This window comes from Stenotrophomonas sp. 220_Sma, assembly GCF_056487375.1.
The window spans coordinates 4902501-4959494 of the sequence record NZ_CM151348.1; the positions used below are offsets into that span (position 1 = coordinate 4902501).

The 56994-nt window shown below is 66.7% G+C and carries 49 protein-coding genes (2 of these 49 running past the window's edge); 23 read left to right on the forward strand and 26 right to left on the reverse strand.

Going from position 1 to position 56994, the window contains the following annotated elements; all coding sequences use genetic code 11:
* On the forward strand, positions 1-93 hold the 3' end of the coding sequence (locus ACZLIB_RS22755; protein WP_049421023.1) for a benzoate/H(+) symporter BenE family transporter. Its footprint begins 1095 nt before the window's first position; 93 of the gene's 1188 nt are visible here — the last part of the coding sequence; the start codon falls outside the window, past its left edge; its stop codon occupies positions 91-93.
* 6 nt (positions 94-99) lie between these two features.
* Here the strand turns inward: ACZLIB_RS22755 and ACZLIB_RS22760 are convergent, their stop codons facing one another.
* The 5 genes from ACZLIB_RS22760 to egtB form a co-directional block, all read right to left on the reverse strand.
* Complete coding sequence (locus tag ACZLIB_RS22760; RefSeq protein WP_478468820.1) at positions 100-876, reverse strand: DUF2628 domain-containing protein; 777 nt, start codon at positions 874-876, stop codon at positions 100-102.
* Between the two features lie 49 nt (positions 877-925).
* A complete protein-coding gene (locus ACZLIB_RS22765) occupies positions 926-1792 on the reverse strand; it encodes a D-hexose-6-phosphate mutarotase (RefSeq protein ID WP_071229489.1) in 867 nt (288 codons plus the stop codon).
* A 40-nt stretch (positions 1793-1832) separates the two neighbouring features.
* A complete protein-coding gene (locus ACZLIB_RS22770; RefSeq protein ID WP_285303529.1) occupies positions 1833-3101 on the reverse strand; it encodes a lytic murein transglycosylase in 1269 nt (422 codons plus the stop codon).
* Positions 3102-3185: 84 nt separating this feature from the next.
* On the reverse strand, positions 3186-4160 hold the full coding sequence (egtD, locus tag ACZLIB_RS22775; RefSeq protein ID WP_478468822.1) for an L-histidine N(alpha)-methyltransferase: 975 nt from the start codon (positions 4158-4160) through the stop codon (positions 3186-3188).
* Entirely contained in the window at positions 4157-5428 is a 1272-nt protein-coding gene (gene egtB, locus ACZLIB_RS22780) for an ergothioneine biosynthesis protein EgtB (RefSeq protein ID WP_478469963.1), read from the reverse strand. The genes egtD and egtB overlap by 4 nt, the downstream gene beginning before the upstream one ends.
* A gap of 150 nt (positions 5429-5578) precedes the next feature.
* Here egtB and ACZLIB_RS22785 point away from each other — a divergent pair, with 150 nt between their 5' ends.
* On the forward strand, positions 5579-6859 hold the full coding sequence (locus tag ACZLIB_RS22785; RefSeq protein WP_478468824.1) for a GGDEF domain-containing protein: 1281 nt from the start codon (positions 5579-5581) through the stop codon (positions 6857-6859).
* A gap of 3 nt (positions 6860-6862) precedes the next feature.
* Here the strand turns inward: ACZLIB_RS22785 and ACZLIB_RS22790 are convergent, their stop codons facing one another.
* A complete protein-coding gene (locus ACZLIB_RS22790) occupies positions 6863-7255 on the reverse strand; it encodes a YchJ family protein (RefSeq protein WP_478468825.1) in 393 nt (130 codons plus the stop codon).
* Positions 7256-7357: 102 nt separating this feature from the next.
* On the opposite strand from ACZLIB_RS22790, the gene ACZLIB_RS22795 reads away from it, so the two are divergent.
* Positions 7358-8137 (forward strand): sulfite exporter TauE/SafE family protein, encoded by a 780-nt coding sequence (locus ACZLIB_RS22795; protein WP_032130226.1) that lies wholly within the window; start codon positions 7358-7360, stop codon positions 8135-8137.
* Positions 8138-8428: 291 nt separating this feature from the next.
* Here the strand turns inward: ACZLIB_RS22795 and ACZLIB_RS22800 are convergent, their stop codons facing one another.
* From ACZLIB_RS22800 to folE, 4 genes are all read right to left on the reverse strand, one after another.
* Positions 8429-11809 (reverse strand): ATP-binding protein, encoded by a 3381-nt coding sequence (locus ACZLIB_RS22800; protein ID WP_049446864.1) that lies wholly within the window; start codon positions 11807-11809, stop codon positions 8429-8431.
* A gap of 16 nt (positions 11810-11825) precedes the next feature.
* Positions 11826-12527, reverse strand: a complete 702-nt coding sequence (locus tag ACZLIB_RS22805; protein ID WP_005411692.1) for a DUF4194 domain-containing protein — start codon at positions 12525-12527, stop codon at positions 11826-11828.
* Positions 12514-13983 (reverse strand): DUF3375 domain-containing protein, encoded by a 1470-nt coding sequence (locus ACZLIB_RS22810; protein WP_121504949.1) that lies wholly within the window; start codon positions 13981-13983, stop codon positions 12514-12516. The genes ACZLIB_RS22805 and ACZLIB_RS22810 overlap by 14 nt, the downstream gene beginning before the upstream one ends.
* A 112-nt stretch (positions 13984-14095) precedes the next feature.
* Positions 14096-14707: a GTP cyclohydrolase I FolE gene (gene folE, locus ACZLIB_RS22815; protein ID WP_004141296.1), complete on the reverse strand. Its 612-nt coding sequence runs from the start codon at positions 14705-14707 to the stop codon at positions 14096-14098.
* A 612-nt stretch (positions 14708-15319) separates the two neighbouring features.
* Here folE and ACZLIB_RS22820 point away from each other — a divergent pair.
* The 6 genes from ACZLIB_RS22820 to ACZLIB_RS22845 all read left to right on the forward strand — a co-directional run bounded on the left by ACZLIB_RS22820 (position 15320) and on the right by ACZLIB_RS22845 (position 20967).
* Positions 15320-15775, forward strand: coding sequence for a MarR family winged helix-turn-helix transcriptional regulator (locus ACZLIB_RS22820; RefSeq protein ID WP_012481667.1), 456 nt, complete (start codon positions 15320-15322; stop codon positions 15773-15775).
* A 108-nt stretch (positions 15776-15883) separates the two neighbouring features.
* Positions 15884-16093, forward strand: a complete 210-nt coding sequence (locus tag ACZLIB_RS22825) for a DUF1656 domain-containing protein (protein WP_010487502.1) — start codon at positions 15884-15886, stop codon at positions 16091-16093.
* Positions 16090-17007 carry an efflux RND transporter periplasmic adaptor subunit gene (locus ACZLIB_RS22830; protein WP_032973896.1) on the forward strand — a complete coding sequence of 306 codons (918 nt, stop codon included), beginning with the start codon at positions 16090-16092 and terminating at the stop codon, positions 17005-17007. Before ACZLIB_RS22825 ends, ACZLIB_RS22830 begins: the two co-directional genes overlap by 4 nt.
* Positions 17004-18464 (forward strand): efflux transporter outer membrane subunit, encoded by a 1461-nt coding sequence (locus ACZLIB_RS22835; RefSeq protein ID WP_049400357.1) that lies wholly within the window; start codon positions 17004-17006, stop codon positions 18462-18464. The genes ACZLIB_RS22830 and ACZLIB_RS22835 overlap by 4 nt, the downstream gene beginning before the upstream one ends.
* 3 nt (positions 18465-18467) lie before the next feature.
* On the forward strand, positions 18468-20507 hold the full coding sequence (locus ACZLIB_RS22840; protein WP_197655743.1) for an FUSC family protein: 2040 nt from the start codon (positions 18468-18470) through the stop codon (positions 20505-20507).
* Between the two features lie 61 nt (positions 20508-20568).
* Positions 20569-20967 (forward strand): hypothetical protein, encoded by a 399-nt coding sequence (locus tag ACZLIB_RS22845; protein WP_049400355.1) that lies wholly within the window; start codon positions 20569-20571, stop codon positions 20965-20967.
* 320 nt (positions 20968-21287) lie between these two features.
* Here the strand turns inward: ACZLIB_RS22845 and ACZLIB_RS22850 are convergent, their stop codons facing one another.
* The 4 genes from ACZLIB_RS22850 to recC form a co-directional block, all read right to left on the reverse strand.
* Entirely contained in the window at positions 21288-21830 is a 543-nt protein-coding gene (locus ACZLIB_RS22850) for a hypothetical protein (RefSeq protein WP_478468826.1), read from the reverse strand.
* A 130-nt stretch (positions 21831-21960) separates the two neighbouring features.
* Positions 21961-23841 carry an exodeoxyribonuclease V subunit alpha gene (recD, locus tag ACZLIB_RS22855; protein WP_478468827.1) on the reverse strand — a complete coding sequence of 627 codons (1881 nt, stop codon included), beginning with the start codon at positions 23839-23841 and terminating at the stop codon, positions 21961-21963.
* Complete coding sequence (recB, locus tag ACZLIB_RS22860; protein WP_478468829.1) at positions 23838-27518, reverse strand: exodeoxyribonuclease V subunit beta; 3681 nt, start codon at positions 27516-27518, stop codon at positions 23838-23840. Before recB ends, recD begins: the two co-directional genes overlap by 4 nt.
* Entirely contained in the window at positions 27515-30862 is a 3348-nt protein-coding gene (gene recC / locus ACZLIB_RS22865; RefSeq protein WP_478468830.1) for an exodeoxyribonuclease V subunit gamma, read from the reverse strand. The genes recB and recC overlap by 4 nt, the downstream gene beginning before the upstream one ends.
* Positions 30863-31051: 189 nt before the next feature.
* On the opposite strand from recC, the gene ACZLIB_RS22870 reads away from it, so the two are divergent.
* From ACZLIB_RS22870 to ACZLIB_RS22895, 6 genes are read left to right on the forward strand one after another with little or no spacing between them, the layout of a single operon-like run.
* The gene (locus ACZLIB_RS22870; protein ID WP_153856625.1) at positions 31052-31840 is read left to right on the forward strand and encodes an ABC transporter ATP-binding protein; all 789 of its coding nucleotides are present in this window, start codon (positions 31052-31054) and stop codon (positions 31838-31840) included.
* Complete coding sequence (locus ACZLIB_RS22875) at positions 31840-32589, forward strand: MlaE family lipid ABC transporter permease subunit (protein WP_005414955.1); 750 nt, start codon at positions 31840-31842, stop codon at positions 32587-32589. Before ACZLIB_RS22870 ends, ACZLIB_RS22875 begins: the two co-directional genes overlap by 1 nt.
* A gap of 59 nt (positions 32590-32648) precedes the next feature.
* Entirely contained in the window at positions 32649-33173 is a 525-nt protein-coding gene (mlaD, locus tag ACZLIB_RS22880) for an outer membrane lipid asymmetry maintenance protein MlaD (protein ID WP_478468831.1), read from the forward strand.
* The gene (locus ACZLIB_RS22885; protein WP_010487479.1) at positions 33170-33832 is read left to right on the forward strand and encodes an MlaC/ttg2D family ABC transporter substrate-binding protein; all 663 of its coding nucleotides are present in this window, start codon (positions 33170-33172) and stop codon (positions 33830-33832) included. The genes mlaD and ACZLIB_RS22885 overlap by 4 nt, the downstream gene beginning before the upstream one ends.
* Positions 33822-34133 (forward strand): STAS domain-containing protein, encoded by a 312-nt coding sequence (locus tag ACZLIB_RS22890; RefSeq protein WP_032128488.1) that lies wholly within the window; start codon positions 33822-33824, stop codon positions 34131-34133. Before ACZLIB_RS22885 ends, ACZLIB_RS22890 begins: the two co-directional genes overlap by 11 nt.
* Before the next feature lies 1 nt (position 34134).
* A complete protein-coding gene (locus ACZLIB_RS22895; RefSeq protein ID WP_049420935.1) occupies positions 34135-35148 on the forward strand; it encodes an MlaA family lipoprotein in 1014 nt (337 codons plus the stop codon).
* Positions 35149-35232: 84 nt separating this feature from the next.
* Here ACZLIB_RS22895 and ACZLIB_RS22900 read toward each other — a convergent pair whose 3' ends face one another.
* The 3 genes from ACZLIB_RS22900 to ACZLIB_RS22910 all read right to left on the reverse strand — a co-directional run bounded on the left by ACZLIB_RS22900 (position 35233) and on the right by ACZLIB_RS22910 (position 37946).
* Positions 35233-35778, reverse strand: a complete 546-nt coding sequence (locus tag ACZLIB_RS22900; RefSeq protein ID WP_478468832.1) for a glutathione peroxidase — start codon at positions 35776-35778, stop codon at positions 35233-35235.
* Positions 35779-35915: 137 nt separating this feature from the next.
* Positions 35916-36314: a hypothetical protein gene (locus ACZLIB_RS22905; protein WP_032128490.1), complete on the reverse strand. Its 399-nt coding sequence runs from the start codon at positions 36312-36314 to the stop codon at positions 35916-35918.
* A 72-nt stretch (positions 36315-36386) separates the two neighbouring features.
* Positions 36387-37946 (reverse strand): DNA recombination protein RmuC, encoded by a 1560-nt coding sequence (locus tag ACZLIB_RS22910; protein ID WP_032128491.1) that lies wholly within the window; start codon positions 37944-37946, stop codon positions 36387-36389.
* Between the two features lie 44 nt (positions 37947-37990).
* On the opposite strand from ACZLIB_RS22910, the gene ACZLIB_RS22915 reads away from it, so the two are divergent.
* The gene (locus ACZLIB_RS22915) at positions 37991-38596 is read left to right on the forward strand and encodes a glutathione S-transferase family protein (RefSeq protein ID WP_478468833.1); all 606 of its coding nucleotides are present in this window, start codon (positions 37991-37993) and stop codon (positions 38594-38596) included.
* Positions 38597-38716: 120 nt separating this feature from the next.
* Here ACZLIB_RS22915 and ACZLIB_RS22920 read toward each other — a convergent pair whose 3' ends face one another.
* On the reverse strand, positions 38717-39724 hold the full coding sequence (locus tag ACZLIB_RS22920) for a zinc-binding alcohol dehydrogenase family protein (RefSeq protein ID WP_478468834.1): 1008 nt from the start codon (positions 39722-39724) through the stop codon (positions 38717-38719).
* A gap of 91 nt (positions 39725-39815) precedes the next feature.
* Between ACZLIB_RS22920 and ACZLIB_RS22925 the strand changes: the two genes are divergently transcribed.
* The 5 genes from ACZLIB_RS22925 to ACZLIB_RS22945 all read left to right on the forward strand — a co-directional run bounded on the left by ACZLIB_RS22925 (position 39816) and on the right by ACZLIB_RS22945 (position 44151).
* Positions 39816-40787: a LysR family transcriptional regulator gene (locus ACZLIB_RS22925; RefSeq protein ID WP_121504956.1), complete on the forward strand. Its 972-nt coding sequence runs from the start codon at positions 39816-39818 to the stop codon at positions 40785-40787.
* A 15-nt stretch (positions 40788-40802) separates the two neighbouring features.
* A complete protein-coding gene (gene leuE / locus ACZLIB_RS22930) occupies positions 40803-41432 on the forward strand; it encodes a leucine efflux protein LeuE (RefSeq protein WP_005411716.1) in 630 nt (209 codons plus the stop codon).
* Positions 41429-41851 (forward strand): hypothetical protein, encoded by a 423-nt coding sequence (locus ACZLIB_RS22935; protein ID WP_478468836.1) that lies wholly within the window; start codon positions 41429-41431, stop codon positions 41849-41851. Before leuE ends, ACZLIB_RS22935 begins: the two co-directional genes overlap by 4 nt.
* Positions 41848-42546, forward strand: coding sequence for a suppressor of fused domain protein (locus ACZLIB_RS22940; RefSeq protein ID WP_478468837.1), 699 nt, complete (start codon positions 41848-41850; stop codon positions 42544-42546). Before ACZLIB_RS22935 ends, ACZLIB_RS22940 begins: the two co-directional genes overlap by 4 nt.
* A 177-nt stretch (positions 42547-42723) precedes the next feature.
* Positions 42724-44151 (forward strand): amino acid permease, encoded by a 1428-nt coding sequence (locus tag ACZLIB_RS22945; RefSeq protein ID WP_423167750.1) that lies wholly within the window; start codon positions 42724-42726, stop codon positions 44149-44151.
* Positions 44152-44200: 49 nt separating this feature from the next.
* Here the strand turns inward: ACZLIB_RS22945 and ACZLIB_RS22950 are convergent, their stop codons facing one another.
* Both ACZLIB_RS22950 and ACZLIB_RS22955 read right to left on the reverse strand, forming a co-directional pair.
* Positions 44201-45442 (reverse strand): dipeptidase, encoded by a 1242-nt coding sequence (locus tag ACZLIB_RS22950; RefSeq protein ID WP_099490221.1) that lies wholly within the window; start codon positions 45440-45442, stop codon positions 44201-44203.
* Between the two features lie 210 nt (positions 45443-45652).
* Positions 45653-46822, reverse strand: a complete 1170-nt coding sequence (locus ACZLIB_RS22955) for a class I SAM-dependent rRNA methyltransferase (RefSeq protein ID WP_478468838.1) — start codon at positions 46820-46822, stop codon at positions 45653-45655.
* Positions 46823-47187: 365 nt separating this feature from the next.
* Here ACZLIB_RS22955 and ACZLIB_RS22960 point away from each other — a divergent pair, with 365 nt between their 5' ends.
* Together ACZLIB_RS22960 and ACZLIB_RS22965 are read left to right on the forward strand one after the other, a co-directional pair.
* Positions 47188-48150, forward strand: a complete 963-nt coding sequence (locus ACZLIB_RS22960; protein WP_005411722.1) for a TerC family protein — start codon at positions 47188-47190, stop codon at positions 48148-48150.
* 93 nt (positions 48151-48243) lie between these two features.
* Positions 48244-49014, forward strand: coding sequence for a rhomboid family intramembrane serine protease (locus ACZLIB_RS22965; protein WP_049400340.1), 771 nt, complete (start codon positions 48244-48246; stop codon positions 49012-49014).
* A gap of 112 nt (positions 49015-49126) precedes the next feature.
* Here ACZLIB_RS22965 and ACZLIB_RS22970 read toward each other — a convergent pair whose 3' ends face one another.
* From ACZLIB_RS22970 to ACZLIB_RS22995, 6 genes are all read right to left on the reverse strand, one after another.
* Entirely contained in the window at positions 49127-50242 is a 1116-nt protein-coding gene (locus tag ACZLIB_RS22970) for a glycerophosphodiester phosphodiesterase (RefSeq protein ID WP_478468839.1), read from the reverse strand.
* A gap of 179 nt (positions 50243-50421) precedes the next feature.
* Entirely contained in the window at positions 50422-51132 is a 711-nt protein-coding gene (locus ACZLIB_RS22975; protein ID WP_049462898.1) for a M48 family metallopeptidase, read from the reverse strand.
* Entirely contained in the window at positions 51132-54257 is a 3126-nt protein-coding gene (locus ACZLIB_RS22980; RefSeq protein ID WP_478468840.1) for a type I restriction endonuclease subunit R, read from the reverse strand. Before ACZLIB_RS22980 ends, ACZLIB_RS22975 begins: the two co-directional genes overlap by 1 nt.
* Before the next feature lie 4 nt (positions 54258-54261).
* A complete protein-coding gene (locus ACZLIB_RS22985) occupies positions 54262-55317 on the reverse strand; it encodes a PDDEXK nuclease domain-containing protein (protein WP_049462896.1) in 1056 nt (351 codons plus the stop codon).
* Between the two features lie 53 nt (positions 55318-55370).
* Positions 55371-56564: a restriction endonuclease subunit S gene (locus ACZLIB_RS22990; RefSeq protein ID WP_478468841.1), complete on the reverse strand. Its 1194-nt coding sequence runs from the start codon at positions 56562-56564 to the stop codon at positions 55371-55373.
* On the reverse strand, positions 56555-56994 hold the 3' portion of the coding sequence (locus tag ACZLIB_RS22995) for a type I restriction-modification system subunit M (RefSeq protein WP_478468843.1). Its footprint extends 2338 nt past the window's final position; only the last 440 of its 2778 coding nucleotides appear in the window; the start codon falls outside the window, past its right edge; the stop codon is at positions 56555-56557. The genes ACZLIB_RS22990 and ACZLIB_RS22995 overlap by 10 nt, the downstream gene beginning before the upstream one ends.

Below are 56994 nucleotides of genomic sequence, written 5' to 3' on the forward strand. Positions count from 1 at the left end.
GGCGTCTCACTGGCCGGCATCGGCTCGGCGTTCTGGGGCCTGGTGGCCGGTGCGCTGTGCCTGGTAGTACTGCGGCCCCGCCAGGGACGCTGACCTGCCCTATCCCGCCAATGCGGCGCCGACGGTGCTCAGCACCACCGCGATGACGATGGCGATCAGTGTGGCGACCACGCTGGTGCCGCCGCGCGCGGTCAGCTCGCTGCGCAGCCGTGCGTCATCGCCGCCGGTGACGGCACGGGCCTGGGCGATCAGGCGCTGGCAGTGTGCCAGGTACCAGCTGTTGGCAAAGATGCCGGTGGTGATGCTGAGCGCGAAGGTGATGACCAGTGACAGGCCATCCGGCACATCCAGCAAGGTCTCCACCACACTGATCAGCAGCAGCAGGCCAGCCCACATCGCCGCCAGGCGGTACATCTTGCGGTACATCATCCAGATCAGGCCGAGCAGGAATGCCGGCCAGTGCCAGGTGCCACTGCCCGTGGCGATGCCGCCCTGATCCAGCCGCCAGCGCTGGCGATAGATCGGGAAGTTGCCACCGACCACGCTGGCGTACAAGGCCATCTCGCCCTCCAGCCCGGCAGCCGCAGCCACATCCGGTGCAGCGACCGGCGCACGATAGGGGTCGGACGGATCGCCGACGCTCGGCGCAATGCCCTCAGCCGCAGGCGCTGCGTCGATATCCAGGACCGGAGCCACCTCGACCTGCGTTGAGGCCTGATCCAGCTCCGCCAACGGCCGCCACGAGGGCATGCCCTCGCACCAGAGCAGCGTTCGCGCCGTGACCGTCCCTTCCCGCTGCAGCTGGCGAAGACCGGCCAGATCCACCGGCCCACTGCTCTGCCTGCCATTGGCGTACCACCATTGTGCTTCCTGCATGTTTTCCGTCCTTGCTACTGCATCGACAAACTGAAACCGCTGCCAGCGCCTACAGCGCGGTACTGGCCAGGGTCTGCACCAGTTGATGGCGCTCACCCGGCGCAAGCGTAATCTGCTCCGGGCCTGCGTTGGCCACTTCCAGGCAAACGTAATCGTGCCAGCCATCGCCGACATCGGCCATTTTCGCTGCCGCCTCCGCACCGGGATTCCAGGCCACCAGCGTCTGGCTGCCTTCGCTGCGGATCTCGATCCGCCGCTGCAGTACGGGATCACGCAGCACGTAATGGCCGCCGGCACCGGTATAGATGCGATCGCTGCGACCGGGGTCACGCGGATCGCGCAATGACCACGGTCCCTGTTGCAGGCGCAGCTGCGCATAGTCCTCGTACTTGTCCAGGTACTGCAGGCCATCAAGGCCCTCGACCTCGACCTGGTTGGCATCGCCCACCCGGAAATAGCTGTGCAGGGCCTGGGTGAAGGTCACCGGCGAGGTTCCGGTGTTCTCGGTGACGAGCTGCTGACGCAGCTGGCGGCCAATGCGCAACTGCATCTGCAGGCGCAGGCCGGGATCGGCGCAGGGTGCAGGTGCCAACTGCAGCTCGACCTCACCGTCATCGCTCTGGCTGGCCTGCAGAAGCTCCCAACGCGCGGTGCGCACCAGGCCATGCGCGGGCACATCATTGTTCTGGCCCTGGCGGCCGAACCACGGCCAGCACACCGGGACGCCACCGCGGATGGGCGTGGGCAGCTCGGCGCGCGTGGGCGAAAGCCACAGTACATCGGGCTGCCCATCGGGAATGAACGACAGCAGCTGTCCGCCGAACACGCTGATGACCGCCGTCGCGCTGGGGGTGCGCACGTGCCAGGCCTCCAGCCCGTGATACAGGCCGCTGCTGATGTCCGGATCCGACTGCATGCGATGACGCTCCTTGAAGACCGCGGCGATGATGTCGCGGTCAGCGTGCCTGGGGCAAGGCCTTCTGCGCAGCGGGTGCGATGGCGGCCGCCTCTTCCTGCAGCGCGCGCAGGATGCGTTGGCCGGCACGCCCATCGGCATTGGCCCAGCCCAGGCGCTGCTGCTCGGACTGGATCGCGCGACGGGTGGCAGTACCGATCATGCCGTCGGCGCTGCCGATGTCGTAGCCACGCGCCAGCAGCAGGGCCTGCAGCTGGCGGCGCTCATCGCGGCCCAGGCCCGGGTCGTCGGTCGGCCAGGCGGTGGCCAACCCGCTGCCGCCACGCAGCTGGTCAGCCAGCGTGGCGATCGCCAGCGCATAGCTTTCAGCCGCGTTGTAGCTGTAGATCGCGTCGTAGTTGCGGAACACCAGCAACGCGGGGCCCTTGTTGCCGGCCGGCAGCAGCAGGGCGGCGCGCGCGTCGGCGGGCAGGTTGGCCGGAGCCAGCGCGCTGCCGTCCAGCGCGGTCACGCCCTGCGCACGCCAGTCGGCCAGGGCACGACGCTGGGTACGTCCGGCCTGGCTGGCGTTGAAGCCAGCGGGAACGCGAACTTCCATGCCCCACGGCTCGCCACTGCGCCAGCCGGCGCGCTTGAGGTAGTTGGCAGTGGAGGCCAGCGCATCGGGAATGCTGCCGACCAGATCGCGGCGGCCATCGCCATCCCCGTCCACGGCAATGCGTGCATAGGTGCTGGGCATGAACTGGGTGTGCCCGAAGGCACCGGCCCAGGAACCGGTGAGCCCCTGTGCCTGCAGGTCTCCGCGGTCGATCAGCTTGAGCAGCGCCAGCAGTTCACCGCGGAAGAACGGCTGGCGACGGCCGGCGCAGGACAGCGTGGCCAGTGACTGCAGCAGGGGACGCTTGCCGAACACGCGGCCGTAGTCGCTCTCCACGCCCCAGACCGCGACGATGGTGGCGGCATCGACACCGTACTGCGCCGACACCCGATCGAGCAGGTCGCGATGCTGCTCCAGCATGGCGCGACCATCAGCCACGCGCTGGCGATCGACCAGCGCGGCCAGGTAGTCCCAGATCGGCGTGGTGAATTCCGGCTGCGCATCGAGCAGGCCAAGCACACTGGGGTCCGGGGTGAGCCCGGCGGTGATTTCATTGAAGCGATCGGCACTGATGCCCTGGCTGGCGGCCGTGGCCTGCAGGCCCGTCAGGCAGCGGCTGAAGGCCGGATCGACGCTGGCATCCGGTGCTGCAGGCAACGCGGGGGGCGAGGCGAGAGCGGCCGCCAGGCCGAGCGTGGTCAGAATGGGCATGGCGTCCTCCGTGTTGCCGTTGCACGGCCATCTTAGGGGCACCGGCGTCGCTGAACCTGAAGCGGCACCCGCCGGCCGTCCGCCCTAGGCGGTGCGCAGCAGGCGCAGGCCATAGGCGGGACTGTCGGCGTCCCAGCGCTGCGTGACCTGCAGGCCCGCCTGCTGCAGCAGCGCTTCGAAGCTGTGGTCGGTGTACTTGTGGCTGTACTCCACGCGGATCGGTTCGTCAGCGGCAACGTGGAAGCTGCGGCCATCCAGATGCACATCCTGCGCCCAGCGGCTGACCAGATCGGTTTCGATGCGCAGCCGCGCGATGCTGTAACGGGCACGGTGGCGGAAGCCGTCGAGGTCGAAGTCGCTGCCGATCTCGCGGTTGAGCCGGGTCAGCAGGTTGAGGGTGAATGCGGCAGTGACGCCCTGCGCATCGTTGTAGGCCGCTTCGATCAGCGCCGGGTCCTTGTGCAGGTCGATGCCGACCAGGGCCAGGCCGTCGCGGCCCATCGTCTGGCGCATCGCCCGCAGCAGTGCGACCGCGTCTTCGCCTTCAAAGTTGCCCAGCGTGGAACCGGGGAAGAACAGCAGCCGTCGCGCGGGTTCGCGCTCGGGCATGGGAACGGCGACGGGGCGGGTGAAGTCGGCACAGACCGGCAGCATCTCCACCTCCGGCAGCGCCGGTGCCAGATGGTCGATGCTGGACAGCAGCGCGGCCCGCGAGATCTCGATCGGCGTATAGGCCACCGGGTCGTGAAGTGCGGCCAGCAGCAGCGCGGTCTTGCGTCCGCTGCCGCTGCCCAGCTCCACCACATGCAGACGCGGGCCAACGCTGCGGGCGATGTCCGGCAGCACACGCTTCAGCAGGGCCAGCTCGGTGCGCGTGGGGTAGTACTCGGGGGTCTGCGTAATCTGCTCGAACAGTCGCGAGCCACGCGCATCGTAGAAGTACTTAGACGGCAGCTGGCGCGGCGTACGTGAGAGTCCGGCCACCACGTCGGAGAGGATCTGCTGCCGCGCGGGGGTGAGATCGGTCAATGCCTGCAGCGCGTCATGCACGGTGCTCATGTGAGGTCCCTGGCCAGGCGCAGCCCGGAGAACTGCCAGCGCGCCGGCGGCATGAAGAAGTTGCGGTAGCTGGCGCGCACATGGCCGCGGGGTGTCGCGCAGCTGCCGCCACGCAGCACCCACTGCCCGCACATGAACTTGCCGTTGTACTCACCGAGGTTGCCGGCGAAGGGACGGAAGCCCGGATAGGCGCCATACGCGCTGTGGGTCCACTCCCAGACATCGCCGAACAGCTGCCGCATTCCACTGCCCTGCGCTGCCTGCGGGTGCAGCCGGTCGTCATCGGCGAAATGGCCGCGCAGCGGCTGCGACGCAGCGGCGGCTTCCCATTCGTACTCGCTGGGCAGGCGCGCGCCGGACCAGCGGGCGCAGGCATCGGCCTCGTAGTAGCTGAGGTGGCAGACCGGCGCGTGCGGATCCAGTTCGCGCCAACCGCCCAGGGTGTACTCGCGCTGCAGGGCGTCATCCCAGTACAGCGGGTGCTGCCAGCCCTCGGCTTCACGCAATGCCCAGCCTTCACTGAGCCACCAGCGCGGTTCGTGGTAGCCGCCGGCGTCGATGAAGGCGCTGTACTCGGCATTGCTGACGGGACGCTCGGCCAATGCATGCGCGGGGAGCAGCACGCGGTGCGCTGGCGCTTCGTTGTCGTAGGCGAACGCGGTGTGCTGCGGCCAGGCTGCGGCGCCGACGGTGACGATGCGCTCGGGTGATTCGACCCAGCCCTGCGCAGTGGCGACGCTGGCGACGGGCCGCAGATCCTCGCGATACGGTGGCTGCAGCGGGTTGCACCAGAACGCATGCTTGATGTCGGTGAGCAGCAGCTCCTGGTGCTGCTGTTCGTGCTGCAGGCCCAACTGCAGGTGCTGCAGCGCCTGCTCATCGAGATCGCCCGCCGCCAACCGCGATTGCACCTGTGCGTCGACCTGCTGGCGGTAGTCGCGCACCTGCTGCAGCGAGGGCCGCGACAGCAACCCGCGCTGTGGCCGCGCATGCGCCGGGCCGATGCTCTTGTAGTAGCTGTTGAACAGGTAGTCCCAGCCCGGGTCATGCGCTGGCACGGTGGCGAAACCCGCCAGCACGAAGCGTTCGAAGAACCAGGTGGTGTGGGCCAGGTGCCATTTGCTCGGGCTGGCGTCAGCCATGCTCTGCAGCATGGCGTCCTCGGCGCTGAGCGGCGCGGCCAGCTGCAGGCTGCGCGTCCGTACATGGGCGAACTGGCGGGCGAGATCGTGCTGCGGGGCAGCGACGGCGGCGGGTACGCTGTCCATGTGGGCAGCATCGGCGCTGGACGGTGAGTGCGACGTCATGGTTCGGCGTCACTTCGTTCACATGGATGAGCCTGCCGCATTCAAGAAGCCACCACGAACGCCGCTAACGGCAATGCTGCGGCCGCGTCGTCACCGCGCTGGAATTCCTGCTTGCCCCTGCATCCGCTCCGCCAGCCTGCGCATTACCTGTTCGTGCTGCCTGCCGTGCTGGTTGCCGTGGTGGTGTGGACCGCATTGGATACCGCAGACGTGGCCAGCCCGGCGCAGCGCATCCTGCCCTGGCTGCTGGCCTGCCTCGGTGCCGGCCTGGCCCTGCTCTACCACCAGGTGCGCACGTTGTGCCTGCTGATGGTTGTGGCGGTGACGTTCGCGCTGCTGCACCAGGACGTCGCTGGCTACCTGCGCAATGGCCATGTCACCACGCTGACACCGCTGCGCTTCCACGCCATCTCGGCCTGGTTGCCGCTGTTGTCTGCCGGCCTTGCGTTGTGGCCGGAGCGCGGACGGCGGCGCCAGGACCTGCTGCTGCGCGGTATTGCCATCGGCACCGCGGTGATGATCTTCCTGCTGCTAGCCACACAGCAGCCGCGCGGCATGCACGATCTGCTGTCGAACCGTCACTGGGCCTGGATTCCCGCCGACTGGAACGCGCTGGCGCAGCTGCCGGCGCTGCTGTTCCTGCTGGCGACCGCAGCGTTGGGCTGGCAGGCGTGGCGGCATCCTCGGCCACTGCACACGGCGATGCTGCTGGCCCTGCTGTGCCTGTGGTGGATGCTGCCGCGGATCTTCCTGCAGCCGGTGCTGCTGCCGGCGCTGAGCAGCGCCGCCCTGCTGCTGATGCTGGGCGCGATGCTGCAGGAGTCCTTCCACATGGCCTTCCGCGATGAGTTGACCGGCCTGCCGGGGCGACGGGCATTCAACGAGACCCTGCAGCGGGCACGCGGCACCTACAGCATCGCGATGGTGGACGTGGACCACTTCAAGTCATTCAACGACACCCATGGCCACGACACCGGAGACGATGTACTGCGCCTGGTGGCCTCGCGGCTGGCGCGGGTGGGCGATGGCGGCCGCGCGTTCCGATACGGCGGCGAGGAATTCGCGGTGGTGTTCCAGGACCGTCCGGCGACGGCCTGCGTCGATGCAGTCGAAGCCCTGCGGCAGAGCATCGAGGACACCCGCATGCAGCTGCGCGACCGCAGCACCCGCAGCCGCGACGACGAGGCCGGCCGACAGCAGCGCGGACGCGGTGGCAGCGGCCAGGTCGTGCAGGTGACCGTGAGCATCGGCCTGGCCGACAGTCGTGTGGACCGGCGGCCGATGGCGGTGGTCAAGGCCGCCGACCAGGCGCTGTACGCGGCCAAGGACGGGGGCCGCAACCAGGTGCACGCGCAGGCCGGCCAGCGCGTGCTGGCAGTGCACGGCGGCTGAGGCTCAGACCGCGTCGAGGTAGTACCAGCGGCCGTCGATGCGCTGGAAGCGGCTGTGCTCGGTCATCTTGACCGCACTGCCGCCGCCGACGCGATAGCGCGCGGTGAAGCGGACATCGGCGCTGTCAGCACCGGTGATGGCGTGCTCGTGTACGGTCAGGCCCAGCCAATGGGTACGCTGGCCGGGTGCATCATCCAGCGTCAACTCGGCCGGACGCGTGTCCGGATGCCAGCTCTGGCGCAGGTAATCAGCCAGACCGCGCACGTAGGCGCTGTAGCGCGAACGCATCAGGCGCTCGGCATCGGGCGCGGCTTCACCGGCGTGGAAACGGCCGCAGCAGGCGGCATAGTCGGCGGGAAGGCCACAGGGACAGGGATCGGCGGGTTTTCGGCTCATGCCGGCATTGTCGCCGGGTTGCGCGGATTGATCCACGCGCGGCACGGGCCAGCTGAAGCAGGACAGGCGTATGCTGTCGCGCCCCCACCTTGATTGATCGCCGTGCTGGAACTGGTTCCCCCTGAGTTGTGGTGGCTGGTGGTGATCGCCTTCATCGCCGGTCTTGTGGATGCCGCCGTGGGTGGCGGTGGCCTGGTGCAGCTGCCCGGCCTGTTCACGGTGCTGCCGCAGCAGACGCCGGCGATGCTGTTCGGTACCAACAAGTTCAGTTCGATGTTCGGCACCGGTGCGGCTGCCTGGCGCTATGCGCGCAACGTGCGCTTCCCGTGGAAGCCGGTGCTGTTCGCGGCCGGCACCGCCTTCATCTTCTCCTTCGCCGGGGCCACCGCGGTGAGCCTGCTGCCCAAGGACGCGGTGCGCCCACTGGTGCTGGTGCTGCTGATCGCGATGCTGGCCTACACGTTGTGGAAAAAGGACTTCGGTGCGCTGCACCGGCCGCAGGAGATCGGCCGCCGCGAGCTGGTGATCGCGCTGGCGATCGGTGCAGCGATCGGCTTCTACGATGGCTTCTTCGGGCCGGGCACCGGCAGCTTCCTGATCTTCCTGTTCGTGCGCTTCTTCGGCCTGGATTTTCTGCGCGCATCGGCCGCGTCGAAGGTGGTGAACCTGGCGACCAATGTGGCGGCGATCTCGTTCTTCGTGCCGACCGGCAACATCCTGTGGCTGTTCGCGCTGCCGATGGCGGCGGCCAACATCATCGGTTCGGTGGTGGGCACGCGGTTGGCGCTGAAGGGCGGCACGCCGTTCATCCGCAAGCTGTTCGTGGGGCTGGTGGTGGTGCTGATCGCGCGGATGGCGTGGGATACGTTGCGCGGAGCGTGATCCACCGCGTCGCTGGCGCCTGACTCCCATGTGGGCGATCGGATGAGGGGGCATGGCAGGACACGCCGTGAACCCGTCCATGGGGGCTCGTGAGCGCCATCCATGGCGCTCGCGGTCCTGCCATGCCCCCTCACCCAACCGCTACCCGGCCTCTGCGCGAGCGCGGAAGCTGGGAGCAAGGGCAAGAGCAGAGCGACTTCCGGTAGGTGCCAACCTTGGTTGGCACACGGTTTCCGATCGCGAAGAGCAGCCGAGCATGGCTCGGCTCTACAGGTCGCTGGACCGAGGCGGTCAGGCCTCGGCTTCTTCCGGTTCGTTGGCCTGCTGGCGGCTGCGCTCGGGCAGCTTCAGGCGCTTGCCTTCTTCGTCGTACTCGATCAGCAGCACGCCGGAGTCGTGGCGACCGCTGATTTCGACGAAGCAGGCACCGCCGATGAACGGTTCCAGCGTCATCACCGACTTCAGCGGGGTGGCGACCACCATCTGGAAGCCGAAGTTGTCGAAGATGTTCATCGCCAGTGCGGTGAACTCGTTGTCGGCCTTGTCGAAGGCTTCGTCGAGCACGACGGCGGCGTAGCTGGGCAGCTGGCTGTCGGCGCCGCCGAGCTGGTAGCGCAGTGCCGCAGCCAGGCAGGTGGTGGCCAGTTTCTGGCGCTGGCCACCGGACTTGCCGGCACCACTGCGGTAGATCTCGACCTGCTGGCGCGTTTCCGCATCCAGCTCGACGCCGATGAACTCCACGTGCATGCGCACGTCCAGCACCAGCTCGCGCCAACGCTTGTCCTCGCCTTCCTGCGAACCCAGGCGGTTGACCAGCTGGCGCAGCACGGTGAACTGCGATTCGGCCAGCTCGCGCTGCTCGGTCTGCTGCTGCGACAGCACCTCGCGCAGCTGCAGGTGGAACTCGCCGACTTCCGGCAGGCGGCGGTCGCTCAGTTCGATGGTCAGCAGCGTGCCACGGTTGAACGGCACCTGCTCCAGGCTGGCGTTGACTTCGTCCAGGCGCTGGCCGATCGACTTGCGGGCCTCTGCACTGTGGCGCTGCAGGGCCAGCAGGTTGTTCTTGCTCTGGTTCTGCAGCAGATCGAAGAAGCGCTCTTCGTGCTGCGGCAGGCCGTCGCGCTCCAGGCGTTCGAGGCGGGCGAGGAAGTCCTCGGCCGAGGCCACCGAGACGGTGAAGTCGCCCGATTCCTCCGGCCACTGCTGGATGAAGCGACGGAAGCAGCCGATCAGCTGGTTCTCGATGCGGTTGAGGTCCTGCTGCGAGGACGACAGCTGCTCGTTCAGCGCGTTGCTGACCTGGCGCATGTGCGCTTCCAGCGTTTCGAGGCTGAGCGGGCCCTGCTCCTGCAGGCGCTCGGCGAGGCCGGCTTCCTGCTCCTGGGCCAGGCTCGGCAGCACCAGCGCACGGCTCTGCTGGCGGGCGCGGTCGAGGCGATCGCGCTCCTTGACCAGCTGGCCGCGCTCGACGCGGACGTCCTCATAGGTGCGGCGGGACTGCTCGATGTCGGCGCGCACGGCGTCGATCTGCTTGGCCAGCTTGGCGAGGTCGGCATTGCCTTCACGCAGGTCGCGCAGAGTCGCTTCGATATCGCTCAGGCGCTGCTGCGGGGCAGCGATGTCGATCTCGTTCCAGCTGATGCTGACCAGCTCGTGGCAGGCCAGGCGGCGTTCGTTGTCGCGGTCACGCTGGCCGCGCAGGCGCGCGATGTCGGTCTCGCAGCTGGCGATGCGCTTGGCCAGTTCCTGTGCTTCGCGCTCGAAGGCGCCCACCTTGTCGTGGTTGTTGAAGCCCAGGATCCAGCGGCGGCGGTCGCCTACTGCGCTGCGGTCGTCCTTCTCGAAACGGTCGCCCGGATGCTTGACCTGGCCTTCGCGGGTGATGCCGCGGTCGACGTTGCGCAGCTGTTTGGCATCCACGCACTCGTAGTCGAAGCGCTTGCCGAGCTCGCGCCGCAGCCAGCTTTCGAACACATGCTCGCGCAGCTCCAGCTTGTGCAGCAGCGACTTCGCCGACGGCTCGCGCGCGAACGCATCATCGTTGCGGCGCACGCGGTAGTAGGTGAAGCGCATGCCCAGGTGGGTACGGTTCACCCACTCGGCGACGTCGTTGTAGTGCTTGTCATCGACCAGCAGCGACAGCGCGAAGCCGCCCAGCACACGTTCGATGGCGCCCTGCCAGCCCTGCTCTTCCGAGCGGACCTGGATCAGCTCGCCGACGAACGGCAGCGCCGCTTCGGCGATGCCGGTTTCCTCGGCCAGGCGCGCGCGCAGCTTCTGCATCGGCGCCGGAATGTTGGACGGCGTGCGCTGCATCGCTTCGAGTTCGCTGCGCACTTCACCGAAGCGGCGCTCGTCGTCGCGCTTGCCGCCGAGGCGATCGCTGATCGCATCGTCCAGTGCCGCCGAGGCACGCTGGCGGTCCTGCAGTTCGTTCTGCGCGCGCTCGACCAGCTCGGCGAAACCATGGGCATCGTCGGGCAGTTCGGCCTGCAGCTGCTGTGCCGCTTCCTGGGCCTGGTCACGCTTGGCCTTGCGCCGGTCGCGCTCGGCTTCGGCGCGGCCCTGCTCGCGTTCCAGTTCCTCGATGCGCTCACCGCCCTGCTGGCGGCGCTGCAGTTCCAGTTCGGCCAGGCGCTCGGTGTGGTTGTCGAGCGCGGCGCGGCGCTGGGCCTCTTCGCCGAGCAGGCCACGGTCACGCACGTCCATCTCGCGCAGGCGCGCTTCGATCAGCGCCTGGCGGCGGCTTTCGCGGAAGCTGTCGACGCCGAGCTTCAGTGCTTCGTCGTCGCCGCGCTGGCGGTGCATTTCCTTCAGGTCGTTGTAGTAGGCGCGTGCCGGCAGCAGGGTTTCCACCTGGCGGCGCGCGGTGACCACTGCCTGGTGCGCGCCATCCAGCTCGGCGAAGTCGCTGACCAGGCGCTCGGCGGCGTCGAAGGTCTTCGGCGTGTCGAGCATGAAGTCGCGCAGGAAGACGTTGAGGTCGCCCAGGTTCTTCGCCGACTGCGTCTTGTGCAGCAGGCGCAGCGCCATTTCGTTGTCGATGCCGAGCAGGTCGCGGAAGCGCTCGGCGTAGCCGGAGAAGGTGTCGAAGTGGTGCAGGTCGGACAGCTTCTGCTTGAGCTTGCGCAGGTCCAGGTCGAAGCCGCCGAGATCCTTGGCGATGTCGAACGGACGCTCGGCGATCATGTAGTGCTTGCGCACGTCGCCGGCCGAGGTGCCGTTGCCGGAGATCCACAGCAGGCGCACCAGGCTGACCACGCGGCCATCGCCGGCGCGGTACTCCAGCACCAGTGCGGTCCAGGTCGCGCCCTTGCGCAGGTACTGGGTAGCGATTTCGCCGGTGCCGCTGTCCTGCTGGTCAGCCCACGCGCCACGCACGTAGGACACCAGGTTGCGGTCGCGGCCGCTGCGCTCGGCTTCACGCGCGGCGGCGTTGAAGTCGACGATGGCCGGCGGCGTCAGCAGCGCGGACATGGCATCGAGCAGGGTCGACTTGCCCGAGCCGGAACGGCCGACGAACAGGAAGCCGCGCTCGGCGATCGGCACTTCGGTCAGGCCGTTGAAGGTGCCCCAGTTGTGCACCTGCAGGCGGCGCATGCGGAACTGCTGCAGGCGCGGGTCCGGCAGGCCTTCGTTGAACAGTGCGGGAGTGTGCTTGGAGATAGCCATGCGATGGTCGGGTCTCTCAGGCCTCGGCGGCCGGGGTTTCGCGCAGCTGGCGGTACACCGCCGAAAGCTGGGACACGTCTTCGGCGGAGAACAGCAGCTTCAGCGCCGGCGAGACTTCGTGGCGGTCTTCCTGGCCGCTGAGGCGGGTCAGGATGTGGTTGTCCTTCATCTTCTGCACCGCCGAGGCGACGCGGCGGTTGAAGCCGGCGCGGTCGGTGGACAGGTTCTTCTCGTAGATGGCCAGCGCTTCGGCCATCTCGGCGTCGGCGACCACCGCGCGGTTGCCGCGCGCATCGGCCTCGGCCAGCTGCTGGCGCAGGTACAGCAGCAGCACCGAATCGATGAAGGTCAGCGGCGAGGTGCGCAGCAGTACCGGCGCATCAACGTCTTCGGTATCGGCCTGGCGGGTGAACGCCACGCCGCTGTCACGGTCGAGCACCAGTTCCAGGAACAGGTCCGCCAGCGACGAGCGGATGGCCGCCTCGCTGCGGATCAGCGCCGGCCACAGCTTGGCGTGGCGCAGCTGGTCGATGCTGGGGCCGATCAGCAGCTGGCACAGCGCGCGGCGTGCATCCAGCGGCAGGCGCCCGGTATCGCCGAGGTAGTACACGTCGTTGCCACGGCGGGGCTGCGCCACGGCCGCCACCGGCTCGGCTTCGTAGGCGTCTTCCGCCACGTCGGCCTGCGCTGCGTCGATGGGATCTTCATGCCAGCTCATGGCGTCTCTCCTGGGTAAACCAAACCAGCGGGATGCGGGCGCGACGGATCTGGCCGTCGCCACCACGCCATTCGGCAAGCTCCTGCTCGCCGGCGACCACGTTGCCGAAGCGCGTGCCCAGCGACAGATAGCCGATGACGCTGCCAAGACCCTGCGGCGCCTCGCGCTGCGACAGGGCCTGGGCGATGCTGAGCCGCGGCTGTGCATCGAGCAGGTCGTGCAGGTCGCGGCGCAGGGTGCGGAAGTCGATTTCGGACGAAGCGACCAGATCGCCGACGCTTTCCAGGCTGATCGCGGCCGCGTCGTTGTACTCGACGTTGCCATCGACCTGGGCACTGCGTGGATCGTGCAGCCTCCACTGCGACCACGAGCGCAGGCGGCTGGTGGTCAGCTGCAGGTCACGGCCGATGCCGCGCTGTGCGGGGAACTCGTCGCGCAGGGCCAGTGCTTCGGACTGCGCCTGCTTCAGCAGCTGGTTGAGGCGGCGCTGTTCCAGGTAGCCACGGCTCTGCACGAAGCCGCGCAGGCTGCGCGCGAAGTTCTGCAGCACATCGTGTACCTGGCCACCGCGCTCGAGCATGGTGCTGGTGAAGCCACGCAGGAAGTTGCGCTCGTTGCGGTCCAGGCGGCGCGCAAAGCCACGCGCCAGCACCGCTTCCAGCGCAGCATCGAGCTGGGCGCTCTGTTCGGCGTCGTTGAGCAGTCGCCAGAACGCCTGGAAGCTGCGGCCGGCATCGCTCTCGCCGATCACATCCACGCCTTCGAACAGCTGCGACAGCACGTCGCCGCGCTCACCCTCATCGTCGATGATGCGTTCGCGGAAATCGCGGTTGAGCTGCTCGAAGTCGTCGCGCACGCGGCGGAAGTCCTCGGTCAGCTCGTCGGCCAGGCCGATGATCTGGCGCGCACGTTCCAGCGCGCGCTTGCCATCCAGCGCGATCACGCGGCCAGCGCCGACGCGGGCGATCTCGGCGTCGATGCGGTCGCGCTCGTCGCGCAACGCCGACAGGCGCGCATCCGGATCGGACTCGGTCTGCGCGGCCAGCTGCGAGAGCTGTTCGATGACCAGCGCCAGCCGGCTTTCGGTGGCAGCCACGCGGGCCTGCTCCAGGCCATCGGCGAAGCGGATCGCCTGCAGCGCTGCGGTCGACAGCTCGTACTGCTCCTGGTCGGCACCTTCGGGCAGGCGGCGTTCGAGCCAGCCCTGGGCCAGCCAGTGCGCGATGTAGGCCTGCGCGGTACGCGGCAGGTCGCGCGACAGTTCGTCGCCGTTGAGCTGGTCCAGCGCACGTTGCAGGCGCTCGTTGAGCACCGACGACGACAGCGTACGCTCGCCGTCCATCAGCAGCCCTTGCAGCAGGCCGATGATTTCCGGAGCGTGGTCGGCGGCGAGCAGCTTCCACTGGGGCTGTTCGCGCAGATGGCGGTAACGGGAGATGCGTTCGCGATGCTTCATGCAGCGAAAGGAGTCATGAGGGCTGGCGGGGACGGGCAGCCGCGCACGGCGGCCGCGCGGGCAGCCGTGGGCATGCCGGCCACCAGGGGCCGGCGGGGTGCGGGCAAGCGGCTCAGCGCTTGCCGCCCACTTCGATGAAGCGCAGGAACTCGGCGCGGGTCCGCGCGTCGTCGCGGAAGCTGCCCAGCATCTTCGAGGTGACCATGCTGACGCCGCGCTTGTGGATGCCGCGGGTGGTCATGCATTCGTGGGCGCCTTCGACGACCACGCCGACGCCGATCGGCTGCAGCACATCCTGGATGCACTGGGCGATCTGCGCGGTCATCTTCTCCTGCACCTGGAAACGGCGGGCGTAGGCTTCGACGACGCGGGCCAGCTTGCTGATGCCCACCACCTTGCCGGCCGGCAGGTAGCCGACGTGCACGCGGCCGATGATCGGCGCCATGTGGTGTTCGCAGTGGCTTTCGTACTCGATGTCGCGCAGGACGATCAGTTCGTCGTAGCCGGCCACTTCCTCGAAGGTCCGCTCCATGTAGGCGCGCGGGTCGTCGCGGTAACCGCTGAACCAGTCGCCATAGGCTTCGGCGACACGGCGGGGGGTATCCAGCAGGCCTTCACGGGACGGGTCCTCACCGGCCCAGCGCAGCAGGGTGCGCACGGCATCCTCGGCCTGGTCCTGGGTCACGTCGCCCTGCGGGGCGGCCTTTTCGTTGTTCTTGCTCATTGCGTACAGCGTCCCGAACGGGGGGCGAGCATCGTACCCGACCGGGGGGTGGGTCGTCCTGTTGGGACGGTTCATCGGGGGGTCGTTGTTGGCGCGTCGTTGCTGTCGGCCTGGAGGGGGAGAGGGGGCTGCGCAGGACACGCCGTAAACCCGTCCTTGGGGGCTCGATGGCGCCATCCATGGCGCCAACGGTCCTGCGCAGCCCCCTCTCCCCCTCCTTGACGGTTTCCTGCGGGCGCGGCCGGACCGCCCGAAAGCGGGGTCAAGAGCTGGGGTTCATGGCTTCGGAAGCGGCGCGCCGCTGCTGTGGTTTTTCCTGCTTTGGTGGGTGCGGACCTTGGTCCGCACTGCATCTGCTTCTGCCTTTAAAGAGCCAACCCACCGCGCTCGCGGGATGTGGCGGGGTGGCGGAGGGCCGGACGGGGCAGGGCCGTGAGGCGCATGGATGCGCCGATCGAGCTACATGGACGTACTTGCAGCGTGCCCTGCCCCGTCCGGCCCTCCGCCACCCCAGCCGATAGCCAGCAGGCGCAACGCTTTCCTCACTACACCCCGCCCATTCATAAAAACCCATTGATAGGAATGAAATTAGTAGTATCCTATCTATCTCTTATGGACCGACCCCTCGACGAGCGCACCGTGCTGCAGATGCAGCTCAGCTCCGGCCTGCTGTACGCAGGGCGGCAGTGGCAGCGCCTGGCCGACAGCCGGCTCGGCAGCTACGGCATCTCCACCGCCTGCACCATGCCCCTGCTGATGATCGGCCGCTCCGGCGGTGGCATCCGCCAGGTGGCGCTGGCCCAGCAGCTGGGCATGGAAGGGCCTTCCCTGGTCCGCCTGCTGGACAAGCTGTGTGCCAGCGACCTGGTCCGCCGCGAGAGCGACGCCAGCGACCGCCGCGCCAACCTGCTGTGGCTGACCGACGCGGGACACGCGCTGGTCAGCGAGCTGGAAGACCAGTTGATCGGCCTGCGCCAGGACGTGTTCGGCGAGCTTTCCATGGATGAACTGCACGCCGTGCTGAAGGCATGGCGCCTGCTGGCCGAGGCCGCCGACCGCATCACGTAAGACCGCTGCCCCCGAATACCGCCGCTGCCGTGCACACGCCAGCGGCTTTTGCCCGTTGCTGTTGTTTCGTTGTTCCTCCCCTCCCCCACCTCGCCCCCGCCCCTACCGATGCCCGGTGAATTCAGTCTCCACGGAGTGTTCGTCCCGACCCTGCTCGGGTTGATGTTGTTGGCCTATCTGGTCAACAGCGGCCTGCACGCGCTGCTGCAGCGTGCCGGCGCCTATCGCCATGTATGGCACCCGGCGCTGTTCAACCTGGCCCTGTACGGGATCGTGCTTGGCCTGCTGTTCCACCTCCTGCGTTGGATGCAATCATGAACAAGATCGTGAAGAAGACCCTGCCGGTGCTGCTCACCAGCGCAGCCGTGATCGTCGCCCTGCTGGTGCTGCGCCAGCTGTGGGTCTATTACATGGATGAGCCGTGGACCCGCGATGCCCATGTCGGCGCCGACGTGGTGCAGGTGGCGCCGGACGTATCCGGGCTGGTGGAAACGGTGCAGGTGGCCGACAACCAGGCGGTGAAGAAGGGCGACCTGCTGTTCGTGGTCGACCGTGCCCGTTACCGCATCGCGCTGGAACAGGCCAAGGCCAGCCTGGGCGAGCGCCAGGCCTCGGTGGCACAGCTGCGCCGCGAGATCGGCCGTGACCGCAGCCTGCAGGACCTGGTCGCCGCCGAGGACGCCGAAGTGCGCCGCGCCAAGCTGCAGGCCGCGCAGGCCGCGCTGGCCACCGCGCAGGCCGCGGTCGACCTGGCCGAGCTCAACCTGGGCCGCACCGAGGTGCGCGCACCGGCCGATGGCCGGGTCAACGACCGCACCATGCGCGTGGGCGACTACGTGGTGGCCGGCAAGCCGGTGCTGGCGCTGCTGGATACCGGCTCGTTCCGCATCGATGGTTACTTCGAGGAAACCCGCCTGCGTGGCGTGGCCCCGGGACAAGCCGTGGACATCCGCCTGATGGGCGAATCGACCCCGCTGCGTGGCCATGTCGAAAGCATCGCCGCCGGCATCGAGGACCGTTACCGCAGCAATGGCAGCACCCTGCTGCCGAACGTGACCCCGGCCTTCGACTGGGTGCGCCTGGCCCAGCGCATCCCGGTGCGCATCGCCATCGACGAGGTGCCCAAGGGCGTGGAACTGATCGCCGGCCGCACCGCCACGGTGACCGTGGACACCGGCCGCCATCCGCACAACGACAAGGCCGGCACCGCGCCGACACAGGCGGGCCTGTGAACGCCGCCCTGCCCCGTCTCGGCCTGATCGTCGCGCTGGCCAGCCTGGCCGCGTGCAGGACCGTCGGCCCCGACTATGCATTGCCGGAAGGCTCGGCGTTCAAGCGCCCGCAGGCCAATGCGGCCTTCATCGATACGCAGAACCCGCAGATCGCCGCCAACCAGGCGCTGCCCGACCGCTGGTGGTCGCTGTACAACGACCCGGTGCTGGATGGGCTGATCACCCAGGCGCTGCGGGACAACGTGGAACTGAAGGCCGCCGATGCGCACCTGCGTCGTGCGGCGGCGGTGTACGAGCAGGCACTGGACGCTGGCGGCTTCGAGTATGAGGCCGAGGCCGGGGTCAGCCGCGCGCAGCTGTCGGCCGAATCGTTCCTGCAGGAACACGAGCTGCCGGTGATCAACCTGGCCGATGGCAAGTTCGCGGTCAGCTACCAGTTCGACCTGTTCGGCAAGCTCAAGCGCGGCGCCGAAGCGGCGCGTGCCGACGAGCAGTCGGTCGCCGCAGCGCGCGATCTGGCCCAGGTCAGCGTGGTCGCCCAGGTGGCCGACAGCTACCTGGAAATCTGCCATGCCAACCACGAACTGCACGTGGCCGAGCATTCGCTGCAGCTGCAGCAGCGCAGCCGCACGGTCACCGAGCGCCTGATCGCGGCCGGCCGCGGCACACCACCGGAGCTGGCCCGCGCCAATGCCCAGGTGGCGCTGCTGGAAGCTGCGCTCCCGCCGCTGCAGGCGCAGCGCTCGGCCGCCGCCTATTCGCTGGCCGCGCTGCTGGGGCAGACCCCGGGCCAGCTGCCGGCCGGTGTGATCGACTGCGCGCACGCCCCCGCCCTGGCGCAGCCGCTGCCGGTCGGTGATGGCCGTGCGCTGCTGCAGCGTCGCCCGGACGTGCGCCAGGCCGAACGCAAGCTGGCCTCGGCCACGGCACGGATTGGTGTCGCCACCGCCGAGCTGTACCCGGACATCCGCCTGGGTGCCTCGCTCGGTGCCGCCGGCCTGCTGGAGGACTTCGGCACGCCGATGACCCAGCAGTGGTCGATCGGCCCACTGATCTCGTGGACGCTGCCGTCCTCGGGCACCCACGCGCGCATCCACGCCGCCGAAGCCGGTGCTGATGCCGCGCTGGCCGAGTTTGACCATACCGTGCTGCAGGCGCTGCGCGAGACCCAGACCGCGCTGGACCGCTATGCGCAGGACCTGCGTCGGCTGCAGTCGCTGCGCATCGCGCAGGAGCAGGCCGCACTGGCCGCCGAGCAGAACCGCCGGCTGTACCAGGGCGGCCGCACGCCGTACCTGTCCAGCCTGGATGCCGACCGCAGCCTGGCCACCAGCGATGCCACCCTGGCGGCCGCCGAAGCGCAGGTCTCGCGCGACCAGATCCACCTGTTCCTGGTGCTGGGTGGTGGCTGGCAGGCCAGCGCCGCCGCGCCCAACGCCTCGACCGCAGCGAAGTAAGCCATGAACGCGCTGACCGACCGCCAGGCCTGGCTGTTCTCGATCAAGACCTACCTGGCCGCGGTGGCCGCGCTGTACATCGCCATGGCCGGCAACCTGTCGCGCCCGTACTGGGCGATGGGCACGGTGTACATCGTCAGCCAGCCGCTGCTGGGCCCAACCCGGGCCAAGGGCGTGTACCGCATCGTCGGCACCCTGGTGGCCGGCCTGGCCACCCTGCTGGTGCTGCCGGCGCTGGTGGAGACGCCGCTGGTGCTGAGCGCGGCAATGTCGATCTGGCTGGCCGGCTGCCTGTTCATGGCCCTGCTCAACCGCGGCCCGCGCGGCTATGCGTTCCTGCTGGCCGGTTACACGACGGCCTTCATCGGCTTCCCCGCAGTCACCTCGCCGGAAACCATCTTCGACACGGTGGTGGCACGCAGCGAGGAGATCATCCTCGGCACGGTGGTGGCGGTGCTGTTCGCCTCGCTGCTGTTCCCGGCCTCGGTACGCCCGATGCTGCGCGCGCGCATCGGCAACTGGATGGAGGACGCCGCGCAGTGGTGCCGGCAGATCCTTGAACGTGGCCGCGCGCATGCGCCGCGCAACCGGCTGGCCGCCGACCTGGTGCAGTTCGAGGCGCTGATCGAGTTCCTGCGCCGCGATGATCCACGCCATGCCGGTTCGGCGGTGTCGATGGAGCGCCTGCGCGAGCGCATGCTGCTGCTGTTGCCAGTGCTGTCCTCGATTGCCGACCGCCTGAGCGCGCTGCGCAGCGACGGACAGGCCCTACCGGAAGGGCTGCCGGCACTGGTCGACGATATCCACGACTGGCTGGACGGGCCGACCAACGCCAGCGAGTACGCCCGCCTGCGCGCGCGCATCAGCGCACTGAAGCCGCAGGTGGACCGCGACCTGCAGCACCTGCAGCTGGCCAGCCTGCTGCTGCGCCTGGAGGAACTGGTGGACCTGTGGCAGGACTGCCGCACCCTGCAGCACGCGATCGACCACGGCACCGCGCCGCTGGACCGCGCGCACTACCGCATCCGCACCGAACGCGTGGCCGCCGACAAGCACGTCGACTACGGCATGGCGCTGTTCTCCGCGCTAAGTGCCGGCGTGGCGCTGATGAGCTACTGCGTGCTGTGGATCGCGCTGGGTTGGGAAGGTGGTGGCAACGGCGCGATGATGGCCGCGGTGACCGCTGCATTCTTCGCTGCACAGGACGACCCGGCACCGAGCATGGTGTCGTTCCTGGTGTGGGCGATGGTCGCCTCGGTGGTGGCTGGCGTGTACCTGTTCGGCGTGTTCCCGGCGGTGCACGACTTCGGCCTGCTGGCATTGGTGCTGGCGGTGGCGTTCCTGCCGCTGGGCTTGATGCTGCACCACCCCAAGAGCGCATTATTCGCGTTGCCGTTGACGGTGAACCTGGCCGCGCTGCTGAGCCTGCAGAACACCTACAGCGCCAACATCCAGACCTTCCTCAACTCATCGATTGCGATGTTCATCGGCATTGGCTTTGCGGTGGTGATGACCCGCCTGTTCCGTTCGGTGGGTGCCGAGTGGACCGCACGCCGCCTGGTGCGGCAGGGCTGGACCACGCTGGCCGAGGCCGCCGAAGGCCGTGGCCAGCAGGACCGCCAGCGCTTCGCCGCACGCATGCTCGACCTGCTGGGCCTGCTCGCACCGCGCCTGGCAGCGACGCCCGAGGGCAGCGACATCGCCTCGGTGGACATGCTCAACGAGGCGCGCATCGGCCTGAACATCCTGCAGTTGCGTCGCGCACGGCTGGAACTGCCCGAGCGCAGCCGCGAAGCGGTCGAGCACATCCTGGAAGAAATCGCCGTGCATTACCGCCGTCAGATCGCCGCGCGCAAACCGATTGTGGCGGCCGAGGCGCTGCGCGAGCGGCTGGATACCTCGCTGGGCCGGGTCGGCAGTGTGGCCGCCTGCAAGGCCCGCGATGAAGCCCTGATGGGCCTGATCGGCCTGCGCTTCGCGCTGTTCCCGGAGGCGAAGGCATTGGCGCCGGGGCTGGCGGATGCCAACACTGCATCGGCCTGATAATGAGCACTAGCGCCGGGCGACGCCCGGCAGCCTTTCACCACGCCCGCAGGACGGTTCAATGAGTTACGACATGATGGTGTTCGAGGCCAGCACCGCTCCACGTGAGGCGGCGGCCTTCATCGCCTGGTTCGAGAAGCAGACGCAGTGGAACGAACGCCACGAGTACGACGACCCCGCGGTCAGCAGTCCCGCGTTGCAGGCGTGGTTCGCGGAGATGGCACAGGAATTTCCGCCAATGAACGGGCCGTTGAGCAATGACGACGATGATCGTGCTGAGGTGACCGAGTACAGCATCGGTAGTCAGGTGATCTACGGCGCGTTCGCCTATTCGGTGGCCGAACGTGCGCACGGCCGCGTGCAGGACCTGGCCGAGAAGCACGGTGTGGGCTTCTTCGACGTGAGTGCTGATGAAGCGGCGATCGTATTCCCCGATGGGCTGGTACTGATCGCGGAATGAACGTGGCGGCAGGGCTGCGCCCTGCACCTGCCGAATCAACGTCAACGTCAAAACCCTGCAATCCGTGGGATGGCGAGGTGGGTCCGGTTGCGGGGGACGCTGCAAGTACGTCCATGTAAGCTCGGTCGCCGCATCCATGCGGCTCACGCCCCCTCAACCGGACCCACCCCGCCTTCGACAGTTTCCCGCGATCTGCAGTAGATCCACGCCATGCGTGGATGAACGTCGGAATGATCGAAATGCGCTTTTGTAGAGTCGAGCCATGCTCGACTGACGCGAAAGGATCGTGGAGGCAGCGTTCCCGCTCACCAGCGGAAGCGCTAGTCGTCTCGTGTTACCTCTGCGAAGAAGATGTTGACTGCTTGGTCCATCTCGTCGGACGAGATCTCAGTGTGCAGTCTAGCCATTGGGGTATGCCCGTGCGCAATGGCAATGGCTGCAAAGAGTGCTGAGGTTATCCAATCCTCCTGCGGCGTCGCGACAAGCATTGCCGCATGTTTCCCCATGCGCTGAATGGCCTGCGAGTACTCCGGCTCCAATCCAGCAGGAAGCTCGATGCCTTGGTGGCAGCGCAGCGTTTCGATGGATTGCGGGAGGGAGATGAACCGCCAATCGCTTGAGTCGGAGTCCACTGGCAAAGCGTTGACGATATGGGGCACCGCCGCGAACGAAGCGGTGTAGACATCCCCTTGGTGGCACAAGCTGCTCCACAACTCGTGCCAGGTGTCTTCGATCGGATCGTCTTCGGATCTTTCGTTTTTCGGGATACTGAGATTGGCCAGCAGCTCCGGAATGTCATCCGCCGCACCGTAGGCATGCTGTAGCTCTGCCCAGCGTGGATCATCCAAGGCGATAAGCGCCATCTGTCGGTTCCTGTGGCGTGGGGTAGCTACGCAGGCTAGGCAGCGCCAGCGGCGTCATCAAGGGGCAGATGCGACATCGGGGCGATGGGGTCAGCGCCCGCTCCCGTTGGGAACGGGATCCGACCCCGATTCAGAACAACGTGCCCTGCACCGTGGGCTGTTCAATGCGCGCCGGTGCTTCGGCCACTGCTTCCGCACCCAGCCGCCACGCCAACCCACCCAACCGGCTGGCATGGCGCTTCAACGCCGCTTGCAGCACGTCCGCACTGCCCGCCAAATGCAGCACCTGGCGGGCGCGGGTCAGGCCGGTATAGACCAGTTCGCGCGACAGCACGCGGCTGTCCTGGCGCGGCAGCTGCAACCACACCTCATCGAACTCCGAGCCCTGTGCCTTGTGCACGGTCATCGCGAAGGCGCTTTCGTGCGCGGGCAGTGCCGCCGGGTGGAAGGCGCGTGGCTGGTCGATGCTGTCTCCGGGGAACCAGGCCACCATCGCGCCGCTGCCATCGCGCAGGCAGATGCCGATATCGCCATTGAACAGGCGATGACGGTAGCTGTTCTCGGTGACCAGCAGCAGGCGGCCCTGGAAGTAGCCGGGGGTGTTGCCGGCCAGCAGCTGTTCGATGCGGCTGTTGAGCCCGCGTGCGCCCTGCGGGCCTTCGCGCAAGGCGGTCAGCACGCGCAGGCGCCCGGCCTGCTGCAGCGCCCGTACCGGATCGGCGGCGTCGGCCAGTGCACGCCAATGGCCCAGCAGGTGCTCGCGCTGGCCACGCAGCGGATCGGCTTCGCCTTCGTGGAAATGCACGCCGGCCAGTTCACCACTGCGCAGCAGCTGCAGCGCGGTGCTGCTGTCGCCCTCGCGCACGGCATGGGCCAGCGGTGCCAGGTCCAGCGCATTGCTCTGCCGGTAGCCGCGCTGCAGCTGTACGCGACGGCCGGCGAAGGCGCGTGGTGCGGCCTGTGGCTGCAAGGTGGCCGGCGCCAGCAGGCCGTGCAGCGCCTGCGCGTCGTCGGCACGGGTGCCGATGCCGTCGCCGCTGGCACGCAGGATCGCGCTGAGCACATCACCGGCCTCGACCGACGGCAGCTGGTCGGGATCGCCGAGCAGGATCAACCGGGTGCCGCTGGCGATCGCATCGACCAGCTTGGCCATCATCGGCAGATCGATCATCGAGGCTTCGTCGACTACGACCACGTCCACCGGCAGCGGATTGTCGGCGTGGTGACGGAAGCGCGGTGAATCGGGAATCACCCCGAGCAGGCGATGCAGGGTGGTGCCGGTACTGGGCAGCGCCGCGCACAGCGCCGGATCCAGTCCTTGTTCCTGCAGACGTTGCACAGCCACACGCAGGCTCTCGGCCATGCGCTCGGCGGCGCGCCCGGTGGGCGCGGCCAATGCCACCTCAGGCAGCGGCTGGCCGGCGTGCCCGGCCTGCGCAGCCAGCAGCAGCAACAGGCGCGCGATGGTGGTGGTCTTGCCGGTGCCGGGGCCGCCGGTGACCAGTGCCAGCGGATGGCGCAGGGTCACGCCGGCCGCGCGTGCCTGGTGATCCTCGCTGCCCGATGCCTGCGGGAACAGCTGCGCGAACAACGGTGCCAGCGCCGCCATATCCGGCGCCGGCAGCGGATGCCGGCCGATACGCTGCAGGCCGGCCGCCAGCTGACGCTCGTACTCGCGGTAGCGGCGCAGGTAGAGCAGGCCGTTTTCCAGCACCAGCGGCGCATCCTCGGCGATGGCATCGGCCTGCTCGGGTGTCGCGACCCACGGCGATGCGCGCAACTGTGCCAGCCAGTCCTGTGCGGCAGGCCACTCGGATACGCCTTCCAGCAACCGCTGCGGTTGTGCCGGATCGAACGCAGCATGGCCTTGCGATACCGCCAGCGACGCAAGCGCGGCCGCCAGCGCCACGCTCTCGGGCGTGTCGTCGCGCAGCCGCTGCAGGCTGGTCGCCAGTGCATGGTCGAGGGTGCGCAGCAGGCCCTTCTGGTGCAGTTCCTTCAGCAGGCTCATGCACTGGCTCCACGGGCACGCGCGGCCAGTTCGGCCTGGGCCTGTTCGCCACCGGCGAACAACGCATCCAGGGCATCCACCAGCGCCAACGGAAAGCGGTCCACATGCACACCGTTGCCGGCGGCATCCAGGCCGCGGCAGAACAGGTAGCGGATGCCGCCCATGTCGCGCTCGTAGTCGTAGGCCGCACCCAGGCGGAAACGCAGCCAGCGATGCAGGGCCACGGTGTAGATCAGTGCCTGCAGGTCGTACTCGCTGTGGCGCATGGCAATGGCCAGCAGGTCCGGGCTGTAACCGGGCAGGCGGTTGGACTTGTAGTCGAGCACGTACCAGCGCCCGTCGCGCACGTAGGTCAGGTCGATCATGCCGGTCATCAGCCCTTCCAACCGGCGGCGCTGGCCGAAGCCGCGTCGCGTGCTGGAAACACCGTGCGCATGCAGCACCTGCAGCAGCGCCGGCACCGTGGTCGGCTCGATGGCGAAATGGAAGTCGATTTCCGCGCGACGCTCGCCTTCACCCAGGCTGTGCAGCGCGCCGCCTTCGGGTAGCGGCACGGTAAGCGTGTGGCCGACCAGCGGCACCAGTACGGCCACGCCATCGTCCAGATCGACGTCGGCATAGCCTTCGTCGTGCAGTGCCTTGCGCAGCACCTCGGCCTGGCCCTCAGGGGCTTGCAGGCCTGGCTGCCAGTCACCCCATGCGGCGAAGTCGACGTTCTCCATCGCTTCGTGCAGCACGTTGCCGAAGCGACTACCCATGAAGCGCGGGTCGACCGGTGTCCTGTCTTCGGCCGCCGCGGCGGGTTCCGGCAGTGCCGGTTCCAGCGGCAGTTCCGGGCCCGCAGGTTCGTCGGCGGCGGGTGCCGGCAGCTCGGTCGCGGCGGCTTCGATATCACTGTCAGCGCCCGCATCGGCATGCGCCAGCTGGGTGAAGCTGTATACCCACCAGTCGTGCGGGACGCGCCGGGTCAGGGCACGCACCGCCGGAAGGTCACCTTCCACTTCGGCCGCCAGCTGCGGCAGCGCGGCCGCTGTCTCGCTGTCATCGAGGTGCACGTCGGCATGCGCGCGCAGCGCCTGCAGGTCGCCCAGCAACGGCGCCAGCCGTGTCCTGCCGAGTCCGGCCAGATCACCCACGGCGATCCACAACGCGTGTTCGGCGCGGGTCAGGCCGACATACAGCAGGCGCGCATCTTCGGCGCGCTGCTCGCGCTCACGTTGGCTGCTGGCCGTTTCCCAGGCCTCATCCTTGTCCAGCTTCCAGTGCAGCTGGCGCTGGCCGCCGACGTGCACGGTGCAGTGCGAGGCGGTGTTCGGTGCGCCACCGTCGATGCCGACGAAGGGCAGGAACACCAGCGGGTACTCCAGGCCCTTGCTCTTGTGCAGGGTGATGATCTGCACGCGGCGCGCATCCGATTCCAGGCGCAGCAGCTGCTGCTCGTCATCCTGGTCGGCGCTGGCCATCTGCCCCTGCAGCCAGTCCAGCAGGCCATGCATGCCCAGCGCCTGCACCGAGGCTTCCTGCAGGAGTTCACCCAGCTGCAGGTAATTGGTCAAGCGGCGCTCGCCATCGATCAGCGCCAGCAGGCGTTCGCCCTGCGCGGCACAGACATCGGCGATCACCGCGAACGGTCCACCGCGCTGCCAGCGCTCGCGCCAGTGCAGCAGCTGCGCCTGGAACTCGCGTTGCAGGTCGCCCTCGCGCTCCATCGCGGCGATTGCACTTGCCCGCTGGCCAAGCAGCACGGTGGCCAGCACCGCACGCAAGCGGCCTTCGTCGGCCGGTTGCAGCAGCGCCAGCAGCAGCGCGCGCAGATCACGCGCTTCGCTGGTGGCGAACAGGCTCTGCTTGCCGGCCGCCACGGCGGGAATGCCGACCGCGGCCAGCGCGCGCTGCACCAGCGTCGCCTCGCGATGCGAGCGCACCAGCACCGCGATGTCACCGGGCTGCACCGGGCGCCCACGCAACACGGCATTGCCCGCACGCGCCTCGACCAGGATCTGGTGAATCGCAGCCACGCAGGCCTGGGTCGCGGCCTCACGCGAGGCGTCGGCGCTCATCGCCTTGTCACCGCCACTGCGCAGCACGCGCAGGGTAAGTGCCGTGGCGGCATGGCCGTCGCGCTGGTAGTCCTCGTCGATGCGCACGCCACCGGGCCGCACCGGCTCGAACTGGATGTCGCGCTCGAGGAAGGCGTCTTCGCCACCGTTGTCGTACAGCGCCTGCAGCGCGCGCAATACAGCCGGTCGCGAGCGGAAGTTCTGGTCCAGCACCGGCGCCTGCTGCGCCACCTGCTTGGCCTTCAGGTAGGTGTGGATATCACCGCCGCGGAAACCGTAGATCGCCTGCTTGGGGTCGCCGATCAGGAACAGCGCCGGCGCCAGGCCGAGTTCGCGCACCTCCGGCGAATCGCCGAACACGGTGTGGAAGATGCCCCACTGGCGATCGTCGGTGTCCTGGAACTCATCGACCAGCGCGATGCGGTACTGCGCACGCAGTTGCTTGACCAGCATCAGCCGCTGCGGGCCTTCCAGGGCGAGCGCTACGCCATCGATCAGATCGTCGTAGGTCTGTACCCGGCGCGTGCGCTTCAACGCCTGCAGGCGCTGCGTGGCTTCGGCGCGAAGCGTGTGCAGGAAATTCAGCGCGGTACCACGCAACCAGGCATCGCGTTCGGCCAGCAGCGCGACATAGCGCGCCAACGGCGCCTGCAATGGCGACGACGGCGTGCGGTCGGGGAACTTCTTGTTGGTCTTGTCGGCCAGCACCTCCGGCAGCAGCGCCGGCAGGCGTTCGCTGGCCAGCAGCTCGCGCGGGTCGGCGCGCTCGGCCCAGGCCAGCAGCTGGCGGCCCAGCGGGTGCAGCCAGCCCAGCTTGTAGGACACGCCATTGATCCACTTGTTGTCGACGGCATCGCAGAGGTCGATGAAGAACTGCTCGCCATGTTCGCGCACGCTTGCGGACAGTGCCTCGGCCGCGCTCTGCAGCGCCGCATGTGGATCAGCCAACGTCACCGGCTGTGGCAACGGGTGCAGTGGCGGCGTGCCCAGCAGCGCGCGCAGATCGGCGGCCAGCGCGTCCGGGTTGGACCACAACCAGGTCAGCGGCTCCAATGTGGCCGGGTCATTGGCATGCACCCGCCACAGATCAGCGGCCAGCTCCTCCAGCAGTTCACGATCGCTGGCCAGCAGTTCCGGCGGATCAAAGGTGTGGCCGCTTTCCAGCGCATGCTCGCGCAGCACGCGGGTGCAGAAGCCGTGGATGGTGAAGATGGACGCCAGGTCGATTTCGTCGGCAGCCACCTGCAGGCGGCGCTTCAGTGCAGCGGCGCTCTCGGAGCCGCCCTGCAGATGACGCTGCAGCACGTCGCGGGTCAATCTCGCGTCGGGTGCTTCACCCTCGGCCGGTTCCAGATCGACCAGGCGCGCGGCCAACGCCAGGCGCTCACGGATGCGCTTGCGCAGTTCCTGGGTGGCAGCGTCGGTGAAGGTCACCGCCAGGATCTGGCCGATGCGCAGGCCCTGCTCCACCACCAGGCGGGTGAACAGCGTCGCCAGGGTGAAGGTCTTGCCGGTACCGGCGCTGGCCTCGATCAGGCGGATGCCATCCAGCGGCAGGGCCAGGTAGGGATCGCCCGCCATGCGCTGGGTTTCCTCATCTGCGATGGCGGGGGTCATGCGCTGCCCTCCTGGCTGGTGTCGGCGCCAAGGGCGCGGCCTTCACGCACCGCACTGAAGACCAGCTGGCTGTTGCGCAGCAGGTCGGCATAGCTGGCGTCGGTGGCAAACGGGTCGGCACCGCGCAACAGCAGCTGCCAGGCGTCGCTGCTGGATTCGCCCCAGCTGCGGTCGCTGCCATGCCACTGCTTCCAGCCTTCGCTGCGTTGTTTTTCTGCCGGCGCGTTGTACAGCACCCAGCCGGTGTACGGGGCAAAGCGCAGCGGCTCGCGCAGGCCACGCTGGCGAAGCTGCAGCAGTGCGCGCAGTGCGGCGCGTGCAGCGGGAGCGCTCAGTGCCGGCAGCACATGCGGGCCGGGACCGGCGTCACCGCCATCGTGGAACTGCACCAGCGACAGCGCATCGCCGGCGGCGTTGGCCAGCAGCCAGTCCAGGCCCTGGCGGATCACCGCATTGCCATTGAGGGTACCGGCGCGCAGGCGCACCAGGCCCTCGGGATGCCGATCGGCCACGCGGCCATGCAGGCGCACGCCGTCGATGTCCACTTCGTAGCGACGGCTTTCCAGCGGTTCGCCCTGCATCCAGCCCAGCAACGCACTGGCATACGGACGGGTCTTCAACTGCTCCACCTCGAACTGGCGCTCGCCCAATGGGCCCGACGGCAGCAGGCCACGCGCGCGCAGCCGCGGGTACAACGGCTCGGTATCGCCGCTGAGCGTGGCGCGCACCACCGCCGCCTGTACGCTGCGCTTCTCCGGCCCGCGCGAGGACAGCACCAGCGGTTCCAGGTCATCGACGTCCTCGACATCGTCGGCCAGGCGCAGGCCCAGCGACTGTGCGAGGAACTGCCCGGCCGGGTCGCACAGGAAGCGGCGCAGGGTATCGAGTGCGACGTCGTCTTCCACCGCATCGTCGAGCGGCGGCGGCAAGGGGGCATCGAACCACGGCTGCAGGCCCCCACGCTGGCCGGTGAGGCGACCGGCGGCCGGATGCCATTGGCGGCGATAGCTGAAGCGGCGTGGATCGCCGTCACCGAACGCGGCTGGCGAGAACGGCTGCAGTGCGTGGCGCACGGTGAAGTCGCGGACCGCCGCAGGCGGATCGAGGTGATACGCGGCGGCGGCATCGATCAGTTCACTGACCAGCACCGACGGCTCGCGCACGCTGCCATCGCGCGGATCGGCACCGAGGTAGCTGAGGTAGAACACCTCCTGCGCGGCGGCGAACAGCTGCAGGAACAGGAAACGATCGTCTTCGCGGGTGGAGCGATCGCCCGGACGGCGGCGCGGCGTGTCCAGCTCGGCGGTGAGCTGGTTGAGACCGGCCGCCGGGTCACGGCGCGGGAAATCGCCATCATTGAGACCGAGCACGCAGATCACCCGGAACGGCAGCAGGCGCATCGGCACCATGCGGCCGAAGCTGATGCCACCGGTCAGCAGCGGTGCGCGCGTATCCGCCTCGCCCAGCGCGCCGGCGAAGTGCGCGCGCACCACCTCCGGCGGCACCCCGTCCGCGAAACCGGCCTTGGCGGCATCATCGGCGAACTGGTTGAGCAGCTTGCGCAGGCGCTCCAGCGCGCGCTGGCTGTTGGGCGAGCTGGGCGCAGTCGGCAGCAGCGCGTCCAGCAGCGACAGCAGGCGTTGCCGCCACTGCGCCGGGGTCAGCAGCTCACCGAGGCGGCGCTGGTAGACCGCCAGTACGCGCAACAGGCGCAGCAGCCGGTCCAGCGCTTCCAATGCGCCGCCCTCCAGCTCGATCCACGGTGCGACACCGGCCAGGTCGGCCTCGCTGCCGGTCGCGTGACCGAGCACCAGGCGGTCCAGCGCGAACTGCCAGGTGTAGGCGTCGTCGGCCGGTGCCTGGTGCTGGTTGCGGTGCTTCGCATCCAGGCCCCAGCGTGCGCCCGCCTGCTGCAACCAGCCATGCAGGCGATCGAAGTCCACCGCTTCCAGACCGGCCGCTTCGGCCAGCGGTGCACTGGCCAGCAGGTCCAGCACTTCGTTCAAGCCGAAGCGCGAGACCGGCAGGCCCAGCAGGTGCACGAACACATCGGCCAGCGGTTCACCGGCCAGCGGGCTGCTGTCGGCCAGCGCATAGGGGATGTGCTCCTCCTCGCCACCACGGCCGCCGAACACCGCCTCCAGGTATGGCACGTAGGGATCGATGTCCGGCGCCAGCACCGCGATCTCGCGCGCCTGCAGCGGCGGGTCGAAGCGCGGGTCCTGCAGCAGGCTGCGCAGCTGGTCGTGCAGCACCTGCAGCTCGCGCAGGCGGGTATGGCAGGCGTGTACCTGCAGGCTGGGATCGTCGCTGCGCAGCCCGTCACGCAGCTCGCCGGAGGGCAGTGCGCGGCGGTGGAACAGGTCACGCTGCAGGCGATGCAGCAGGCTGTCGGACAGGCCGCCTTCATCCAGGCTCGGGCGGGTGTCCTCCTCCGGATCGGAATAGGCGGCGATCTCGCCAGCAGGGTGCACCACCTCGTAGCTGCCCAGCACCGCCATGAAGTCGCGGCCGGCTGCGCCCCAGGCTTCCAGCAGGCGGTTTTCGCCGGCTGCTTCGCCGAAGGGATCGGGCGCGCCGCTGCGCAGGCGCTCGGCCAGTGTCTGCAGGTCACCCCAGTACGACTGCACCGGGGTGGGCATATAGAAGTGCAGCTCGCCCACCCGCGCCTGGGTGGCCATCACCCGCAGCACGTCGGGCGAGATGTTGAGCGTCGCGAACGCAGACATGCGCGGCGGCAAGCCCTGTGGCAACGGCTGGCCGGCCCCTTCGAAACGGTCCAGGTATTCCTGGATGCGGCGCGCGCGATAGTCGTGGCCGTGGGTGATGGTGCGCCACAGGATCGCCTGCGGATCGGCCGGATCGGCACCGGCCGCCCAGCGCAGCAGCCAATCGCGGCGCCAGGCCTGGTACTTCTCGAACACCGAGGCCAGCTCGCCGGCCAGCGCCCACGGCTTCAATGCGTCATCGCCGGCAAGATAGGACTGCAGCGCGCGCATCGGTGGCTGCGCCAGCAACGCCGGGTCGCGCAGGGCCTGGTACAGCTTCCAGTGCAGGCCGGCCGCGTCCAGGTCGTCCTGCTCGCCGCTGACATTGGCCTTCAGTGCGCGGGCCACGAACTCGCCCGGGGTCAGGAATTCGAGGTTGGCGGCGACGCCGAATTCCGCGGCCAGTGTCGCTTGCAGCCAGCGGCGCATCGCCACCTGCGGGATCAGCACCACTTCCGGCGCCAGCAGTGGCTGCCCAGGTACGGGCGCGCGCACGTTGCGTGCCAGCAGCGCGGCCAGCACGTCCAAGGAATTGGAATGGTAGAGGCGGAAATCGCTGCCTGGGTCACTCATCATGCACAGTGTGCAGGACGGCAGGCAGTATTCAATGGTTGGCCCGCCAGCGGTACGGATTGTTCCGGGATGCCGGTCGATTGTCCCGGCCTGCGCCAGGACGTGTCGTGCAACAATACTGCACCGTCCAGTCTGCTTATGTTCAGCCGGCTGGCCCGATCCTTCGATGTCTAAAAAACGTTAATGGTGCCCATGTCGGCTTCCACCTCCAGTCTGGTGCAGTTATCCAACGTCCGCATCGACCGGAGCGGGCGCACGATCCTGCGCGACGTGTCGCTGCAGGTGCCCAAGGGCAGCATCACCGCCGTGCTCGGTCCATCCGGCAGCGGCAAGTCGACCCTGCTGGCGGCGCTGACCGGCGAACTGCGCCCGGTCGCTGGCGAGGTCACCCTGTTCGGCAAACCGATCCCGCATGACAGCGCCGCGCTGCTTGAAATGCGCAAGAGCGTGGGCGTGCTGCTGCAGGGCAATGGGCTGCTGACCGACCTGACCGTGGCGGAGAACGTCGCGCTGCCGCTGCGCACGCACACCCGCCTGCCGGCCGCCGTGCTGCGCCGGCTGGTGCAGATGAAGCTGCATTCGGTGGGCCTGCTGGCCGCCGCCGACGCCTGGCCGCGCGAGTTGTCCGGTGGCATGGCACGCCGCGTGGCGCTGGCCCGCGCACTGGCACTGGACCCGCCGCTGATGATCTACGACGAGCCGCTGACCGGGCTGGACCCGATCGCCTCCGGCGTGATCATGAGCCTGATCCAGCGCCTCAACCACAGCCTGGGCCTGACCAGCATCATCGTCAGCCACCACGTGCACGAGACCCTGCCGATCTGCGACCAGGTGATCGCGATCGCCAATGGCGGCATCGTGTTCCAGGGCACGCCCGAGGCGCTGCAGTCCAGCCAGGACCCGCTGCTGCGGCAGTTCCTGCACGGCCAGCCCGATGGCCCCATCCCGTTCGATGCCGCGCCGCGCGCGAGGGTCGCCTGATGCCGTTCGTCCAAGCCACCCGCTCGCTGGGTCGCGCCGGCCTGTTCTCGCTGACCGTGCTGCGCGGTTCGCTGCCAACCCGTGATTTCCTGGCCGAGCTGACCCGCGAGATCTACAAGATCGGTGCGCGCTCGTTGCCGATCATCGCCGTCGGCGGTGCCTTCGTCGGCCTGGTGCTGACCCTGCAGGGCTACCGCACGCTGACCACCTTCGGTGCGGCCGACGCGCTGTCGACCCTGCTCGGGCTGTCGCTGTACCGCGAGCTGGCGCCGGTGCTGACCGCGCTGCTGTTCATCGGCCGCGCCGGCAGTTCGATCGCCGCCGAGCTGGGCCTGATGCGTGCCACCGACCAGATCAAGGCGCTTGAGCTGATGGCGATCGACCCGGTGGCCAAGGCGGTGGCACCGCGCTTCTGGGCGGCGGTGCTGACCGTGCCGCTGCTGACCGGCATCTTCTGTTCGCTGGCGATCAGTGCCAGCTACTTCGAAGCGGTGCACGTGCTGGGCCTGGACAACGGCGTGTTCTGGTCGGCGCTGCGCAACAGCGTGGACTTCTGGGACGACTTCGGCGTGGCAATGCTGAAGTCGGCGATCTTCGGCGGCACTGCCGCGCTGGTTGCCGCCTATGTGGGTTTCCACGCCGAGCCCACCATTGAAGGCACTTCGGTGGCGACCACCCGTGCGGTGGTCAATGCTTCGCTGCTGGTGCTGATGTTCAACTTCGTGCTGTCGGCAATGTTGTTCACCTAACCCCTCCACCGGCGGTGCGCAGGCGCGCGCGGCCACAACGACTCGATCAGGTAATCCACATGGCCATCCGCGGTCCCAGACTCGAATTTTCCGTCGGCGCGTTCCTGTTGCTGGCCCTGGCCTCGCTGATGGTGCTGGCCGTGGCCTCGACCAACCAGCGCTGGAGCTGGGGCAGCGAAGGCTACGAGCTGAAGGCACGCTTCTCCCAGGTCGGCCAGCTGCGCAAGCAGGCGCCGGTGAAGATCGGCGGCGTCACTGTCGGCCAGGTCGCTTCGATCGACCTGGACCCGGTGAAGTTCGAATCGATCGTCACCCTGCGCATGGACAGCAAGGTCAAGGACCTGCCGGCGGACACCTCGGCCGGCATCTTCACCAGCGGTTTGCTCGGCGAGAGCTATATCGGTCTGCAGCCGGGCGGTGATCCGGACGTGCTGAAGGCCGGTGACGAGATCGTCTTCACCCAGCCGGCGGTGGACCTGATCCAGCTGGTCGGCAAGTACATGTTCAGTGGCGGTGCCGGTGGCGGCGCTGCTCAGAAGCCCAACGATGGCGCGCAGGCGCCTGCAACGGAACCGCAACCATGAAGATGAAACTGATCCCGGCCCTGCTCGCCTCGGCGCTGCTGGCGGCCACCCCGTTCCTGGCCCAGGCCCAGGCCGCTGCGCCGGCCGCTGCCGCAACGCAGAGCCAGGCCGGCAAGGTGGTGATCGATGCCAGCAGCCGCATCCTGTCCACGCTGCAGCAGCGCAAGAGCGAGTTCACCAGCAACCCGGCCAGCCTGCGCAGCTACATCGACAGCGAGCTGACCCGCACCTTCGACCGCGACTACGCCGCGCGCCTGGTGCTGGGCCCGCACGCCCGCGGCGCCTCCGACGCCGACATCAAGCTGTTCGCCGATGCCATGGCCGACAGCCTGATGCAGCGCTACGGCTCCACCCTGCTCAACATCCAGGGCAAGCCGAGCTTCCGCCTGAAGGGTGAAAGCCCGCTGCCGGGCAATCGTGGCGTGCGCGTGAGCACCGAACTGGTGCGCGCCGGCAACGAACCGACCCCGGTCGAGTACTGGATGCGCAACGTGAACGGCCAGTGGAAGATCTTCGACGTCAACATCGAAGGCATTTCCTACGTGCAGACCTTCCGCAACCAGTTCGACACCCCGCTGCGCCAGAAGGGCATCAAGCAGGTGGCCAACGAACTGCACAGCGGCAGCATGCAGGCCGGGCCCGCGGGCAATGGCAAGTAACGCACTGGCGCTGCTGGAAGGCGACACCCTGCGCCTGCGCGGGGTGCTCGACCGTGCCGCGGTGATCGCACTGTGGCCGCAGCTGCAGGCCCTGCCGGCAAAGCTGTCACGGCTGGAGCTGGGTGAGGTCGAACGCGTGGACAGCGCCGGCCTGGCGCTGCTGGCCGAGCTGGCCGCACGTGCGCGCAAGAGCGGTCACCCGCTGGCAGTCTCCGGCGCGCCGGCCGGCTACAACGAGCTGAGCGCAGCCTACCGGCTGTCGCCCGACCTGGATTTCAACGCTACTTCTGCTGCGAGCTGACATGAACGTCGTACGCACTTTCCCCCTGATCGTCCTGGCCACCGCCCTGACCGCCTGCGCCGGCAAGCCCGCACGCAGCGATGCGCCCGCAGCCAGCACCGTGGTCCCGGCCAGCACCATCGCCGAGGCCTCTGCCGCCACCGCCGATACCGCTACGGTCGATGCCGCACCGGCAACAGCCGTGGTTGCCGCACCTGCGCCGGCCACGCCGCCATCCGCACCGGCCCGCAGCGCCGACACCGATGCGGCCAGGGCCGCGGCGGCGACCGCCCCCGGTGGTGACGACGACTTCGATGCCCTCTACGGCGGTGCCGGCAACACTGGCAGCGCGGCAGCCTACGATCCGTGGGAACCGTTCAACCGCAAGGTGCACACGTTCAACAACGCGGTTGACCGTGGCATCGCCCGCCCGCTGGCCACGGCCTACACCCACGTGGTGCCGCGCTTCGCCCGCACCGGCGTCAGCAACTTCTTCAGCAACCTGCGCGCACCGGTGACCATCACCAACCAGCTGCTGCAGGGCCGTGGTGCCGATGCGTGGGACAGCCTGGGCCGCTTCCTGATGAACAGCACGCTGGGTATCGGCGGCCTGTTCGATCCGGCCAGCAAGGCGATGGTGCCGCGTCGCAATGAGGACTTCGGGCAGACCCTGGGTGCCTGGGGCTGGCGTCGTTCGCGTTACGTGGAACTGCCGTTCTTCGGCCCTCGCACCGTGCGCGATGTGTTCGGCCTGGCCGGTGACATTCCGCTGTCGCCGATCCGCCGCATCGAAGAGGACAAGATCCGCATCGGCCTGCAGGGCATGCAGCTGGTCGATACCCGCGCGCAGCTGCTGGCAATCGACGACCTGCGTGACACCGCCGTGGACGAGTACTCGCTGGTACGCGATGCGTGGATGCAGCGCCGCAACTACCAGATCGAGAACGATCTGCGCAGCAAGCGCGACCGTGGCCACGACGATGCCAATTCGCCGATCCCGGTCGATGCGATGCCGATGCCGCAGTGGACGCACTGAGTCCGGTCTGCAGCGCACGAAAAACCCCGCCTCGGCGGGGTTTTTCTTTTCCGGTAGGTGCCAACCTTGGTTGGCACGCTTTCCTCAGGCTGCCAGCGCTGCCTCGATGGCCTCGCGCAGGCGCGCGTCATCGGCAGCCACGTCCGGGGCGAAACGCGCGATGACCTTGCCGTCGCGGCCAACCAGGAACTTCTCGAAGTTCCACAGCACCGCCGGTACTGCGTGGATCGGGATCTCCTTGCTGGCCAGGCGCTCACGCAGCGGGCCTTCGCCGATCGACTGCGGCTGGGCGGCGGTCAGCTGCTGGTACAGCGGATGGGTATCGTCACCGGCCACGCTGATCTTGGAAAACATCGGGAAGCTGACCTCGTAGGTGAGCTGGCAGAACTGCTGGATCTCCGCCTCGCTGCCCGGCTCCTGGCCGAGGAAGTTGTTGGCGGGGAAGCCCAGTACTTCCAGACCCTGCGCGTGCTTTTCCGCATACAGCGCCTGCAGGCCTTCGTACTGCGGGGTCAGGCCGCACTTGGAGGCGACGTTGACCAGCAGCAGTACCTTGCCCTGGTAGTCGGCAAGCGAGGACGGCTGGCCGTCGATGGTGGTGAGGGAAATGTCCTGGATCGGGGTGCTCACGCGGGGGCTCCGGCAACAGCGGGGAATGGCCCACCAGCATAGCGCCGCGCGATGGCGGTAGTGCCGGCCGCTGGCCGGCAATCGTGCGACCGTTCGCAAGGGTTCATGCGGTTGCCGGCCAGCGGCCGGCACTACGATCAGTCCACGCAGATCGTGCCCTGCGCCTTGCCGTCATCAATGCGCTGGCGGCAGCCGAAGTTCTGGCGCACATCGCGCTGGCAGGTACCGGTAGCGGCGCTGCCAGCGCCCACCTCGGGACCGGCCAGGCACTGGCCCGTGCAGTCGCTTTTGCGGCTGCAGGCCTTGCCGGCATCGGCATAGGGAATCACGCACTGCTCGCGTTGCAGCCGGCCGAGCCGTTGCAGGCTGCCGCCGGCGGCCTGGCAGTCGACGTCGCGCGCCTCCTGGTAGGCCTCGGTGGCTTCCGGCGTGTCTGCCGCCGCCGGCTGTGCCGCCGCATCGGCGGCGGGCGGCGTGCTGCTGCAGGCCGACAACAGGACGGCCAGGGCCAGGCTGGCAAGGAAGCGCAGACGCATGGTCGGACCTGCAGGCGGTAATCGAGACCACCAGCATACGCATTGCATGGTGCAGGTGGTGTGTCAGTGCACTCAGGTCTCTTCGCCGCCCTCCGGGGCAGTCAGCTGCTGCATCGGATCCGGGGTCAACTCCGGCGGCAGCGCGCGCTTGGCCTTGCTGCCCAGTTCGGCAAGTCGACGCGCACGGCTGATGGCCGACTGCGGCGAATCGATCAGACGGTTGCGTGCATCGGCGTAGGCCTTGCCAGCATCGTCCAGCTTCTTGCCCATGTCACTGAAGTCCTTCAGGAAGCCCGTCAGTGCGTCCAGCACCAACCCGCCTGCCTCACTGATCTTCAGTGCCTGTTTCTGCACCTTGTCGCGCGTCCACAGGCGCTCGGCCACGCGCAGCAGGGCCATCAACGTATTGGGCGAAGCAAACACCACGCGGTTGTCAAAGGCGTAGGCCTGCAGGCTGCCATCGGCACCCAGCGCGGCGGACAATGCACCTTCGATGGGAACGAAGGCGATGGTGATGTCCAGCGTCTCGGTGCCAAGTGCTTTGGGGTAGTTCTTTTCGCCGAGATCCTTGACGTGCTGGCGCAGCGCGACGGCATGGCGGCGCAGCGCGTCTTCGGATTCCTCCGGAGTGGCAGCGTTCATCGCCTCCTGCCAAGCGATCAGATTGACCTTGCTATCGATCACTACGCTGCGTTCGTCAGGGAACTGCACGACCACGTCCGGGCGCAGACGTGCGCCGTCATCGTCCACGGCGTGCTTCTGCCGCTGATAGTGCACGCCCTCTTCCAGACCCGACCCACGCAGCACGTTGTCGAGCATCAGTTCGCCCCAGTCGCCGCGGACCTTGGCGCTGCCCTTCAGCGCATTGGTCAGGGCGGACGCTTGCGCGGCCATATCCTGGTTCAGCGTCTTCAATTCGCCCACGGCGCCGAGCAGGCTGGCCCGCTGGCGGGCTTCCTCGCCATACAGGGTATCGACCCGGGTGCGGAAATCACCCAGCTTGTCGGCGAACGGCTTCAGCAGACCTTCGATATCCGCACGCGACTGCACCGTGGCCTGGCGCACGTTCTTTTCGAACTGCTGTCCGCGCTCCTCGAAGACCTTGCCGGCCAGTTCAGCAAAGGCGCCCGAAAGCTTTTCCTTCGCAGTCTCCAGATAGCTTCGCAGTTCCGTGCTGGCTTGCTCCGAATGCTGCAGGTTCGCCAGCGCGCGCGCATGTTCGCCGTGCAGCTGCTGATAGCGCTGCTGTGCCTGTTGCAGTTCCGCGCTGGATTCGTTCAGCGCCGTGCGTGTCTGAGCCAAGGCCGATTCGCGTTCTGCCAGAAGTGCCTCGCGGCTGGCTGACACGGCAGTCTCACGCGCGACCTGCGTGGTCAGCGTGGTAATGGCCTCGGCGTGTTGCAGTCCCCGCAGACGCTCGCTTTCCAGCTCCGCAGTCAGCGCGTCCAGACGGCCTCGCAGCTGGCCGGCATCGACCAGGGCCAACCGGTGCTGTTCGCGTTCACTGATCAGCTGCTGGTGCAGATCACCCGAGGACGCGTCGCCTGCCCCACGGCGCAGCAGGATGACCAGTGCCACCAGTGTCGCCAGCAGCAGGGCCACGGCCAGGATCATGAGAAATTCGATGTTCATGCCACCAGTGTAGGCTGGCCCCGTCTCAAACGCTGCGTCAGGCCATGCTCGAACTGTACGGTAAGCCGACCTCGATCAATGTGCGCAAGGTACTGTGGCTGTGTGCCGGGCTGGACCTGGCGGTGCGGCACCATGCGGCACCCGATGCCGACCTGCTGCGCGGCCTTAACCCGAACGCACAGGTGCCGGTGCTGTGCGAGGGCGGCTTCGTGCTGTGGGAATCCAACAGCATCTGCCGCTACCTGGCCGCGCGCGCCGGGCGCCACGACCTGTTGCCGGTGGCGCCGCAGGCACGGGCGGGGGTGGAGCAGTGGATGGACTGGCAGGCGACAGATCTGAACACGGCGTGGCGCCACGTGTTCATGGCGCGCGTGCGCGGGCATGCCGATTACCCGGACGATGCGCGGGCGGAGGCGAGCCTTGCGCAGTGGAACCGGCTGATGGCTGTGCTTGATGCACAGCTGGCCGCCACCGACGGCTACGTGGCGGGCAACGCCTTCACCCTCGCGGATATCGTGCTCGGGCTGTCAACCCAACGCTGGCGCAGCACACCCGGCAGCAAGCCGGCACTGGCACATGTGGATGCCTGGTTCGAGCGCCTGCGCAAACAGCCCGGTTTCGCCGAGTACGTCGACAACGGCGTGGCCTGAGCAGTGGCTTCCGCAGCTGTTGGCAGGTGTCGACCTTGGTCGACACGGCTGATCCACGCCATGCGTGGATGAAGCGCTGTAGAGCCGGGCGCAGGCTCGGCTCTACAGAAAGACCGGGCGTTACCAGCCTTCCAGCACGATCTTGCCCTTGGCACGGTGGCTCTCCAGCAGCGCGTGGGCACGCCGCAGGTTGGCCGCGTCGATGCGCCCGAAATGCTCGCCCAGGGTGGTCTGCAGCACGCCTGTGTCGATCAGCTCGGCCACCCGGTTCAACAGGTCGTGCTGGCGCTGCATGTCGGCGGTGCGGTACAGCGGCCGGGTGAACATCGATTCCCAGTGCAGTGACAACGCCTTGCGCTTGAGCGCCATCACATCCACCTGGCCCGGATCATCGATCAGCCCCAGCTGGCCCTGCGGCGCCAGCAGTTCCACGATCTGCGCGTAGTGCTGGTCGGAGTGGGTCAGGCTGGCCACGTGCTGCACCTCGCTGATGCCGAGCCGCGCCAGGCCCTCGGCCAGCGGCAGGCTGTGGTCGATCACATGGTGTGCACCCATTGCGTACGCCCAGTCCTGGGTATCCGGACGCGAGGCGGTGCCGATCACCGACAGTTTCGTCAGCTTCCGCGCCAGCTGCACCAGGATCGAACCGACACCGCCGGCAGCGCCGATCACCAGCAGGGTCTGGCCTTCGCCACCGCCCTCGGGGATGCGCAGGCGGTCGAACAGCAGTTCCCAGGCGGTGATCGCGGTCAGTGGCAGCGCGGCGGCGGCGGCATCGTCGAGGCTGGCCGGCTTGCGGCCGACGCTGCGTTCGTCCACCAGCTGGTACTCGGCATTGCTGCCCGGGCGATCGATGACGCCAGCGTAGTAGACCGCATCGCCGGGCTGGAACAGGGTCACCTCGCTGCCCACCGCGTCGACGATGCCGACCGCATCCCAGCCCAGCACACGTGGGCCATCGGTGGCCACGCCGCGACGGACCTTGGTGTCGACCGGGTTCACCGCCACCGCGCGCACCGCCACGCGCAGGTCACGCGGGCCAGGCTGCGGCAGCTCCAGTTCGATGTCGATCAGGGCCTGGGCATCATCGATCGGCAGGCCGGCTTGGGTGTAGGCAATGGCGCGCATGGCAGCGGTCCAGTGGGGAAGGAGGCGACAGGTTGCGCCGCACGCGCTCCCGCAGAAAGGCGCAGAATCGGGCAGCACTTTCACTCTGGCAATGAAGATGATCCGCTTCGACGATCTGCAGCTGTTCGTCCGCACTGCCGCACTGGGCAGCTTCTCGCAGGCGGCGCGCGAGGCCGACCTGCTGCCCGGACAGGTCGCCGCGGCGGTGGCGCGGCTGGAACGCGAGCTGGACCTGCGCCTGTTCGTGCGCACCACCCGCAGCCTGCGCCTCACCGGCGAGGGTGCGCTGTACCTGCCGTATGCGCAGGAGGTACTGGCCACCCTGCGCGAGGGCCAGGCGCGCGTGCAGGGCGAGGACACCGAGCTGCACGGCACCCTGCAGCTGTCGGCGCCCTCGGACCTCGGCCGCAACCTGCTGCTGCCCTGGCTGAGCGCTTTCCGCGCTGCGCACCCGCGGCTGCGCCTGCACCTGCGCCTGTCCGACGAGGTGGCCGATGTATTCCGCGACCCGGTCGACGTGGCCATCCGCATCGGCCACTTCGACGACGCCAACTACGTCGCCCTGCCGCTGCTGGAAGGCAATCGACGCGTGCTGGCCGCCTCGCCCGGCTACCTGCAGCGGCGTGGCACGCCCACCCGCCTGGAGGATCTGCGCGAGCACGACTGCCTGGTCTATCAACTCAACGGCCGCGCCTACGACCGCTGGTCATTCGAGGTCGACGGGCGTCGCAGCGTGATTCCGGTGCGCGGTCCGCTGGTCTGCGACGACGCCGATGTAGTGCGACGCTGGGCCGTGGCCGGCGAAGGCATCACTTACAAGTCCTGGCTGGACCTGCGCGAGGACGTGCTGGCCGGGCGCCTGCAGCTGCTGCTCGATGGTGTTGGCAGCAGCATCCCGCTGCAGCTGGTATGCCCGCACCGCAAGCAGTTCTCGCCAGCGGTACGGCAACTGCATGCGCAGCTGCGCCAGCACCTGCAACCGCTGCTGTCTGGCATGCCCACTGGCCTCACCCGCCCCCTGTCGCCAACGGCGGCACTGGCCGACAATGGCGGCCCCCCGTAACAAGAGAACGCCGCCATGCCGTGGATGGGCATCCAGGACCTGTGGACATTTCTGGTCGCTGTGCTGGTGTTTCTCGCCCTGCCCGGCCCCGGCACCTTCACGCTGCTGACCGCCACCGGCCGTGGCGGCGTGCGTGGTGGCTATACCGCGCTGGCCGGCCTGCTGGTCGGCGATCAGATCCTGATGTGGCTGGCGTTGGCGGGCGTGGCGGCGCTGCTCAAGGCCAACCCGCTGGTGTTCCACGCGGTGCAGTACCTGGGTGCGGCCTACCTGGTATGGGTGGGCATCAGCCTGCTGCGCACGCCGAAGCACGAGGGCGGTGATGCTGGTCCGATCCGCATGCAGCCGGGCCGCTACTTCCAGCAGGCGATCCTGGTCAGCCTGCTCAACCCGAAGGCGATCCTGTTCTACATGGCCTTCCTGCCGCTGTTCATCGATCCGAAGGCGCACCAGGGCATCGCCACCTTCGCGGCCCTGGCCGGCATCATCCTGGTGGTCAGCATCGCCTACTGCTCGATGCTGATCGGCGTGGGCAACCTGGCCCGTCGCCGCCTGATCCAGCATCCGCGCATCAGCGATGCGCTGCGCCGCGTGGCCGGCCTGTTCCTTGTCGGGTTCGGCATCCGGTTGGGGTTGAACGGATGAAGGCCTGGCTGGCAACCGCGGTCGCACTACTGCTCGCCGGCACCGCCTCTGGCACCACCGTGCAGGACCATCGCTGCCTGAGCGGCGGTCGCAATGACAGCATCCACCTGGAATGGCGCTGGCTGAAAGACGGCCGGGCCGATGTGCGCTACGCCGGGCAGCGCGAGCGCCTGCCCCTGCACCGGATCTCGATGGAGACCACGGTGCTGGCCGAAGATCGCCCGTACCAGTTCGACAGCGTCTGGGAAGAACGCATCGACGGACGCCTCAACGGCCGCTACCTGCTGAGCACGCAGGGTGCCCTGGTGCTGGATCTGCATTACGAACGCGCCCGCGATGGCCGCAGCACCACCTTCCACGACGACCCCGAAGCCTGGCAGGAAGACGGCTGCCGCTGGCCCGGCAGGGTGGCCGAGTGAGCACCATCGACGACGACACCCTGCTGGAGCGCAGCTGGGAGTATCGGGAGGAGACGCTGTACCGGCGGTTGTTCGGCGATACCGGACCGGGGATCTACCCCCTCGACATGGATCTGCTGCGCAACGTCTTCAAGCAGGAGCAGATCGACCCGCGCTGGCTGCATGTCGGCGTCAATGCGTGCCCTCCGCACGGTGATCGACGGCACTGGATCTATGTCAGCACCGGCCTGTCCAACCCCTGGGAAGGGCGGCACGAAGATGGAGATTCGGGGTGGGGCATCGAACTGATGCTTGAGACGCAGGATGAAGCGACGTGGGCGCTGACCACCTTGCGCTGGTTCACCGCGTACCACCTGCTGCTGTGCCACTCACGCATGCCCGGCAATCCGTTGGCGCCATGGGACCGGCTGAAGCTGGGGGGGCCGGTGGATCACGCGGGGAGCATGCTGCAGGCGGCCGTCTTCGTTCCGTCACTGCATTTTCCTGGACCCCAGCAACTGCCATCGGGACGATTCGACTTCCTGCAGCTGCTGCCATTGACCCTGGACGAGCATGCGTTCGGCCGCGCCCAGGGCTTCGAAGTGCTGGTGGCCCAGTTGAGAACCCAAGGTGCGGCGCCGGTGGTCGATCCGCAGCGGGTCAGCATCGATCTGGCCCCTGCTCCCACGCTTCAAGCGCCTCCCGGCTCGCCTTGAGGGATCGAATCATTTCGAATCCTGCCGGCATTTGTGCCGATTCCGGCAGAATGCTCGGAGTACAGCCGCGCCGGTGACGCATCTGACCCTCGCATGACCCCCGTCAGTGGTAATGCTGCGCTGCGTTCGGTCACACTCGGGAACTTGTCGTTCTTAGTCACCCCTTCCGAGGCCTGCATGTCCCTGTTCCGGCGCAAGTCCCTAGATTCCGTCACCGTCCACGAAGCCGGCAGGCGCCTGATCCCGACGCTCAGCTGGCCGCACCTGATCGCGCTGGGTATTGGCGCCATCGTCGGTACCGGCATCTACACGCTGATCGGCGTCGGTGCCAACCTGGCCGGCCCGGCCGTGCTGATCTCCTTCGCCATCGCCGGTGCGGTCTGCGCCTGCGCGGCACTGTCCTACGCCGAGCTGTCGACGATGATGCCGGCCGCCGGCAGCGCCTACACCTACAGCTACAGTGCGCTGGGCGAGGTGTTCGCCTGGGTGGTGGGCTGGAGCCTGATCCTGGAGTACTCGCTGGTGGTGAGTACGGTGGCGGTGGGCTGGTCCGGCTACTTCGTCGGCTTCCTCGAATGGGTCCACACCCAGTTCGGCTGGAACGTGCACCTGCCGGCCTGGCTGGCGGCCGGCCCGCACGTGGAAGGCGGCATGATCAACCTGCCGGCGATCATCATCACCTGGCTGGTGGCCGGCATGCTGATGGCCGGCACCAAGGAAAGCGCCACCCTCAACGCCATCCTGGTGGTGTTCAAGCTGATCGCGCTGGCCATCTTCGTGGCCGTTGCCCTGCCCGCCTTCGACAGCGCCAACCTGCAGCCGTTCATGCCGTATGGCTTCGCCAAGTCGATGGGCCCCGATGGCGTCGAGCACGGCGTGATGGCAGCGGCGGCGATCATCTTCTTCGCCTTCTACGGCTTCGATGCGATCTCCACCGCCGCCGAGGAAACCAAGAACCCGGGCCGCGACCTGTCGATCGGCATCATCGGTTCGATGATCGGCTGCACCATCGTCTACGTGCTGGTGGCGCTGGCCGCCGTGGGTGCGATGAGCTACGCCGTGTTTGGCCACAGCGCCGAGCCGCTGGCGCTGATCATGCGCCAGCTGGGCCATCCGACCGCGGCGATGGTGATCGGCGTGATCGCGATCATCGCCCTGCCGACCGTGCTGCTGGCCTTCCTGTACGGCCAGAGCCGCATCTTCTTCGTGATGAGCCGTGATGGCCTGCTGCCGCGTGGCCTGTCCAAGGTCAACGCGCGCACCGGCACGCCGGTGGCGACCACGCTGTTCACCGCAGTGGTGGTGTCGGCGCTGGCCGGTGTGGCGCGCCTGGACGAGATTGCCGCGCTGGCCAACGCCGGTACCCTGGCCGCGTTCACCGCCGTCGGCATCTGCCTGGTGGTGCTGCGCCTGCGCGAGCCGAACCGCGAGCGCACGTTCCGCACGCCGCTGGCCTTCGTGGTCGGCCCGCTGGCCGCGCTGGGCTGCATCTACCTGTTCATCAGCCTGCCGCACACCACGCAGCTGTACTTCCTGCTGTGGAACGTGGTCGGCCTCGTGCTGTACCTCCTGTACAGCCGCCGCCACGCACTGATCGCGAAGTAAACGGATCACCGGTCGTGCCGGCCAGCGGCCGGCACGACCGCAGGGCGTTTCAACCGCCCTGCTTTGCCGCGTAGTCCTGCGCCTGGCGCATCACCCGCAGCAGGTTGCCGCCCCAGATGCCGGCAATCTGCTGCTCGGTGTAACCCTTGCGCAGCAGCCACGCGGTGATCTTCGGCAGCTGGCTGACATCGGGCAGGTCGCTCAGGCCACCGCCGCCATCCCAGTCCAGGCCGATGCCCACGTGCTCGGGGCCGACCACCTTGAGGATGTGCTCGAAGTGGGCGAAGAAGTCGTCGAGGCTGGCATGGCGCACCGGGTGCTCGTGGTCCAGCGCCTGCTCGGCCTTCAGCAGGGCGACGCCCTGCTCGATGCCCATGCCTTCCCAGCCACCCAGCTGCTTGCTCAGCGCTTCCTCGGCCTGCTTGCGCTCGGGTGTCTTTGCGGTGTCGATCAGGTAGCCGCCATAGGCGTTCACCTGGATCACGCCGCCGGCCTTGGCCAGCTTGCGCAGGCGCGCGTCATCAAGATTGCGCGGGTGGTCGTAGACCGCCTTGGCTGAGCTGTGCGACAGCACGAAGGGCACCGGCATCATTGCCAGCAGGTCATCGAACACCGCGTCGGACGCATGCGACTGGTCGATCACGATGCCCAGCTTCACCGCCTGCTGCACCAGGCCCTTGCCGGCCGGGCTCAGGCCTTTCCATTCCGCTCCCTTGGGGTCGGTGGCTGAATCGGCGAACTCGTTGTTGGCGAAGTGCACGGTACTGAGCAGGCGCAGGCCGGCACGGTGGTAGAACGAGAGCAGGCTGGGGTCTTCCACCAGCGGGCTAGCGTTTTCCATGCTGATGTAGACCACGCGCTTGCCGGCGGCCTTGATGCGTGCCGCGTCATCGGCGCTCAATGCCAGCGCGAAACGCTCGGGATTGGCGGCCAGCATTTCGCGGATCTCCAGCAGCCGCTGCAGGCCATGGTCACGCTCGGCGAGGTGCGCGGCTGGGCTGCGGTCGCCCTGATCGGTGTAGATCGCCCAGAAGCCACCGTCCAGCGCGCCCTCGACCATGCGCGGGTAGTCCACTTGCGAGAGTGCGTTGCGGTCGTGGCGCTGCTCGATGTCGAAGCCGGTCCGGCCGAAATTGGCCGGCGTATCCAGGTGGCTGTCGAGCGTGACCAGGCGCTGCTGCAGCGCCTTGGCGCGGGCCAGTTCCTGTGCGCTGAACTCGATGGCATGAGCCGACAGCGGCGCACACAGCGCCAGGGCAAGCACGACGGACAGGTGGCGCAACGATGGCATGGGCTCTCACCGGCAATGGGAAGAGCCCGACCATAGCGCTGCAGCCGGCAGATTTGTAGAGCCGGGCTCACGCTCGGCTGCCAGGCACCGCGAGTCGAGCATGAATCGTATTCACGGCCCAGCGGCCAGCTTCCCGCGCATTGCGATGCGTTCGAAACAATGGCGCCCCCAGGATCAGGTGGCGCGGCTCGCCTCTACATCGTCCCGCGGTCAGTCGACCACGCGGCAGAACACGGCCTTCAGGTAACGCGATTCCTGCACGTGGGCCATGAACGGATGGTCCGGACCCGCACCAGCGACCTTCAGGATCTGGATCGTGCGGCCGGAGAAATAGGCCGCGCGGCGCAGCATGTCGAGGAACTGGTCCTCGGCCACCAGGCCGGTGCAGGAGAACGTGGCGAACAGGCCGCCCGGCTTGACCACGCCCAGCGCCAGCTTGTTCATGTCCAGGTACTTCTTCAGCGCAGTGATGACCTGGTCGCGGTCGCGGGTCATCTTCGCCGGATCCAGGATCACCACGTCGTACTGCTCGCCGCGGTTGGCGGCGTCGCGCAGCCACGGGAAGATGTCGGACTGGATGAACTTCGGGCGCACGTTGTTCAGGCGCGAATTGCCCTTGGCGATCTGGATGACGTCCTCATCGATGTCGATGCCGACCACTTCCGAAGCGCCGCGCGCAGCGGCATACACGGCGAAACCGCCGGTGTTGCAGCACAGGTCCAGCACGCTCTTGCCTTCCACCTGCTGGCTCAGCCACTCGCGGTTCTCGCGCTGGTCGGCGAAGAAACCGGTCTTGTGCGCGCCGGCCGGGTCGGCGCGGAACTTGATGCCGTACTCGGTGATCACCGACGCTTCGGTGGTGGTGTTGCCGTGGAAGTCGAAGCTCTCCTGCTTCTGCACGTGTTCGTCGGCGAAGCTGTGGAAACGGCAGCCCGGGAACTGCTCGCGCAGGGCGTCGTAGATCCATTCGCGGTGGCGGAACATGCCGGCGGCGAAGAACTCGACCACCACCAGGTCGCCGTAGCGATCCACCACCAGGCCGGACAGGCCGTCGCCTTCGCTGTGCACCACGCGCCAGGCGTCGGAGACCGCGTCGAGCTTCAGCACCTCACGGCGCAGCGACACCGCCTGGGCGATCTTGCGCGAGAACCAGCCGGCATCGACCGGCACGTTCTGGTCGGTTTCGAGGATGCGCACGGCGATGCGCGAGTGCCCGTTGTAGAACCCGCGGCCAATGAACTCGCCATCGATGCCGATCACGTCGACGATGGAACCGGGCTTGGGCCGGACGGTCGGTTTCTCGACCAGTTTCTGGAAGATCCACGGGTGGCTGGAACGCCACGCATTCTTGAGGCGGACAATCGGAAGGGGGGTATTCATCCACCTATTGTAGCCGGGGGGCGCTTTCGTAGAGTCGAGCTGGCGCGACGGGCGTTGCTGAACGGCCCGGGCAAGGCGTGCCAACCAAGGTTGGCACCTACCAGAGCGGGGACCCCGGCCACCGGGCATTTGACGGCAGCCCGGCCAGGCCGCAGAATCGGCCCCAGAAGGGGAGTAGCTCCCAGACGTTGTCGCCGTCATTTCGAGCCCGCAGGCTCCGGTGCAACGGCAGTTCCAGCCGACTGGAACTGCGAGCGAGACCTTCGCCGTACTGGCGAAGCTCTGTCCCTGGATCCCCCTCCCGATCCTCCGTTGCAGATCCTCGCCGTCCGGCCTGGCATTCATCTTTCCAACGGACATTCCCAATGCAGACGATCGGTAACGTGTGGTTGTGGGGCGGCTTTGCAGCGGTGGTGGTCATCGCCCTGCTGGTCGACCTCGTGTTGATGCGCCATGGTGGACCGCACAAGGTCACCTTCAAGGAGGCCCTGTGGTGGTCCATCGGCTGGGTCGCGCTGGCCCTGCTGTTCAATGCGGGCCTCTGGTACTACCTGAATGAGACCGCCGGCCAGGTGGTGGCCAACAAGGTCGGCCTCGAATTCCTGACCGGCTACCTGGTCGAGAAGGCGCTGGCGGTCGACAACATCTTTGTGTTCCTGATGATCATGAGCTACTTCGCGGTGCCGGAGGAGCAGCGCCAGAAGGTGCTGATCATCGGCATCCTGGGTGCGATCGTGCTGCGTACGATCATGATCTTCGCCGGCAGCGTGCTGATCAGCCAGTTCCATTGGCTGCTCTACGTGTTCGGCGCCTTCCTGCTGTTCACCGGCTGGAAGATGTGGTTCGCCGCCGGCCAGGAGCCGGACCTGGAGACCAATCCCGCCCTGCGCTGGATGCGCAAGCACCTGCGCCTGCTGCCGGACTATGCCGGCAACGCACTGAGCGTGAAGCGCGACGGCGTGCGCTGGTTCACCCCGCTGTTCGCGGTGCTGATCCTGATCGCGGTCACCGACGTGATCTTCGCCGTGGACAGCATCCCGGCGATTTTCGCGATCACCACCGACCCGTTCATCGTGCTCACCTCCAACGTGTTCGCGGTGCTGGGCCTGCGCGCGATGTTCTTCCTGCTGGCCGGCATGGCCGACCGCTTCCACCTGCTGCCGTATGGCCTGGCGCTGGTGCTGGGCTTCATCGGCATCAAGATGATGATCATCGACCTGTTCAAGATCCCGACCCCGGTGTCGCTGGGCGTGGTCGCGGTGATCATCGCCGCCACCGTGGTACTGAGCCTGAAGTACCCGCCGAAGGAAGGCTCCGGCCACGCCTGATCATGGCCGGCCGGCGGGATTGTCCCGCCGGCCGCACCCACTCTCCCGTTGCGGTGGCCTTGGTTTCGCGCCAACCACCGCCATTGCTGAGGTATGAACAACAACGCGCCCCTGCCCGCTGGCGACGTGCCGGCCCCCCGCAATGACCGCTCGCGCATCCTGCGGGCGTTCAATGTCAGCCTGGCCGCCGTGCTGGTGCTGGTGGCCGTGTTCGCCCTGCAGGGCACGTTCGACTGGCGACCGTGGGCAGTCGCGCCGCTGGAAGCCAAGGGTCTGCTTGGCCTGATCGGCGGCCCGATGCTGCATGCCTCGGTCGAGCACATCGCCGCCAACAGCATCGCGATCCTGATCCTCGGCACGCTGGCCGGCAGCGTCTACCCGAAAGCCACCGTGCGCGCCCTGCCCCTGCTGTGGCTGGGCTCGGGCATCGGCGCGTGGATGCTGGGCAATCCGGGCAGCGTGCACCTGGGCGCCAGCGGCGTGACCCACGGCCTGATGTTCCTGCTGGCCAGCCTGGGCCTGCTGCGCCGCGATCGCGCGGCCATCGCCACCGGCCTGATCGGCATGCTGTTCTACGGCGGCATGCTGATGACCATCCTGCCGCACGCCGATGGTGTGTCCTGGCAGTCGCACATGGGCGGCGCCTTCGCCGGCATCATCGCTGCGCTGCTGTTCCGCAACGCCGACCCGCTGCCGCCGCGCCCGCGCTACAGCTGGGAAGACGAAGAAGAAGACGTCGAACCGCTGGCCGACGACGAGCTGGAGCCGCCGTCACCGCAGCGCGTGCCGGTGCTGTGGCAGCCGCGCGAGGGCCAGGACTACGTGGTGATCCCGTTCCGCCGGCCGGACGAGCCGCGCGGCTGAAAATGCCCCGGTAGTGCCGGCCGCTGGCCGGCAACCTCATGAAGCGGTAGTGGCCGACCTTGGTCGGCACTCCTGCCGTGTGCCAACCAAGGTTGGCATCTACCAGAGCCCGTCAGTTCGCCGTATTCCCCGCCGCGCCCATCCCATCCACCGCCTGCCGGCCCAGTGCCGGGTCGTCGGTGAAGAAGGCATCGATGCCGGTGGCCAGGTAGGCGCGCATCTCGGCAATTGACCCCTCGGCATTGCGCGCGTTGTCGGCGCCCTTGCGCAGGTTGCTGGCCTGGAAATGGTTCTCCGGGCGGAAGGTATACGGAATCACCATCAGGCCCACTGCATGTGCGTCCTGTACCAGCGTGGTCGGTGTCCCCAGTGCACCCTTGGCGTCCAGCGGAATGATCGAGCGCAGCTCCGGGCCGATGCTGTCGGCGTAGCTGGCAATGTCCTTCAGTCCGGCCGGCGTCATCATCTGCGCGTAGGTCAGCTTGCCACCGGCCTTGGCGATGTCGGCCGGCTGGGTATCGCCTTTCCAAAGCAGCTGCAGCAGGCGGATGTTGCTGCCCCGCCCGATCTTGCCGCGCAGGTAGCGCAGGTTGGCGGTCTCGAACGACTGGATGGTGACCGGGCCCACGTTGGTATAGGCGTTGCCGCGCAGCGCGGCCAGCAGCTTGTCTTCCATCGGCAGGCCGATCGACTGGAAGTAGGTCGGATGCTTGATCTCCGGCACCAGGCCGATGCCGCGGTTGGCGCGGCCGGCCTGCTGCACCAGGAACGCAAGGATCTCGTCGAGGCTGGCGATGCGGAACTGGCCATCGTAGGCGGTGCTGCGCAGTTCCGGCAGGCGCTCACGCGCGTACAGCGTCTTCAGCTCGGCCAGGGTGAAGTCTTCGGTGAACCAGCCATCGACCTTCTGCCCGTCGATGACCTTGCTGGTGCGGCGGCTGGCGAATTCCGGATGCGAGGCGACATCGGTGGTGCCACTGATCTCGTTCTCGTGGCGGGCCACCATCACCCCGTCCTTGGTCATCACCAGGTCCGGTTCGATGTAGTCGGCGCCATCGGCGATGGCCTGCGCATAGGCCGCCAGGGTGTGCTCGGGCAGCAGTGCGCTTGCCCCGCGGTGGCCATAGACCGACACCTTGTGCGCGGCCGGGGTGGAGGATTCAGCACTCATGGCCACCGATGGTGCCACGGCCAGCGACAACAGCAACGCACAACCCCACGACTTCACTGCGACTTCCCCAAGCGGTATGTGATGGGCGTCAGTATGCGGCGGCAATGTGACAGGTGGGGGAAGCGGGCGCGGGGTCGGATCCCCGAAAGGCTTCGATCCAGTTGATGCCGCATAGGCCGCTGCACTATTTGCAGATGCTGGGGCGCTCGGGGAATTCTTCCAAGCCGATGGCACTCTCAGGCAGCCTGCCCCAGAGGAAGTGCGTTAAGTTCCGCACGAGCATCCCGCCAGGCGGGATAGTGCTGCTGTAGTAAGGCGATGAAGTGTTCGCTGTGTGTAGGCTCGATCAGATGGATCATCTCATGCACGATTACGTATTCGAGCAGGTCTCGAGGCTTCTTTACCAGTTCCGTGTTGAGCCGAATATGAGCGTGCAGGTGGTTACAGCTGCCCCATTTGGTCTTCATGCGTTGTAGGAAATATCCCTTCAACTTCACCCCGATACGTTGTTCCCAATGTGCGATCAAAGGCGGAATCGCTTCATGCAATAGGGATCGCTGCCAATGTCGATAAATGGCCTCGCGTCTGGCTGCGTTGGCTCCAGGACGAACCTGTAGAGTGATGCGCCGGTGATCCATCTTCACCACAGGTAAGGCGTCATGCTCCACCACCGTGAGCAGATAGCGACGCCCCCAGATGTAATGACTTTCCCTCGTGACAAACTGGCGGGTTGTTTCACGTGCCTGTGCCTGCAACTGCGCCTGTTGCTGACGAATCCAGCGCAATTTGGACACGGCATAGGCACGCGCCACTTCCAGCCGTGTGCCAGTCGGCGCCACGAGCGTCACCCGACCTTGGGGCGGATGCACGGAAAGATGGACGTTCTTCACCGCCTTGAAGATGACGGAAATGTCCAGCTTGCCCAAGCGGATAAGCGTCTGTTTCATCAGTAACCCGGCTGAGTTTTCAGTAGATCGAATAGCTTGAATGTGGCCTTTCGGTCGCGGCCGGTCAGCGGATACAGGATGTTCAGTACGATGCGCTCCTTGGCTTCATCCCCCCGCCATCCCGCCGGGGCTTCGTCCCGCATCAGGCGGTCAACCCTCAGTGCCAAGAAGGCCCACGGGTCTCCGTAATCGGTCTGTAGCTCTTTGGCTGCAGCATCCGTATGGGAAAGTGCATCGCCCGATATGATGCCGGGCAGATTGCGATAGATGACCAAAGCACCGGCATTGCCGTGCAACATGGCGGGCTCATCAAGGTCATGTTGTTTCGCCCGATGCCTCTTCAGAATGTCTTCTGCCTTGCTGAGGAATGCTTCGTAAGCTTCAGTGCCTTCACGGCTTTGCTGGATCAGGTCGTCGAGCAACTTGGACATCTGCTCATAGAAGCGCGGATCGGTCAGGCGGTCGCGGATGATGGTCTTGCGGACGTTGTTGATGATGGTTTCCGCAATGGCGTTCTTCGACAGCTTCCCCTTCTCGTTGAGCTTCTTGGCGATTGCATCGTGGATGCCGGTCTCGATGATCAACTCGGTCAGCGACAGTTCGGCCAAGTCCCCCAATGCCTGCGCCGGTTCGGCCTGGATGTAAGTATTGATGAGGTGGCGCATGTCGGCCTCGTAGGGCTTGATGTCCAGTTCCTCGCCGCTGTAATGCTTGATGGCCGAACGCACCTCGGCATAGAACTCGGTTTCCTGCCGCAGGGTGTTGGCTTTGCTTTCTGAGTAACCCGCCTCAGTCAGGTTCAGGGCGATGTCCGCGAAGGCACGCAGATAGGTCGCCACCGCCTTGTAGAAGGCAATACGCAGCGCCTCGCTTTCCAGCAGCGCCTCCGGATCACCGGCGTGGCCGCAGAAATAGTGGATGAACTGCTCCAGCTCACGCGGCTGCGGCACCGGCTCGCACAGGTAATGCAGCGCTTCACGGGCCTCGTCCAGTTGCTTGCGGCCTTCGTCCAGCCAATTTTTCAGATGGACGTTGTTGTCGCCGCCATTGCCCGCATCGATGTCCAACTCGTGGGAGCTGTACACCGCAATGGCCTGCTGCACGTCACCGAAAAGCTCCTTGTAATCGACAATATGACCATAGTCCTTGTCGTCACCGTCAAGCCGGTTGGTACGGCAGATGGCCTGGAACAGATTATGGTCGTGCAGTTCGTTGTCCAGGTAGATGTAGGAACAGCTGGGTGCATCGAAACCGGTGAGCAGCTTGCTGACCACAATCAGCAGCTTCATGCTGGCAGGCTCTTCGATGAAGCGTCGCTTGGTTTCTTCTTCGTACTGCTTGGTGGCTTGGCCGGCACGCAGCACATGCTGCTTGTAGGTGTCGTATTTGAAGCGTTCGTCGCTGCCGGCCGATTCTTTCGAGATGGCAACCGGGTTGGGTTCGTACGAGGTGATGATGCCCACATGGGGGCCGAAATGCGTATTCTGGAACAACCGGAAGTAATGGCAAGCATCGTAGATCGAAGCCGCCACCAGAATCGCCGTGCCACGATCATTGTCCAGACGGGGCTTGAGGCTGAAATCCTCGATGATGTTGGCGACGATGCGATCCTTGCGCTCCTTGGCGCTCATCAGTTCTTCCATGGTGGCCCAGCGCCTGCGCAGGACTGATTTCTGAAAGTTGTTCAGTCCGCGCGTTTTCTTCTCGAACCAGGCATCGATGGCCGTGCGTGAAGTCAGTCGCTGCGGCACATCCCGCGCCTCGTACTTCAGGTCCAGAACCACCTTGTCGGCCACGGCTTCGTGGAACTTATAAGTGTGGATATACGTGCCGAATACTTCACGTGTGGTCTGCCGGTCCTTGCGCAACAACGGTGTGCCGGTGAAGCCGATGAAGATGGCTTCGGCCAGCCAGCGCTTCATCTGCTTGTTCATGTTGCCGCCCTGGGTACGGTGGCATTCGTCCACCAACACGTAGAAGCGTCCATGGATAGGCGGTGGTGCGCCCTTCAGATCGGCCGCATCGAATTTGTGAATCAGCGCGCACAACAAGCGCGGTAGGGTGGCACCGAGTTTTTGCACGAAGTCTGCGCGTGATGTGATGCGAGGGGAAGCAGATCCCTCGCCGATCACCCCGGCGTTGCGCATCACGCCTTCGATCTGCTTGTCCAGTTCGTCGCGGTCGGTCACTACTAGCACCCGCGCCTGTGGGTCACGCTCCAGCAACCACTTGGCCAACAACACCATCAGGATGCTCTTGCCGCTGCCCTGAGTGTGCCAAATCACGCCACCCTCGTGTTTGACGATACGATCCTGCGCAGCCTTGATGCCTTGGTACTGGTGCTGCCGAGGCACCTTCTTGAAGCCCGCGTCGAAGATCACGAAGTTGCGGATCAAATCCAGCAACCGCGCCTTCCCGCACATCTGAGCCAACGGACGATCCAGCAACGCGCCAGCTGTTACCTTGGTTGACGGTTGCTCATCCTTCCACTGCACGAAAAACTGTTCCGGAGTGCCAGTGGTGCCATAGCGCAGGCCTTGCGCATCACTGCCTGCCAGCAGCAACTGCACAGTGCTGAAGAAGCCCTGATTGAAGGTTTCCTCCTGATTGCTGCGCAGCTGGCGAATACCATCACCCACATCAACCGAGCTACGTTTGAGCTCGATCACCGCCACCGCCAGGCCATTGATGTACAAAATGATGTCCGGCCGGCGGGTGCTCCCGCCACGTAGCGTCACTTCCTCAGCCAACGCGAAGTGATTGCGCTCGGGCTCTCCCCAGTCGATCAACTGTACTGTCTCATGCGATCGGCCCGCCGAGATCTGCACCGGCACGCCGTAGCGCAACAACTGGTAGGTACGCAGGTTGGCCTGATAGGGCGTGATGCCGGTAACATCCACCGCGACTTCCAGCTTCTGCAAGGCGGCGCTAATGTGTGCGGGGGAGTACCCGCGGGCGGCCAAGTTGGCGCGCAGCAACTCGGTTTCGACGGCGCGGTTATTGTCGCGCTTGCTCCAATTGCCCAGGTGTTCGTAGCCCAGGCCTCCATTGGCCAGTGGAGTGGCAAACAGCTGCGCCACGCGGTCTTGGCTGTTGCGCTCGGAACGCGGCATGAGTTGGGTCATCGCATCATTCCTTCGTGCTTCCATTCGGAGGGGTCGCCAGTTCCCGCTCGATCTGTTCGATGCTCGGCAGGCTGGTTTGTAGCTCCTTCGGCAGGGATTCCACCAGCTTGTATTCGGCAATGCCCATTGGCTGCGACTTGTCGCCCAAAGCGTACTCGGCCACTACCTTGTTCTTGCTCTTGCACAGCAGCAGTCCGATGCTCGGATTGTCCTGCGCGTGCTTCACTTGCCGATCCACCGCCGTCAGGTAAAAGCCCAGTTGCCCCAAATGCTCGGGCTTGAACCTGCCGGCCTTCAATTCGATCACCACGTAGCAGCGCAGCTTGAGGTGGTAGAACAATAGGTCGATGAAGAACTCCTCGCCACCCACGTCCAGCAGCACTTGCCGCCCGACGAAGGCAAAGCCCGCGCCCAGTTCCAGCAAGAAATCGGTGACGTGTTGTACCAGCGCCTTCTCGATTTCGCGTTCCTGTGCTTCCTCGCCCAGGCCGAGAAAATCGAAGCGGTACGGATCTTTCAGCGACTCGATGGCTAGATCGGACTGCGGTGCAGGCAGGCGCTGATCGAAGTTGGTAATGGCCTTGCCCGTGCGCTCCAGCAGGCGGGTTTCGATATGGATGTTCAACATATTGCGCGACCAGCCATATTCGATGGCCGCATGGGCATAGGCCAGGCGCTCCATTGGCGCTTTCAGGCGGTCCAGCAATACCAGGTTGTGGCCCCACGGCAATTGTGCAGCAGCCTGTTGCACAATTTCGGCATCCGGCCAGGCCTCGGCAAACGCCCTCATGTACTTGAGGTTACGAGGCGAAAAGCCCTTCATGTCCGGGAAGGCAGCACGCAGGTCGTGCGCCAACCGCTCGATCACCTTCGCACCCCAGCCCTGCTCGGCCTGCCGCGCCAGGATGTCGCGGCCAATCTGCCAGTACAGCTCCACCAACTCCCGATTAACCGCCAGCACTGCACGCTGCTGCGCGGTGTGAATGCGCCCCTTGAGCTCGGACAGCCAGTCGGAGTAGCCCTGGGGAACGGGGATCAGAGAGCTGAGTTCATCGGTCATTGGCGTTCCATCTTCTGCGTTATCCGTGGGCAGCACAGGGGCGCGCGACCTATTCAGACCAGCCGCGTCCTGCCGGTCAGCAGTTCCTGCATCATGGCCTGCTTGAGGGCGCGGATCTTGGCGTGGCGGGTTTCGAGGGCAGTGATTTCGGCGTCCATATCGGTGAGGATGGTCGCGATAGCCTGTTGCTCTTTAATACACGGAAAAGGAACCTTCAAACTCCCTAACGATCCGCGAGATATCCTTTTGTGAGTCGTGCCTCCGACTTGATCCAAAACCATCCTGAACCACTCATCAGTTGAGAAGACTTGGATGAGAAAATTTCGATCAGCAGTTCCTGGGAGGGGTCGGAAGATAGTGACATCCACTGAAGTAATAATTCGACCTTCGCCGATGTCAGGCAGGATACATGCCCGGCCAGCAGGTTCCGCCAAGCGGCAGATAAGAATGTCCCCTACTTTTAGCTCTTTACATTTTAGTTTCTCAAAGGACGATTCATAAATGTATTTTTTAGCGCCTTTCTCTAAAAACTGACCGACCCCAATATTGCCGGTCTGAACCAACCGAATCCCTTCGTCGGTAATATGCTCTGCCTCAACCCAATCACCGTCATCGAATAGAGTTTTTTGGTATTCGGCAATTTCTAAAAGTGAGCGTACCTCCCATGCCCCACTGAACCCCGGCAGGCGGGTTTGGCCGGTGAGGAGTTGCTGCATGGTGGCCTGTTTGATGGCGCGCTTTTTGTCGATCAGGCGATCTAGTCCGTCCAGCAGCGCGTCCATGTCGCTGAGGGCAGTGGCGATGGCGCGTTGTTCATCATGACTTTGTGGCAATGCAACACGATAACTGTGTATATCATTTCGGTTAAGGGTCGGAACCCCGGAGCCAGAAGCAAACCGTTCAAAGCGCAAAAAACAATAGAGGTAGTAGATAAACTTTGAGTTGTTGCCATTAAAGCGCGTAACCCAGAGAGAAGTGTTATGAGGCCAATAGTCATACTCGACAAAATGAACTTTTCCAAGAGTTCCAGAACGACCCGTGACAACCCCAGGGCCTTTGGCCATTGCAACGGAGTGTGTGCCCTCGATCCCATTGGAATAAACGATTGGATATAATCCTTCTGAAATATTCCGAATTGGAAGATCAAAACCACGTTGCAGAGGAGCGATTCCTGAAATCGCTTTGACCCCCCAATCCTCCGGAATCACCCCCACTTCCGTCTGCTTGTACCCCGGCTTCAGCTCCATACCGCGCCCATCTTCTTCAGGTGCGCTTCCACCTTGGCACTGAGATCTACCACATCATCTTCCAGCTTGGGCAGCGGGGTGTCGTAGCGTTCGGCCAGTTCGCGGATGCGCTGGGCGAGGGTTTGCGAAATGCGTTCCAGCTCCTGCCGCACATCGGCTTGCAGGCTGGCCAGCCATTTTTCTTCCACCACCAACGTTTTGACCTCGGCTTCGCTCAGAGTGAAGTAGTGGTCATAGGCTTGACGGTCGAGTTCCACCTCCAGCGTTTTGACGGTTTTCTTCAGTGCGGCTTCGCGGGCACTGAGTTGCTGCCACTGCTTGAGCGCGGCGCGTTCATCAGCACTGTCGGAATCATCACCAATTTCGGCGAGGCGGTCTTTGACCTGCGCGGCGTTGATCTTGTCGAAACCTGCGAAGGCACCGTCTTCGC

Coding starts and splice junctions, on each gene's coding strand:
- ACZLIB_RS22990 (WP_478468841.1), bottom strand. CDS start 56,564: ATGGAGCTGAAGCCGGGGTACAAGCAGACGGAAGTGGGGGTGATTCCG.
- ACZLIB_RS22885 (WP_010487479.1), top strand. CDS start 33,170: ATGAAGATGAAACTGATCCCGGCCCTGCTCGCCTCGGCGCTGCTGGCG.
- ACZLIB_RS22840 (WP_197655743.1), top strand. CDS start 18,468: ATGAACGCGCTGACCGACCGCCAGGCCTGGCTGTTCTCGATCAAGACC.
- ACZLIB_RS22960 (WP_005411722.1), top strand. CDS start 47,188: ATGCAGACGATCGGTAACGTGTGGTTGTGGGGCGGCTTTGCAGCGGTG.
- ACZLIB_RS22985 (WP_049462896.1), bottom strand. CDS start 55,317: ATGACCGATGAACTCAGCTCTCTGATCCCCGTTCCCCAGGGCTACTCC.
- recB (WP_478468829.1), bottom strand. CDS start 27,518: ATGACCCCCGCCATCGCAGATGAGGAAACCCAGCGCATGGCGGGCGAT.
- ACZLIB_RS22770 (WP_285303529.1), bottom strand. CDS start 3,101: ATGCCCATTCTGACCACGCTCGGCCTGGCGGCCGCTCTCGCCTCGCCC.
- ACZLIB_RS22915 (WP_478468833.1), top strand. CDS start 37,991: ATGCTCGAACTGTACGGTAAGCCGACCTCGATCAATGTGCGCAAGGTA.
- ACZLIB_RS22910 (WP_032128491.1), bottom strand. CDS start 37,946: ATGAACATCGAATTTCTCATGATCCTGGCCGTGGCCCTGCTGCTGGCG.
- recD (WP_478468827.1), bottom strand. CDS start 23,841: ATGAGCCTGCTGAAGGAACTGCACCAGAAGGGCCTGCTGCGCACCCTC.
- ACZLIB_RS22895 (WP_049420935.1), top strand. CDS start 34,135: ATGAACGTCGTACGCACTTTCCCCCTGATCGTCCTGGCCACCGCCCTG.
- ACZLIB_RS22980 (WP_478468840.1), bottom strand. CDS start 54,257: ATGACCCAACTCATGCCGCGTTCCGAGCGCAACAGCCAAGACCGCGTG.
- ACZLIB_RS22875 (WP_005414955.1), top strand. CDS start 31,840: ATGCCGTTCGTCCAAGCCACCCGCTCGCTGGGTCGCGCCGGCCTGTTC.
- mlaD (WP_478468831.1), top strand. CDS start 32,649: ATGGCCATCCGCGGTCCCAGACTCGAATTTTCCGTCGGCGCGTTCCTG.
- ACZLIB_RS22965 (WP_049400340.1), top strand. CDS start 48,244: ATGAACAACAACGCGCCCCTGCCCGCTGGCGACGTGCCGGCCCCCCGC.
- ACZLIB_RS22760 (WP_478468820.1), bottom strand. CDS start 876: ATGCAGGAAGCACAATGGTGGTACGCCAATGGCAGGCAGAGCAGTGGG.
- ACZLIB_RS22850 (WP_478468826.1), bottom strand. CDS start 21,830: ATGGCGCTTATCGCCTTGGATGATCCACGCTGGGCAGAGCTACAGCAT.
- ACZLIB_RS22805 (WP_005411692.1), bottom strand. CDS start 12,527: ATGAGCTGGCATGAAGATCCCATCGACGCAGCGCAGGCCGACGTGGCG.
- ACZLIB_RS22905 (WP_032128490.1), bottom strand. CDS start 36,314: ATGCGTCTGCGCTTCCTTGCCAGCCTGGCCCTGGCCGTCCTGTTGTCG.
- ACZLIB_RS22955 (WP_478468838.1), bottom strand. CDS start 46,822: ATGAATACCCCCCTTCCGATTGTCCGCCTCAAGAATGCGTGGCGTTCC.
- ACZLIB_RS22975 (WP_049462898.1), bottom strand. CDS start 51,132: ATGAAACAGACGCTTATCCGCTTGGGCAAGCTGGACATTTCCGTCATC.
- ACZLIB_RS22920 (WP_478468834.1), bottom strand. CDS start 39,724: ATGCGCGCCATTGCCTACACCCAAGCCGGCCTGCCGATCGATGATGCC.
- ACZLIB_RS22890 (WP_032128488.1), top strand. CDS start 33,822: ATGGCAAGTAACGCACTGGCGCTGCTGGAAGGCGACACCCTGCGCCTG.
- ACZLIB_RS22810 (WP_121504949.1), bottom strand. CDS start 13,983: ATGAAGCATCGCGAACGCATCTCCCGTTACCGCCATCTGCGCGAACAG.
- ACZLIB_RS22950 (WP_099490221.1), bottom strand. CDS start 45,442: ATGCCATCGTTGCGCCACCTGTCCGTCGTGCTTGCCCTGGCGCTGTGT.
- ACZLIB_RS22925 (WP_121504956.1), top strand. CDS start 39,816: ATGAAGATGATCCGCTTCGACGATCTGCAGCTGTTCGTCCGCACTGCC.
- ACZLIB_RS22830 (WP_032973896.1), top strand. CDS start 16,090: ATGAACAAGATCGTGAAGAAGACCCTGCCGGTGCTGCTCACCAGCGCA.
- folE (WP_004141296.1), bottom strand. CDS start 14,707: ATGAGCAAGAACAACGAAAAGGCCGCCCCGCAGGGCGACGTGACCCAG.
- ACZLIB_RS22800 (WP_049446864.1), bottom strand. CDS start 11,809: ATGGCTATCTCCAAGCACACTCCCGCACTGTTCAACGAAGGCCTGCCG.
- ACZLIB_RS22825 (WP_010487502.1), top strand. CDS start 15,884: ATGCCCGGTGAATTCAGTCTCCACGGAGTGTTCGTCCCGACCCTGCTC.
- ACZLIB_RS22845 (WP_049400355.1), top strand. CDS start 20,569: ATGAGTTACGACATGATGGTGTTCGAGGCCAGCACCGCTCCACGTGAG.
- leuE (WP_005411716.1), top strand. CDS start 40,803: ATGCCGTGGATGGGCATCCAGGACCTGTGGACATTTCTGGTCGCTGTG.
- recC (WP_478468830.1), bottom strand. CDS start 30,862: ATGATGAGTGACCCAGGCAGCGATTTCCGCCTCTACCATTCCAATTCC.
- egtD (WP_478468822.1), bottom strand. CDS start 4,160: ATGAGCACCGTGCATGACGCGCTGCAGGCATTGACCGATCTCACCCCC.
- ACZLIB_RS22945 (WP_423167750.1), top strand. CDS start 42,724: ATGTCCCTGTTCCGGCGCAAGTCCCTAGATTCCGTCACCGTCCACGAA.
- ACZLIB_RS22820 (WP_012481667.1), top strand. CDS start 15,320: ATGGACCGACCCCTCGACGAGCGCACCGTGCTGCAGATGCAGCTCAGC.
- ACZLIB_RS22790 (WP_478468825.1), bottom strand. CDS start 7,255: ATGAGCCGAAAACCCGCCGATCCCTGTCCCTGTGGCCTTCCCGCCGAC.
- ACZLIB_RS22765 (WP_071229489.1), bottom strand. CDS start 1,792: ATGCAGTCGGATCCGGACATCAGCAGCGGCCTGTATCACGGGCTGGAG.
- ACZLIB_RS22870 (WP_153856625.1), top strand. CDS start 31,052: ATGTCGGCTTCCACCTCCAGTCTGGTGCAGTTATCCAACGTCCGCATC.
- egtB (WP_478469963.1), bottom strand. CDS start 5,428: ATGGACAGCGTACCCGCCGCCGTCGCTGCCCCGCAGCACGATCTCGCC.
- ACZLIB_RS22935 (WP_478468836.1), top strand. CDS start 41,429: ATGAAGGCCTGGCTGGCAACCGCGGTCGCACTACTGCTCGCCGGCACC.